This is a genomic window from Pseudomonas entomophila, from assembly GCF_013523125.1.
Classification (GTDB): domain Bacteria; phylum Pseudomonadota; class Gammaproteobacteria; order Pseudomonadales; family Pseudomonadaceae; genus Aquipseudomonas; species Aquipseudomonas entomophila_B.
Genome location: NZ_JAAMQJ010000009.1, coordinates 1 through 54,979, shown reverse-complemented (window position 1 = coordinate 54,979; position 54,979 = coordinate 1). Strand labels below are relative to the sequence as shown.

55 protein-coding genes and 5 tRNA genes (1 of these 60 cut by a window edge) are annotated in these 54,979 nt (G+C 62.3%); 37 read left to right on the top strand and 23 right to left on the bottom strand.

Annotation, left to right across the window (positions count from 1 at the left end; genetic code table 11):
• Nucleotides 1-130, bottom strand: the start of a protein-coding gene (locus tag G7007_RS07380) for a quorum-sensing-regulated virulence factor family protein (protein ID WP_181100411.1). It extends 287 nt beyond the left edge of the window; 130 of the gene's 417 nt are visible here — the first part of the coding sequence; it begins with the start codon at nucleotides 128-130; its stop codon lies off the left edge, out of view.
• 201 nt (nucleotides 131-331) lie between these two features.
• Between G7007_RS07380 and G7007_RS07375 the strand changes: the two genes are divergently transcribed.
• From G7007_RS07375 to G7007_RS07365, 3 genes are all read left to right on the top strand, one after another.
• A complete protein-coding gene (locus tag G7007_RS07375; protein ID WP_181100409.1) occupies nucleotides 332-1,060 on the top strand; it encodes a tRNA-uridine aminocarboxypropyltransferase in 729 nt (242 codons plus the stop codon).
• Nucleotides 1,061-1,227: 167 nt separating this feature from the next.
• Nucleotides 1,228-1,878, top strand: a complete 651-nt coding sequence (gene erdR, locus G7007_RS07370; protein WP_181100407.1) for a response regulator transcription factor ErdR — start codon at nucleotides 1,228-1,230, stop codon at nucleotides 1,876-1,878.
• Between the two features lie 73 nt (nucleotides 1,879-1,951).
• A complete protein-coding gene (locus tag G7007_RS07365; protein WP_181100405.1) occupies nucleotides 1,952-2,314 on the top strand; it encodes a diacylglycerol kinase in 363 nt (120 codons plus the stop codon).
• A gap of 3 nt (nucleotides 2,315-2,317) precedes the next feature.
• On the opposite strand, the gene G7007_RS07360 is transcribed toward G7007_RS07365, so the two are convergent.
• Nucleotides 2,318-3,244 (bottom strand): LysR family transcriptional regulator, encoded by a 927-nt coding sequence (locus G7007_RS07360; RefSeq protein ID WP_181100403.1) that lies wholly within the window; start codon nucleotides 3,242-3,244, stop codon nucleotides 2,318-2,320.
• A 119-nt stretch (nucleotides 3,245-3,363) separates the two neighbouring features.
• Between G7007_RS07360 and fpr the strand changes: the two genes are divergently transcribed.
• Nucleotides 3,364-4,143: a ferredoxin-NADP reductase gene (gene fpr, locus G7007_RS07355; RefSeq protein WP_181094011.1), complete on the top strand. Its 780-nt coding sequence runs from the start codon at nucleotides 3,364-3,366 to the stop codon at nucleotides 4,141-4,143.
• A 315-nt stretch (nucleotides 4,144-4,458) separates the two neighbouring features.
• Here the strand turns inward: fpr and tsaA are convergent, their stop codons facing one another.
• From tsaA to rimO, 5 genes are all read right to left on the bottom strand, one after another.
• Nucleotides 4,459-5,160 (bottom strand): tRNA (N6-threonylcarbamoyladenosine(37)-N6)-methyltransferase TrmO, encoded by a 702-nt coding sequence (tsaA, locus tag G7007_RS07350; protein WP_181100401.1) that lies wholly within the window; start codon nucleotides 5,158-5,160, stop codon nucleotides 4,459-4,461.
• A gap of 4 nt (nucleotides 5,161-5,164) precedes the next feature.
• A complete protein-coding gene (locus G7007_RS07345) occupies nucleotides 5,165-5,626 on the bottom strand; it encodes a YehS family protein (protein ID WP_181100399.1) in 462 nt (153 codons plus the stop codon).
• Nucleotides 5,627-5,671: 45 nt separating this feature from the next.
• Nucleotides 5,672-6,382, bottom strand: coding sequence for an rRNA pseudouridine synthase (locus tag G7007_RS07340; RefSeq protein ID WP_181100397.1), 711 nt, complete (start codon nucleotides 6,380-6,382; stop codon nucleotides 5,672-5,674).
• A gap of 81 nt (nucleotides 6,383-6,463) precedes the next feature.
• Entirely contained in the window at nucleotides 6,464-6,907 is a 444-nt protein-coding gene (locus G7007_RS07335) for a GNAT family N-acetyltransferase (protein WP_181100395.1), read from the bottom strand.
• 63 nt (nucleotides 6,908-6,970) lie between these two features.
• Nucleotides 6,971-8,308 (bottom strand): 30S ribosomal protein S12 methylthiotransferase RimO, encoded by a 1,338-nt coding sequence (gene rimO, locus G7007_RS07330; RefSeq protein WP_181100393.1) that lies wholly within the window; start codon nucleotides 8,306-8,308, stop codon nucleotides 6,971-6,973.
• Between the two features lie 385 nt (nucleotides 8,309-8,693).
• Between rimO and G7007_RS07325 the strand changes: the two genes are divergently transcribed.
• The gene (locus G7007_RS07325; RefSeq protein ID WP_181100391.1) at nucleotides 8,694-10,592 is read left to right on the top strand and encodes a potassium transporter Kup; all 1,899 of its coding nucleotides are present in this window, start codon (nucleotides 8,694-8,696) and stop codon (nucleotides 10,590-10,592) included.
• 30 nt (nucleotides 10,593-10,622) lie between these two features.
• Here G7007_RS07325 and G7007_RS07320 read toward each other — a convergent pair whose 3' ends face one another.
• The 5 genes from G7007_RS07320 to G7007_RS07300 form a co-directional block, all read right to left on the bottom strand.
• Entirely contained in the window at nucleotides 10,623-11,912 is a 1,290-nt protein-coding gene (locus G7007_RS07320; RefSeq protein WP_181100389.1) for a virulence factor family protein, read from the bottom strand.
• On the bottom strand, nucleotides 11,912-14,554 hold the full coding sequence (mprF, locus tag G7007_RS07315; protein WP_181100387.1) for a bifunctional lysylphosphatidylglycerol flippase/synthetase MprF: 2,643 nt from the start codon (nucleotides 14,552-14,554) through the stop codon (nucleotides 11,912-11,914). Before mprF ends, G7007_RS07320 begins: the two co-directional genes overlap by 1 nt.
• A 255-nt stretch (nucleotides 14,555-14,809) precedes the next feature.
• Nucleotides 14,810-14,886 (bottom strand) — tRNA-Met (locus tag G7007_RS07310).
• A 119-nt stretch (nucleotides 14,887-15,005) separates the two neighbouring features.
• A tRNA-Met gene (locus G7007_RS07305) sits at nucleotides 15,006-15,082 on the bottom strand.
• Between the two features lie 134 nt (nucleotides 15,083-15,216).
• Nucleotides 15,217-15,293, bottom strand: a tRNA-Met gene (locus G7007_RS07300).
• 205 nt (nucleotides 15,294-15,498) lie between these two features.
• Between G7007_RS07300 and dinB the strand changes: the two genes are divergently transcribed.
• Complete coding sequence (dinB, locus tag G7007_RS07295) at nucleotides 15,499-16,566, top strand: DNA polymerase IV (RefSeq protein ID WP_181100385.1); 1,068 nt, start codon at nucleotides 15,499-15,501, stop codon at nucleotides 16,564-16,566.
• A gap of 261 nt (nucleotides 16,567-16,827) precedes the next feature.
• Here dinB and G7007_RS07290 read toward each other — a convergent pair whose 3' ends face one another.
• The 3 genes from G7007_RS07290 to G7007_RS07280 form a co-directional block, all read right to left on the bottom strand.
• On the bottom strand, nucleotides 16,828-17,781 hold the full coding sequence (locus G7007_RS07290) for a hypothetical protein (protein WP_181100377.1): 954 nt from the start codon (nucleotides 17,779-17,781) through the stop codon (nucleotides 16,828-16,830).
• A gap of 22 nt (nucleotides 17,782-17,803) precedes the next feature.
• Nucleotides 17,804-19,519, bottom strand: a complete 1,716-nt coding sequence (locus G7007_RS07285) for a proline--tRNA ligase (RefSeq protein ID WP_181100375.1) — start codon at nucleotides 19,517-19,519, stop codon at nucleotides 17,804-17,806.
• 150 nt (nucleotides 19,520-19,669) lie between these two features.
• Nucleotides 19,670-20,944: an OprD family porin gene (locus G7007_RS07280; RefSeq protein ID WP_181100373.1), complete on the bottom strand. Its 1,275-nt coding sequence runs from the start codon at nucleotides 20,942-20,944 to the stop codon at nucleotides 19,670-19,672.
• Between the two features lie 713 nt (nucleotides 20,945-21,657).
• Here G7007_RS07280 and G7007_RS07275 point away from each other — a divergent pair.
• Together G7007_RS07275 and G7007_RS07270 are read left to right on the top strand one after the other, a co-directional pair.
• Nucleotides 21,658-22,089, top strand: a complete 432-nt coding sequence (locus G7007_RS07275) for an HIT family protein (RefSeq protein ID WP_181100371.1) — start codon at nucleotides 21,658-21,660, stop codon at nucleotides 22,087-22,089.
• Nucleotides 22,086-22,292, top strand: a complete 207-nt coding sequence (locus G7007_RS07270; protein WP_181100369.1) for a SlyX family protein — start codon at nucleotides 22,086-22,088, stop codon at nucleotides 22,290-22,292. Before G7007_RS07275 ends, G7007_RS07270 begins: the two co-directional genes overlap by 4 nt.
• A 73-nt stretch (nucleotides 22,293-22,365) precedes the next feature.
• Here the strand turns inward: G7007_RS07270 and G7007_RS22365 are convergent, their stop codons facing one another.
• Nucleotides 22,366-22,956, bottom strand: coding sequence for a cold-shock protein (locus tag G7007_RS22365; RefSeq protein WP_181100367.1), 591 nt, complete (start codon nucleotides 22,954-22,956; stop codon nucleotides 22,366-22,368).
• A gap of 268 nt (nucleotides 22,957-23,224) precedes the next feature.
• Between G7007_RS22365 and G7007_RS07260 the strand changes: the two genes are divergently transcribed.
• The 18 genes from G7007_RS07260 (at nucleotide 23,225) to G7007_RS07175 (ending at nucleotide 36,804) form a co-directional block, all read left to right on the top strand.
• A complete protein-coding gene (locus G7007_RS07260; RefSeq protein ID WP_181100365.1) occupies nucleotides 23,225-23,698 on the top strand; it encodes a Dps family protein in 474 nt (157 codons plus the stop codon).
• Between the two features lie 164 nt (nucleotides 23,699-23,862).
• Nucleotides 23,863-24,231, top strand: coding sequence for a ribbon-helix-helix domain-containing protein (locus G7007_RS07255; protein ID WP_181100363.1), 369 nt, complete (start codon nucleotides 23,863-23,865; stop codon nucleotides 24,229-24,231).
• 63 nt (nucleotides 24,232-24,294) lie between these two features.
• Nucleotides 24,295-24,516: an FmdB family zinc ribbon protein gene (locus tag G7007_RS07250; RefSeq protein ID WP_181094045.1), complete on the top strand. Its 222-nt coding sequence runs from the start codon at nucleotides 24,295-24,297 to the stop codon at nucleotides 24,514-24,516.
• A gap of 96 nt (nucleotides 24,517-24,612) precedes the next feature.
• Nucleotides 24,613-26,388 (top strand): aspartate--tRNA ligase, encoded by a 1,776-nt coding sequence (gene aspS, locus G7007_RS07245; RefSeq protein ID WP_144936942.1) that lies wholly within the window; start codon nucleotides 24,613-24,615, stop codon nucleotides 26,386-26,388.
• Between the two features lie 111 nt (nucleotides 26,389-26,499).
• Nucleotides 26,500-27,246, top strand: coding sequence for a YebC/PmpR family DNA-binding transcriptional regulator (locus G7007_RS07240; RefSeq protein WP_181100361.1), 747 nt, complete (start codon nucleotides 26,500-26,502; stop codon nucleotides 27,244-27,246).
• A gap of 104 nt (nucleotides 27,247-27,350) precedes the next feature.
• Entirely contained in the window at nucleotides 27,351-27,875 is a 525-nt protein-coding gene (gene ruvC, locus G7007_RS07235; protein WP_181100359.1) for a crossover junction endodeoxyribonuclease RuvC, read from the top strand.
• A gap of 108 nt (nucleotides 27,876-27,983) precedes the next feature.
• Nucleotides 27,984-28,601: a Holliday junction branch migration protein RuvA gene (ruvA, locus tag G7007_RS07230; protein ID WP_181100357.1), complete on the top strand. Its 618-nt coding sequence runs from the start codon at nucleotides 27,984-27,986 to the stop codon at nucleotides 28,599-28,601.
• A complete protein-coding gene (gene ruvB, locus G7007_RS07225) occupies nucleotides 28,598-29,644 on the top strand; it encodes a Holliday junction branch migration DNA helicase RuvB (RefSeq protein ID WP_181100355.1) in 1,047 nt (348 codons plus the stop codon). Before ruvA ends, ruvB begins: the two co-directional genes overlap by 4 nt.
• Nucleotides 29,645-29,769: 125 nt before the next feature.
• Entirely contained in the window at nucleotides 29,770-30,222 is a 453-nt protein-coding gene (gene ybgC, locus G7007_RS07220; RefSeq protein WP_181100353.1) for a tol-pal system-associated acyl-CoA thioesterase, read from the top strand.
• A gap of 2 nt (nucleotides 30,223-30,224) precedes the next feature.
• Nucleotides 30,225-30,920, top strand: coding sequence for a protein TolQ (gene tolQ, locus G7007_RS07215; RefSeq protein ID WP_181094058.1), 696 nt, complete (start codon nucleotides 30,225-30,227; stop codon nucleotides 30,918-30,920).
• A gap of 14 nt (nucleotides 30,921-30,934) precedes the next feature.
• The gene (gene tolR / locus G7007_RS07210; protein ID WP_060392908.1) at nucleotides 30,935-31,387 is read left to right on the top strand and encodes a protein TolR; all 453 of its coding nucleotides are present in this window, start codon (nucleotides 30,935-30,937) and stop codon (nucleotides 31,385-31,387) included.
• Nucleotides 31,387-32,493 carry a cell envelope integrity protein TolA gene (gene tolA / locus G7007_RS07205; protein ID WP_181100351.1) on the top strand — a complete coding sequence of 369 codons (1,107 nt, stop codon included), beginning with the start codon at nucleotides 31,387-31,389 and terminating at the stop codon, nucleotides 32,491-32,493. Before tolR ends, tolA begins: the two co-directional genes overlap by 1 nt.
• A gap of 26 nt (nucleotides 32,494-32,519) precedes the next feature.
• Complete coding sequence (gene tolB / locus G7007_RS07200) at nucleotides 32,520-33,791, top strand: Tol-Pal system beta propeller repeat protein TolB (RefSeq protein WP_219858984.1); 1,272 nt, start codon at nucleotides 32,520-32,522, stop codon at nucleotides 33,789-33,791.
• Between the two features lie 53 nt (nucleotides 33,792-33,844).
• Nucleotides 33,845-34,354: a peptidoglycan-associated lipoprotein Pal gene (pal, locus tag G7007_RS07195; RefSeq protein WP_060392911.1), complete on the top strand. Its 510-nt coding sequence runs from the start codon at nucleotides 33,845-33,847 to the stop codon at nucleotides 34,352-34,354.
• Nucleotides 34,355-34,360: 6 nt separating this feature from the next.
• A complete protein-coding gene (ybgF, locus tag G7007_RS07190; RefSeq protein ID WP_181100347.1) occupies nucleotides 34,361-35,170 on the top strand; it encodes a tol-pal system protein YbgF in 810 nt (269 codons plus the stop codon).
• Nucleotides 35,171-35,327: 157 nt separating this feature from the next.
• On the top strand, nucleotides 35,328-35,975 hold the full coding sequence (queE, locus tag G7007_RS07185) for a 7-carboxy-7-deazaguanine synthase QueE (RefSeq protein ID WP_181100345.1): 648 nt from the start codon (nucleotides 35,328-35,330) through the stop codon (nucleotides 35,973-35,975).
• 16 nt (nucleotides 35,976-35,991) lie between these two features.
• Nucleotides 35,992-36,666, top strand: a complete 675-nt coding sequence (gene queC, locus G7007_RS07180; RefSeq protein ID WP_181100343.1) for a 7-cyano-7-deazaguanine synthase QueC — start codon at nucleotides 35,992-35,994, stop codon at nucleotides 36,664-36,666.
• 62 nt (nucleotides 36,667-36,728) lie between these two features.
• Nucleotides 36,729-36,804, top strand: a tRNA-Lys gene (locus G7007_RS07175).
• Nucleotides 36,805-36,932: 128 nt separating this feature from the next.
• Here G7007_RS07175 and G7007_RS07170 read toward each other — a convergent pair.
• Nucleotides 36,933-37,535, bottom strand: a complete 603-nt coding sequence (locus G7007_RS07170; protein ID WP_181100335.1) for a biliverdin-producing heme oxygenase — start codon at nucleotides 37,533-37,535, stop codon at nucleotides 36,933-36,935.
• A 172-nt stretch (nucleotides 37,536-37,707) separates the two neighbouring features.
• Between G7007_RS07170 and G7007_RS07165 the strand changes: the two genes are divergently transcribed.
• Nucleotides 37,708-39,210, top strand: coding sequence for a YdgA family protein (locus G7007_RS07165; protein WP_181100333.1), 1,503 nt, complete (start codon nucleotides 37,708-37,710; stop codon nucleotides 39,208-39,210).
• A 225-nt stretch (nucleotides 39,211-39,435) separates the two neighbouring features.
• Nucleotides 39,436-40,494 carry a quinolinate synthase NadA gene (nadA, locus tag G7007_RS07160; RefSeq protein ID WP_181100331.1) on the top strand — a complete coding sequence of 353 codons (1,059 nt, stop codon included), beginning with the start codon at nucleotides 39,436-39,438 and terminating at the stop codon, nucleotides 40,492-40,494.
• A 73-nt stretch (nucleotides 40,495-40,567) separates the two neighbouring features.
• Here nadA and G7007_RS07155 read toward each other — a convergent pair whose 3' ends face one another.
• Complete coding sequence (locus G7007_RS07155) at nucleotides 40,568-42,001, bottom strand: M48 family metalloprotease (protein WP_181100329.1); 1,434 nt, start codon at nucleotides 41,999-42,001, stop codon at nucleotides 40,568-40,570.
• Between the two features lie 124 nt (nucleotides 42,002-42,125).
• On the opposite strand from G7007_RS07155, the gene G7007_RS07150 reads away from it, so the two are divergent.
• Nucleotides 42,126-42,365, top strand: coding sequence for a sulfurtransferase TusA family protein (locus G7007_RS07150; protein WP_181100327.1), 240 nt, complete (start codon nucleotides 42,126-42,128; stop codon nucleotides 42,363-42,365).
• A gap of 20 nt (nucleotides 42,366-42,385) precedes the next feature.
• Complete coding sequence (locus G7007_RS07145) at nucleotides 42,386-43,456, top strand: AI-2E family transporter (RefSeq protein WP_181100325.1); 1,071 nt, start codon at nucleotides 42,386-42,388, stop codon at nucleotides 43,454-43,456.
• A gap of 398 nt (nucleotides 43,457-43,854) precedes the next feature.
• On the opposite strand, the gene G7007_RS07140 is transcribed toward G7007_RS07145, so the two are convergent.
• Together G7007_RS07140 and G7007_RS07135 are read right to left on the bottom strand one after the other, a co-directional pair.
• On the bottom strand, nucleotides 43,855-44,331 hold the full coding sequence (locus tag G7007_RS07140; protein ID WP_181100323.1) for a peroxiredoxin: 477 nt from the start codon (nucleotides 44,329-44,331) through the stop codon (nucleotides 43,855-43,857).
• A 9-nt stretch (nucleotides 44,332-44,340) separates the two neighbouring features.
• A complete protein-coding gene (locus G7007_RS07135; RefSeq protein WP_060392921.1) occupies nucleotides 44,341-44,901 on the bottom strand; it encodes a glycine cleavage system protein R in 561 nt (186 codons plus the stop codon).
• 256 nt (nucleotides 44,902-45,157) lie between these two features.
• On the opposite strand from G7007_RS07135, the gene dapA reads away from it, so the two are divergent.
• From dapA to G7007_RS07100, 7 genes are all read left to right on the top strand, one after another.
• Entirely contained in the window at nucleotides 45,158-46,036 is an 879-nt protein-coding gene (dapA, locus tag G7007_RS07130) for a 4-hydroxy-tetrahydrodipicolinate synthase (protein WP_181100321.1), read from the top strand.
• A gap of 17 nt (nucleotides 46,037-46,053) precedes the next feature.
• Entirely contained in the window at nucleotides 46,054-47,169 is a 1,116-nt protein-coding gene (gene bamC / locus G7007_RS07125) for an outer membrane protein assembly factor BamC (RefSeq protein ID WP_181100319.1), read from the top strand.
• On the top strand, nucleotides 47,170-47,928 hold the full coding sequence (locus tag G7007_RS07120; protein WP_181100317.1) for an MBL fold metallo-hydrolase: 759 nt from the start codon (nucleotides 47,170-47,172) through the stop codon (nucleotides 47,926-47,928). It begins immediately after the preceding gene.
• Between the two features lie 29 nt (nucleotides 47,929-47,957).
• Nucleotides 47,958-48,668, top strand: coding sequence for a phosphoribosylaminoimidazolesuccinocarboxamide synthase (purC, locus tag G7007_RS07115; protein ID WP_181100315.1), 711 nt, complete (start codon nucleotides 47,958-47,960; stop codon nucleotides 48,666-48,668).
• A gap of 92 nt (nucleotides 48,669-48,760) precedes the next feature.
• Nucleotides 48,761-48,850: transfer RNA gene (locus tag G7007_RS07110), tRNA-Ser, on the top strand.
• 367 nt (nucleotides 48,851-49,217) lie between these two features.
• Nucleotides 49,218-50,174 carry a DNA cytosine methyltransferase gene (locus tag G7007_RS07105; RefSeq protein WP_100413323.1) on the top strand — a complete coding sequence of 319 codons (957 nt, stop codon included), beginning with the start codon at nucleotides 49,218-49,220 and terminating at the stop codon, nucleotides 50,172-50,174.
• Nucleotides 50,174-51,037: an NgoMIV family type II restriction endonuclease gene (locus G7007_RS07100; RefSeq protein ID WP_181100313.1), complete on the top strand. Its 864-nt coding sequence runs from the start codon at nucleotides 50,174-50,176 to the stop codon at nucleotides 51,035-51,037. Before G7007_RS07105 ends, G7007_RS07100 begins: the two co-directional genes overlap by 1 nt.
• Nucleotides 51,038-51,094: 57 nt before the next feature.
• On the opposite strand, the gene G7007_RS07095 is transcribed toward G7007_RS07100, so the two are convergent.
• The 3 genes from G7007_RS07095 to G7007_RS07085 all read right to left on the bottom strand — a co-directional run bounded on the left by G7007_RS07095 (nucleotide 51,095) and on the right by G7007_RS07085 (nucleotide 54,123).
• A complete protein-coding gene (locus G7007_RS07095) occupies nucleotides 51,095-51,637 on the bottom strand; it encodes a hypothetical protein (RefSeq protein WP_181100311.1) in 543 nt (180 codons plus the stop codon).
• Between the two features lie 137 nt (nucleotides 51,638-51,774).
• Nucleotides 51,775-53,511 (bottom strand): shufflon system plasmid conjugative transfer pilus tip adhesin PilV, encoded by a 1,737-nt coding sequence (gene pilV, locus G7007_RS07090; protein WP_181100309.1) that lies wholly within the window; start codon nucleotides 53,509-53,511, stop codon nucleotides 51,775-51,777.
• Between the two features lie 234 nt (nucleotides 53,512-53,745).
• The gene (locus tag G7007_RS07085; RefSeq protein WP_153046129.1) at nucleotides 53,746-54,123 is read right to left on the bottom strand and encodes a hypothetical protein; all 378 of its coding nucleotides are present in this window, start codon (nucleotides 54,121-54,123) and stop codon (nucleotides 53,746-53,748) included.
• Nucleotides 54,124-54,979 lie beyond the last annotated feature (856 nt).

The following is a 54,979-nucleotide window of genomic DNA, read 5'->3' as shown; positions in this document are numbered from 1 at the left end:
TGCCGACGCTGCTTTCCTGAGCAACCTTGTGCAGCATCTGGGAGAGTTCGTACTCCTGCTTGGAGGCAGCTTCAGCGGCCAGGGGCAGCGCGAGCGCCAGGCTCAGGGTCGGGACAATAAGGCGTAGCATGCATCTCTCCTGTTCGTTGACTGGCGCTTTGACAGGTGTCACGCCAGGGTGTTCCGTGCTGACGGCCTGGAGTATACAAGCCAGCACGGTGGACCGCTCGTGCGACGCGGCAAACCACCGACCTCTGGTAGACTGTCGATCCTTTCACCGCGCCCGAGTCTTTCTCGTGTTCATCACCGATTTTCCATTGGTCGCTCAGTCATGAGCCATGCCGTTGCCCAACTGCGCGCCGAACGCCTGGCCCGCAGCAGCAAGCCGTTCATCGCACGCGGATCACGTGCGCCGCGTTGCGCCGAGTGCCGCGTCATCCATAGCCATTGCCTGTGCCAATGGACGCCGCGTATCGACGCGAACGCCGGCATGTGCCTGATCATGCACGACACCGAGCCGTTGAAGCCAAGCAACACCGGCTGGCTGATCGCCGACGTGATCAAGGATACCGCGGCCTTTGGCTGGCAGCGCACCGAGGTCGACGAGCGTCTGCTGGCGTTGCTCGACCAGCCGCAGTGGCAGCCCTACATCGTCTTTCCCGGTGAGTTCGTGGCACCCGAACGTGTCGTGACGCAGGTGAGTGCGGTGCCGGGCAAGCGGCCGTTGTTCATCCTGCTCGACGCCACCTGGACCGAGGCGCGCAAGATGTTCCGCAAGAGCCCGTACCTGGAGCGGTTTCCGGTGTTGAGCCTGGAAGCCGAACAGATGTCGCGCTACCGGCTGCGCCGTTCGAAACGCGACGATCATTTCTGTACGGCCGAAGTGGCCGCGATGTGCCTGGAACTGGCGGGCGATACGCAGGCAGCTCGGGGGCTGGATGCCTACCTGGACGTCTTCAGCACGCATTACCTGAGCGCCAAGCACCACAGGCCGATCGACCCCCAGGATGCGGCGCACCAGCAGTTGAGCGCCTTTCTTCAGCCGGATCGTCGACCCTGAGGCCGGCTTTGGCTTGACCGCCTCGGGCGCGCTGGGCATGCTTGGCGCCGCTCCCCGACACGAGTGGCCCAGACCGCTCGACCTGCCACCCGTACCGTGCGTCACGCACCGATTCGCCCGTCTGCCGCGCCATGCCGCCGCAGGCACATCACAGGATCCATGAACCGATGGCCACCTACGACATCCTGATAGCCGACGATCACCCGCTGTTCCGTAGCGCGTTGCGCCAAGCCGTCACCCTGGGGCTGGGGCCTGACGTGCGCCTGGTCGAGGTGGCGAGCATCGCCGAGCTCGAAACGCACCTGGCGCAAAAGGCCGACTGGGATCTGGTGCTGCTGGACTTGAACATGCCCGGCGCCTACGGGTTCTCCGGCCTGGTGCTGCTGCGGGGTCAGTATCCGCAGATCCCGGTGGTGATGGTGTCCGCGCAGGAAGAGGCGGCCGTGGTGGTCAAGTCCCGTGAGTTCGGGGCCAGTGGGTTCATCCCCAAGTCCAGTACCCTCGACGTGATCCAGAACGCCGTGCAACAGGTGCTGGACGGCGACGCCTGGTGGCCGCCCCAGGCGTTCGACAAGGTCGACGTGTCCGCCGAAGCCAAGGCAGCCAGCGAAGGGTTGGCCAGCCTCACGCCTCAGCAGTTTCGCGTGTTGACCATGGTCTGCGAAGGCTTGCTCAACAAGCAGATCGCCTACGAGTTGAACGTGTCGGAAGCCACCATCAAGGCGCACGTGACCGCGATCTTCCGCAAACTGGGGGTGCGTACGCGAACCCAGGCGGCCCTGTTGCTGCAACAACTGGAATCAGTCGCCTCGCATTGAAGCGCTGTCCTACGTCCTTTCTGGGCCGTGTTCGCTATAGAATGCGGGCCTTTCCTCGGTACAGTATTTCTTCATGTCGCCATTCAAGGGCCGTACGGGCCTGAAACGCATCGTCAACGCCGCGGGCTATTCCTTCGACGGCCTGCGCGCCGCTTTCCTGGGTGAGGCCGCATTTCGCCAGCTCGTCCTGCTCAACGTCATTCTGGTGCCGCTGGCGTTCTGGCTGCCGGTCAGCCGCGCCGAGCGGGCGATCCTGGTCGCCGTCTGTCTGTTGGGGCTGATCGTGGAGCTGCTCAATTCCGCCGTCGAGGCAGCGATCGACCGGATCTCGCTGGAGCACCATCCGCTGTCGAAGAATGCCAAGGACATGGGCAGCGCCGCGCAACTGGTGGCGCTGACAGCGATTGCCCTGGTCTGGGGCATCATCCTGCTCTGAGGCTCAGGCGATCGACGGCAGCACGATCTCGTCGCTGCGCTGCACGCCGGCGGTGAAGGTGCGGCACAGCTCGAGGAATTCGCGCATGGCCGAGGTCTGGTACTTCTGTTTGTGCCAGATGAAGTAGAACTGCCGGGCCAGGTCCAGGTCAGGGGTCTCGACCGGCACCAGGCTGCCACGCCGGAACGCATCGCGCAGGGCCAGCCGAGAGATGCAACTGATCCCCAGCCCCGACTCCACGGCACGCTTGATGGCTTCGGTGTGCTCCAGCTCCAGGCGGATATCCAGGTGGGCGCGATGATGACGCATGGCCTGGTCGAAGGTCAGCCGTGTGCCAGAGCCTTGTTCACGCAGGATCCAGGCTTCCCGGCACAAGGTCTCCAGGTCGGCCTTGCCCAGGATGGCCAAAGGATGCTGTGGGGCGCAGAACACCACCAGCTCATCCGCGACCCAAGGCTGCACTTCCAGGTCGGGGTGGTTGCAGTCGCCTTCGATCAGGCCCAGGTCGATTTCGTAATGGGCCACTTGCTGCACGATATGGGCCGTGTTCTGTACATGCAGCTTCACCTGGCTCTCTGGGTGGCCCTGCATGAAGCTGCCGATCAGCAACGTCGCCAGGTAGTTGCCGATGGTCAGCGTGGCGCCGACCGACAGGGCCCCGAAGCCGGACTTGCCGCCGAGCAGGTCTTCGATCTCCTTGGCCTGGTCGAGCAGGGCGACGGCCTGGGGCAGCAGTTGATGTCCCAAGGCATTGAGGCTCAAGCGTTTGCCCGCGCGATCGAACAGCTGGCAGCTGGTCTGCCGCTCCAGTTCGGTGATGGACGTGCTGGCCGCCGATTGGGACAGCGCGAGCAGGCCAGCCGCCCGCGACACGCTCTGGTGCTGGGCGACGGCGACGAAGACTTGCAGTTGACGGAGTGTGAATCGCATATCTATATAACCAATAACACATATCTTGATAATTGATTTTCCAGATATTCTTACGCCCACTACACTAGCGCGCAAGAGCGCTGTGAATAGCGTTGCGTCTTTTTTCAGGAGCCCCATCGATGAGCAACATGAACCACGAACGTGTCCTCAGTGTGCATCACTGGAACGACACCCTGTTCAGCTTCAAGTGTACCCGTGACCCGGGTCTGCGCTTCGAGAACGGTCAGTTCGTGATGATCGGCCTGCAGCAGGACAGCGGCCGTCCGCTCATGCGTGCCTATTCCATCGCGTCGCCCAATTGGGAAGAGCACCTGGAGTTCTTCAGCATCAAGGTGCCGGACGGCCCGCTGACCTCGCAGCTGCAACACCTGAAGGAAGGCGATGAGATCATCATCAGCAAGAAACCTACCGGTACCCTGGTGCTCGACGACCTGAACCCGGGCAAGCACCTGTACCTGCTGAGCACCGGTACTGGCCTGGCGCCGTTCATGAGCGTCATCCAGGACCCTGAGACCTACGAGCGCTTCGAGAAGGTGATCCTGGTCCATGGCGTGCGCTACGTGAACGAAGTCGCCTACCGCGAGTTCATCACCGAGCACCTGCCGCAGAACGAGTTCTTCGGCGACGCCGTGCGCGAGAAGCTGATCTACTACCCCACCGTAACCCGCGAGCCGTTCGAGAACCAGGGCCGTCTGACCGACCTGATGCGCAGCGGCAAGCTGTTCAGCGACATCGGCCTGCCGCCGATCAACCCGCAGGACGACCGCGCGATGATCTGCGGCAGCCCGAGCATGCTCGACGAAACCAGCGAAGTGCTCGACAGCTTCGGCCTCAAGGTCTCCGCTCGCATGCGCGATCCAGGCGACTACCTGATCGAGCGTGCCTTCGTCGAGAAGTGAGGCCAGCGCCTGGCCGCTGGCCAAGCGCATTGACGTACAAGGTTGGCTTGCCACCAGCAGGTCGACCTCGCCTGAATCCAGCAGGCCTGCCGGCAGTGCGCTGAAGCTGCCGCCGCCATCGCGGGCAAGCCCGCTCCCACAAAGGCTCATCCAGGGCCAACGGCTGCAGCAGATGGCACACGCCTTGTGCAGCCTGTCACGCGTCGCCATCAGCACTACAGATTGGCAGTCTTCATTGGCCCCCTGTGGGAGCTGGCTTGCCAGCGATGGCGCCCGGCCAGGCGCCGCCTGCAGCGTGACCAGTGCTCGAGACGATCACTCTCCGTGGTCGCGCTCCACGTTCAACACCACGATGCGACCCGGCTCCGGGTAATGCCAGCGCACCTGCACGTCCCAGAACTTCACGCCATACACACGCTCGGCAGGCGGCTTCTGGTAGGCCGGCCGCGGATCTTGGGCCAGGCACTGTTCGATCAGGGCCAGCAACGGTTCGCCCAGGCGCAACCCATGCTGCTGGGCCTGGTCCAGCGCCGCATCGCGCCACTCGACGACGATGCGTGCCGGTGCCTCGCTGGCCATACCATTGCAGGCTCCAGCGACGCTATCGGCGTAAGGCACGTAGGGCTTGATGTCCAGCACCGGCGTGCCGTCCAGCAGATCGATCCCCGAGAGCAGCAGCCGTCCCGGTTCCACCGCGTCCAGCCTGACCACCGATTGCCCGATGCCGTTGGGCCGATGGGTGGCGCGGGTGGCGAACACGCCCATGCTCTTGTTGCCGCCCAGCCGGGGCGGGCGGACTTTCAGGCGAGGCGTGTCCTCCAGCGCCTGGTGGAACAGAAACAGCAGCCAGACGTGGCTAACCTGCTCCAGGCCCGCCACGGCCTCCCCCTGGTCGAAGGGCGGGACCAGTTCCAGCACGCCTCGAGCAGCAGGCGCCAGGTGCGGTTGGCGAGGGATGGCGAACTTTTCCTTGAAGCAGGAACGCACGTAACCCACGGGCGAGACGCTGTGCTGCATGGGATCAGCCACGCACGCGCAGGGTCAGGCCCTTGAGGAAGTTGCGCAACAGTTGGTCGCCACAGGGCCGGTAGTTGTCGTGCCCGACCTTGCGGAACAAGGCGCTGAGTTCCGGCTTGGACACCGGGAAGTTCACCGACTTGAGCACGGCGTGCAGGTCGTCTTCCTTGAGCTCGAACGCCACGCGCAGTTTCTTGAGCACCGTGTTGTTGGTCACCGGCAGCTCCAGCGGCTGCGGCGCACGACTGTCATCGCGGCCGCGGCGGTGCGTCACCAGGCCGTCGAGAAAGTGCGCCATGACCGTGTCCGGGCACTGCACGAAGCCTTCTTCCTCTTCCTTCTTGAGGTAACCGGCGACCTGGGCCGTGGACAGCGTCAGGCCGGACAGTGCGAAGATCTTGACCATCTGCGCGTCGTTGGCCTTGATCATGTAGCGCACGCTGCGCAGTACATCGTTGTGATTCATGGAGAGATCCTGTTGAGGCGCCGCATCGCAGTGCGGCCTTCGAGACTAGAAACGTTCGTGGCTGCCGACGTACCGCCACTGCCCGAGCGGCAGCTTGCCCATGGGCACGCCACCCAGGCGGATACGGCGCAGGCTGACGATCTCGAGCTTCAGGGCACTGCACAGCTCGCTGATGGTGCCAGGCTGGGGCGCCTTGATCGCCAGGCGCAGGTGGGTCTCGTTCTGCCAGCTGGCCTTGGCCTTGGGCAGCTCACGGCCGTCGCGGACCAGGCCGCGTGCCAGCCGCTCCAGCGCCTGCGGCGTCGCCGACCCGCGCACTTCGATGATGTATTCCTGCTCCAGCTTGCGCAGGTCGGCCTCGATCTTGCGCTTGGTGCGCCAATCCTGGGTGAACACCTGCAGACCGCTGGCGCCAGGGGGCAGGGCGGCCACGCATTCCTGCCGGACGAAGTGACCGTGCAGCGGGCGGATGTCGCTCGGTTGCGTGGTGCCCAGGCTGGCCATGGTGATGCTGGCGCGTGCTTCTTCGAGCCACTGCCCGGCCGGCTGGTTCAGCAACAGGGTGACCGGTGCCAGAGGCTCGGCCTTGGCGCCCGGCAGCAGTTCGACGCGCTGTTGATCGATCTTGAATTGCGGCTGCTCGATGACCACGCCATCGACCGTGACCCAGCCCCCTTCGATGAACAGTTCGGCCTCGCGGCGGGAGCAGCCAAGCTGTGCGATGAGGCATTTGGAGAGACGAACGGGTTCACTCATGGTCGGTGTTTCGCAAGACAGGAAATAAGACCTGCATTGTACCTGCCCGAGGCCGTTCGATGGCCGCTATCTGCGCCGCGCCTATCGGCCGGCCAGGCGCAGGTGCAGGAGCGGGTAGGGCTGGCCCAGCCCGTCGGTCTCGGCGCGCCCCGTGATCTCGAAACCATGGCGTCGATAGAAATCCAGCGCCCGAGGATTCTGTTCGTTGACGTCCAGCGTGCGCACGCCCAGCGTCTCGATGGCATGGGTGAGCAGGCGCGTGCCGATGCCCTGGCCCTGGTGCGTCGGTGCGACGAACAGCATGTCCAGACGTTGCTGCGCGACACCGGCAAAGCCCAGGAAACGGCCTTCCTGGTCCTTGCAGGCCACCAGCGTGACGGCGGGCAGGTATTTGGGCAGCACGTGGTCGCGCAGAATCACCCGATAGTGCTCGGGCAGAAAGTCATGGGTGGCGCGGACCGAGGCTTCCCAGAGCTGCATGAGGGCTGGGTAGTCCGCCACGGTGGGCGTGTCGAGGGTGAACATGCGGTACGTCCTTGTCAGTGTGCGCAGGCCGCCCGCGCAGAGCGGCCTGGCGCGAGGACAACCTCAGATGGGTTCGGCCCACAGGTCGTACTCGTCGGCGTCGACCACACGGCACCGTACCGTGTCGCCCGGCTTGAAGCCATGGTCGCCGTCGATGAACACGCTACCGTCAATTTCCGGGGCGTCGAAGAAGCTGCGGCCGACCGACCCTTCGGTTTCCACTTCGTCGATCAACACGTCGATTTCCCGGCCGATGCGCTGCTGCAGGCGGGCCGCGCTGATGGCCTGCTGATGCGCCATGAAGCGATCCCAACGGTCCTGCTTGATGGCATCCGGCACCTCGTCCAGGCCCAGTTCTTTGGCTGGCGCGCCTTCGACCGGCGAGTACTGGAAGCAGCCGACGCGGTCCAGCTGCGCTTCGGTCAGCCAGTCCAGCAGGTACTGGAAGTCCTCTTCGGTCTCGCCCGGGAAGCCGACGATGAAGGTCGAACGGATGATCAGCTCCGGGCACTGCTCGCGCCACTGCTTGATGCGCGTCAGGGTGCGGTCTTCGAACGCCGGGCGCTTCATCGACTTGAGCACCTTGGGACTGGCGTGCTGGAACGGGATGTCCAGGTACGGCAGCAGCTTGCCGGCGGCCATCAGCGGGATCACGTCGTCGACGTTCGGGTACGGGTAGACGTAGTGCAGACGCACCCAGACGCCCAGTGTGCTCAGGGCTTCGCACAGCTCGAGCAGGCGCGTCTTGACCGGGCGACCGTTCCAGAAGTCGGTCTTGTAGCGCACGTCCACGCCGTAGGCGCTGGTGTCCTGGGAGATCACCAGGAGCTCCTTGACGCCGGCCTTGACCAGGCGCTCGGCCTCGCTCAGCACCTCGCCGACCGGACGGCTGACCAGCTTGCCGCGCATCGACGGGATGATGCAGAAGCTGCAGCTGTGGTTGCAGCCCTCGGAGATCTTCAGGTACGCGTAGTGACGCGGGGTCAGCTTGACGCCCTGGGGCGGCACCAGGTCGATCAACGGGTTGTGGTCCTGGCGTGGCGGCACCACTTCGTGCACGGCGTTGACCACCTGCTCGTATTGCTGCGGGCCGCTGACCGAAAGCACGCTCGGGTGCACGTCACGGATGTTGCCTTCCTCGACGCCCATGCAGCCGGTGACGATGACCTTGCCGTTCTCCTTGATGGCCTCGCCGATGACTTCCAGCGATTCGGCCTTGGCGCTGTCGATGAAGCCACAGGTGTTGACCACCACCACGTCGGCGTCTTCGTAGGTGGGTACGACCTCGTAGCCTTCCATGCGCAATTGCGTGAGGATGCGCTCGGAATCGACCAGCGCTTTCGGGCAACCCAGCGAGACGAATCCGACCTTCGGGATGGAAGATGCAGGCGTGGTGGACATGACTAACCTCGGTATTGAATGCAGGTCGTCCACCGGAATCGGGGACGAGCTTGACGGGCGCTTCTGGCGCCTCTGATCAAAAAGTGCGCAATTCTAGCGATCACGGGGTCGCTTGACCAGCGGAAATACGACGAGCGTGCGCGTAGGTGGCAAAAGGCGTACGGACCTTGGTCGGCAAGGGGTCGGCAGGTGTCTCGAGCGCACACCACCTCGCCTACGACAGGGTGGCTAACCGCTCTGGCAGACGTTGCGCTATGCTTCGCGCCGTTGGCTCGGTGGGTCCAGGCGGCCTCCAGCATTCGCCGCGCGTCGTGCCGATCGGGCACGGTTCGACCGGCAGCCACTCGTCATTACGGCCCTCGCAGGCCATCAGTAGGAGCAGTCGATGGTTCAGGCAAGCAGCGCTGCCGAAGGCGGACAGGGCATCACGCGTTCGGTCGGCCTGTTGGTGGCGGCGGTGGGCGTGGTCTATGGCGACATCGGCACCAGCCCGCTCTACACGCTCAAGGAAGTGTTCTCCGGTGGCTATGGCGTGGCGGTCAACCACGACGGGGTGCTGGGCATCCTGGCGCTGATCTTCTGGTCGCTGATCTGGGTGGTGTCGATCAAGTACATCCTGTTCATCCTGCGCGCCGACAACCAGGGCGAGGGTGGCACCATGGCGCTGACGGCACTGGCCCGTCGCGCCGCGGCGCCCTACCCGCGCCTGCGCATGCTGATGGTCGGGTGTGGATTGGTAGGCGCTTCGCTGTTCTATGGCGACAGCATGATCACCCCGGCCGTCTCGGTGCTCTCGGCGGTGGAGGGCATGGGGCTGGCCTTCGACGGCATCGACCATTGGGTGGTGCCGATCTCGCTGGTCGTGCTGGTGGCACTGTTCGTCGTGCAGAAGCATGGCACCGCCAAGATCGGCACCTTGTTCGGGCCGGTCATGGTGCTGTGGTTCGTGGTGCTCGGCGCGCTGGGCATCCACGGCATCCTGCAGAGCCCGGAAGTGCTCAAGGCCGTCAATCCAGCCTGGGCTGTCCGCTTCTTCGTGGTCCATCCCGGCATGGGTGTGGCGATCCTCGGTGCGGTGGTGCTGGCGCTGACCGGCGCCGAAGCGCTGTACGCCGACATGGGGCACTTCGGTCGCCAGCCGATCGCCCGCGCCTGGTTCCTGCTGGTGCTGCCGGCGCTGGTGCTCAACTACTTCGGCCAGGGCGCCTTGCTGCTGCAGAACCCGGACGCTGCGCGCAATCCGTTCTACCTGCTGGCGCCGTCCTGGGCGCTGTTGCCACTGATCGGCCTGGCGACGCTGGCGACGGTGATCGCCTCGCAGGCGGTGATCTCGGGGGCATTCTCGCTGACCCAGCAAGCGATCCAGCTGGGCTATATCCCGCGCATGCAGGTGCAGCACACCTCCAGCGCCGAGCAGGGGCAGATCTACATCGGCGCGGTGAACTGGACCCTGATGGTGGGCGTGGTGCTGCTGGTGCTGGGCTTCGAGTCGTCCGGCGCCTTGGCCGCGGCCTATGGCGTCGCGGTGACTGGTACCATGCTGATGACCACATTGCTGGTGGCGGTGGTGATGCTGTTGCTGTGGAAGTGGCCACCGCTGCTGGCGGTGCCCGTGCTGCTCGGTTTTCTGGTGGTCGACGGGCTGTTCTTCGCCGCCAACCTGCCCAAGGTGCTGCAAGGTGGCGCCTTCCCGGTGATCGCCGGGATCGTGCTGTTCGTGCTGATGAGCACCTGGAAGCGCGGGCGGCAGATTCTCGTCGAGCGCATCGACGAAGGCTCGCTCCCGCTGCCGGTGTTCATCGCCAGCATCGCCGTGCAGCCGCCGCACCGAGTGGAGGGGACTGCGGTGTTCCTGACCGCTCGCGCCAATGCCGTGCCCCACGCGTTATTGCACAACCTGCTGCATAACCAGGTGCTGCACAGCCAGGTGGTGCTGTTGACGGTGATCAGCGAGGACCGCCCGCGCGTGCCGGAGGCCGAGCGCTTCGAAGTGCTGGCCCACGGCAATGGCTTCTTCCGCGTGCTGCTGCACTATGGGTTCATGGACGAGCCTGACGTGCCGGCAGCGCTGGCGCTGTGCCAGCGGGACGACCTGGACTTCAGCCCCATGCGCACCACCTACTTCCTCAGCCGTGAAACGGTGGTGGTGTCCCGCCTGGAAGGCATGGCGCGCTGGCGCGGTACCTTGTTCGCCTTCCTGCTGAAGAACGCCAACGGTACCTTGCGCTTCTTCAAGCTGCCGTTGAACCGGGTGATCGAGCTGGGTACCCAAGTGGAGATCTGAAGCCGATCTCCACCGGCCAGCGGCCTTGGCTCAGGGCTGCCTGGCCGCGTCGGCCTTGCCCTGGCGGGCGTCGATCTCGCCGGTCAGGCGCTTGGCCAGTGCCGGATAGTTCTCGTCGAAGTGGTGTCCGCCTGGCAGCTTGACCCGTTCGCCCACGGCAGTGCTGTCGGTGCAGCCACTCTCGTCGGCTTCCTCCTCGCCATAGAGGCACACCACCTTGTCTGCTGGCAGGCGCGCCATGTCCGGGCCGGTAGGCGCTTCCTGGCCTTCCTTGCCCAGCCACCCCTCGACCTCGATCTCGAAGCTGCCGCTGCGGGCGAAGGCGAGCAGGATGATGGCGTCGACGCGCTGCTGGTCTTCGGCCGGCAAGCGGTTGTAGATCGCTGGCAGGACGTCGGCACCGAACGAATAGCCGGTCAGCACGAAGCGCTTGGTGCCCCACTTGTGGCGATAGTGCTGCATCAGCTCCACCAGGTCGGTGGCGCTCTGCTCGGGCGTCTTGTGCTGCCAGTAGTAGCGCAGGGTATCGATGCCCACCACCGGATAGCCGAGCTTGGCCATTTCCCCGGCCACATCGCGGTCCAGGTCGCGCCAGCCGCCATCCCCGGACAGGAACAGCGTGACGGTGTCGCTGGCCTGGCCGGCGGGCACCTCGACCACCGGGATGCTCAGGGCAGTGCCGTCCGGACCGACCAGGGCCTGGGTCAGCTGGTTCTTGAGCACCTGCGGCACGTGGATGTCGTAGTCGCTGATGCTGGTATCGGCATTGGACTGGTTGCGCACGAAGGCCGCGCTGGCGTCGTCCGGGTTGTCGTTCCAGGCCACGCTCCAGTGGCCGTGGGCGGCCGAAGCGGGCAGGGCCTGCGAGCAGCCTGGCTGTTCGGTCTTGAAGTCCACCGAGATTGCGTGGGCCTTATCGTCGTTCTGGCCGGCCAGCCAGCGCCAGGCCTCGCTGGCGCCCGCGCCGATACCGGCAACCAGGGTAGGGGGGGCAGACAGCGCGCCGAGGGCGTCGGTCATGGCCGTGTGCTGGGCCGTGCAGTCCGTGTCCGGCAGCACCACCTGGACCAGTTGCGCACTGGCTGCCTGGCTCAGGTCGAGCAGTTGCCGTTCGGTCAGCCCTTGGCCTGCTGGCACACCAATGGCCACGCGGGCCTTGGTCTGGCCGGCCGGGCTGACCTTGATCAGGTCGCCACCCTGGCCCAACGCCAGGTGCTCCAGCCGCGGCGCGGGCGCCGGGCGTGTCCAGAACCAGAAACCTGCCGCCGCAATGGTCACCAGCAGTACACACAGCAGAGACAGTCGAGAGCGTCGAGTCATCAGCGTTTCACCAATCCAGTCAGGCCGCCCGCGATCAGGGCGGCAGTGTCGGCCAGGGCCACCAAGGGGTCCAGTCCGGCGGGAACGGCCATGTAGCGCGGCTCCCAGTCGGGCTGGAACTTGTCCTTGAAACGGCGCAGGCCTTGGAAGTTGTACAGGTGCTCGCCGCGGCGGAACACCATCGAGCCCAGGCGTTGGGTCAGCGGCGCGCCCCGGCGCGGTTGCAGGCCGGACAGGGGCACCATCCCCAGGCTGAAGCGCTGATAGCCCTCGGCCTTGTAGTGCAGGATCAGCCCCAGCATCATGAATTCCATGGTCAGCTTCGGCGCTTCGGGGTGCGCGCGCATCAGGTCCAGGCTGGCCAGTTCCTTGCTGTGGGTTTCCAGCAGGTTGGCGAACGCCACCGGTCGGCCCTGGAAGCGAATCAGGGCGATGCGGAAGTAACGCAGGTACTCGGGGCTGAAGCGGCCCAGGGAGAAGCCTTTCTCGCGTACGTTCTTGTTGCCCAGCCAGGCATCGGAAATCACCTTGAGCTCATCCAGTGGCGCCTTGCCGGGTTCGTGGATCTCCAGGCTCAGGCCGTCGCGTCCACCTCGGTTCCAGGTGTAGCGCAGGTCTTTCATTTCCTTGCCCCTGGCGTCGAGGTCGAACGTGCACAAATCGACCCGGGCTTCTTCGCCAAGCTTGATCGCGGTCAGGCCGATGTCCATGTAGAACGGCAAGTTCTCGGCACGAACCTGGTAGAACACCGGGCGCGCATGGTGCACGTCGCACAGGTCACGGAACTGCCAGATCATTTCGGCACGCTCCTGGGGCGGGCCGATCGGATCGTACAGGGCCACCAGGCTGCGTCCGCGACGCGCGTACATCAGGAAGGCGTTGTCGCTGGGATGGAACAGCAGGGCCTTGTCGCCGGTCAGGGCCAGGCCACCGTCCGGCTGGTCGGAGGCCTGCAGGATGCGGTGGGCGCGATCGAGCTCCTGCTCGGGCGGCAGATGAATCATCGGTCGTGCCGTGCGCAGCAGCCAGGTGAGGGTGACGAACACCAGCAGCACCGCGCTGCCCAGGGCCGCGCGCAAGGCGCGTGGCGCATCGGCGTCGAGGGTGAACTGCCACCACAGTTCGCGATCGTAGGGCACGTCTTCGAAGGCGAACAGCAGCAGCCAGATCGACGCACCGATGACGCAGGCACTGGCCACCAGGTAGACCGGCGAGAAAGGCAGCTCGAGCAGGCGGCTGGGTCGGTAGAACGAACGCCGGAACACCGCCAGCAAGGCCGCGGTGACGGTCAGGATGCTGGCCTCTTCCCAGTCGAAGCCCTTGAGCAGCGAGAGCACGGCGCCTACCAGCAGCAGTACGGTGGTCAGCAGCCAGGCCGCCGACAGGCGTCGGCGCAGCCCCTGGGCCAGCAGCAGGCACAACACACCGACCAGGCTGGCGCCGAAGTGCGAGGCATCGATCAGCCGATGCGGGATCAGAAAGCCCATGTGCTCCAGGCGGGTGTCGATCTCCGGCGTGGCGCCGGAGAACAGCAGTACCACACCCGACAGGAACACCAGGATCGCCAGGACTGGCGCCGCCAGCCCCGAGGCGGCCTTGAGGGCTTGCTGGGCGAACAGCAGGCGACGCGCCTCGCTGGCCAGCAGCACGGCACAGGCGACCAACAAGGGTAGCACCACGTAGATCAGCCGGTACAGCAGCAAGGCGGCTGCCAGGGGCGCGGCACCGAGCTGGTCGGCGAAGGCCGCGAGCAGGATCGCCTCGAACACGCCGACGCCGCCGGGCACGTGGCTGAGCACGCCAGCTGCGAGTGCCAGCAGGTAGACCAGCACGAAAGCGCCGAACGGTGGGGCTTCGGGCAGCAGCAGGTAGAGCACGGTGGCGGCCGCCAACACGTCCAGGGCGGTGATCAGCAGTTGCAGTGCAGCCAGGCGTGGCGCGGGCAGGCGCAGGGTATGACGCTTGACCTGCACCAGCAGGTTATCGGCCAAGGGCTGCTCCGCCAGGCGACGACGGTACAGGCCGATGGCCAATGCCGCGCACAGCACCAGGGTGCCCGTGGCGAGCGCAGCCAGCACGCCAGTCGGCAGGCGCAGGGCTGTCGAGGCCGCCGGCAGGTCGCTCAGCAGCGCCACAGCGGCCAGGGGCGGCAGTGCGCACCCGAGCGACAAGCTGGCGAACACGGTCATCCGGGCCACTTCGCCGGCTCCCAGCCCGTGACGGGCATACAGGCGATAGCGAACCGACCCGCCCGACAGCATCGACAGCCCTACGGCGTTACCGACGGCGAAGGCGCAGAACCCGCCCATCATCCAGGTTCCGAGCGGCAGCGTGGCAGTGGCGTAGCGGCTGGCCGACCATTCGTAGCCGAGCAGGATCACGAACCCGGCCGCCGTGGCCAGCAAGGCGCCGGACAAGGACGAGGCCGGCACCTCGGTGACGGCGTCGCGCAAGGCATTCAAGTCCAGCTCGCTGAGCAGATGCCACCAGGCCAGCAGGGCAATCGCGAACAGGACCAGGGTCACTCCCAGGCCGATCGGTTGCCGGTAACGGCTGAGCCGATCCAGCCACGGCAGGCGTTGGGCAGCGGCAGGCAACGCGGCCGTGACCGGGGAGGGGGTATCGGATGCCGGCGTGTTCATGTCATACCCCACGCTGCACGGTGGAGGCAAAAGCGGAGTGCGGCCAAGTGAAAATCCCTTTGGAAAACGTGTCCTGATAGTACTCTGTGGCACAGAGGTTGGATCGATTCAGGATAGTTAAAGAATGTTCATATGGCAGGGTGGGGGCGACTGCGTGGGCGGTGCCAGGCATTGGGGCGGCGGGCGAGGATTTGCAGGGGAGCAGAAACAACAAACCCCGCACTACCGAAGTAGGCGGGGTCTGTTCTGACGATATGGTTGCGGGAGCCGGATTTGAACCGACGACCTTCGGGTTATGAGCCCGACGAGCTACCAGGCTGCTCCATCCCGCGTCAGTGGGGCGCATTCTACAGTGCGAGGCTTCGGTGTCAAGGCTTACTTGTTGATCTGCTTATAGTTTTCGGTCGGAAACGAAAAAGGCCACTGCATGGGCAGTGGCCTTTTTCCAAGATGGTTGCGGGAGCCGGATTTGAACCGACGACCTTCGGGTTATGAGCCCGACGAGCTACCAGACTGCTCCATCCCGCGTCAGAGGTGCGCACTATACAGCGTATGGCGATGATGTCAAGCGCGATCTGCCTACTCGCGCGAACAAGAGTTGAGGGTCCTGTTCGGTCAGAAACGAAAAAGGCCACTGCGTGAACAGTGGCCTTTCTCTAAGTTGGTTGCGGGAGCCGGATTTGAACCGACGACCTTCGGGTTATGAGCCCGACGAGCTACCAGGCTGCTCCATCCCGCGCCTGTGAGATGGGATTCTACGGATATTCCTTCCCCTGTCAAGCAATTGCTCGAAAAAAAGCGTTTTGGCGTCAGGGCGTTAGCGACGTTGCCGAGCTACAGCGCGTTCAGTGCCCAGGTTTCGGCGCGCCGACAGTCGTGCTGACTGCCGCCGTGCCTGACGATCAGGTACTATCTGTATGAATCTACAGTGGTGTCCATCATCCATGTCCACGCGCAAGATCATTCATATCGACTGCGACTGCTTCTACGCCGCCATCGAAATGCGTGACGATCCGCAGCTTGCGGGTCGGCCCATGGCCGTGGGTGGATCGGCCGAGCGGCGGGGCGTGATCGCCACCTGCAACTACGAGGCACGGGCCTATGGCGTGCGTTCGGCCATGTCGTCCCGGCACGCCCTGAAACTGTGCCCAGACCTGATCATCGTCAAGCCGCGCTTCGATGCCTATAAGGAGGCTTCGCGCGAGATCCAGGCCATCTTCCGCGACTACACCGACCTGATCGAACCGCTGTCGCTGGACGAGGCCTACCTCGACGTCACCGACAGCCACTGGTTCGCCGGCAGTGCCACGCGCATCGCCGAAGACATTCGCCGCCGCGTGGCGCGCACGTTGCACATCACCGTGTCGGCCGGGGTCGCCCCCAACAAGTTCCTGGCCAAGATCGCCAGTGACTGGCGTAAGCCCAATGGCCTGTTCGTCATCACGCCGGTGGAGGTGGAAGCCTTCGTCGCGCAACTGCCGGTCAATCGCCTGCACGGCGTGGGCAAGGTCACCGCCGACAAGCTGGCGCGCCTGGGCATCGTCACCTGCACCGACTTGCGCGCCTGGTCGCGGGTGGACCTGGCCCGTGAGTTCGGCAGTTTCGGCGAACGCTTGTGGGGCTTGGCCCGTGGCATCGACGAGCGAATCGTGCAGAACGACAGCCGACGTCAATCGGTCAGCGTGGAAAACACCTTCGACACCGATCTGCCGGACCTCGACGCCTGCCTGGACAAGCTGCCCGGCCTGCTGGCGACCCTCGACGAGCGCATTGGCCGCATGGATAGCAGCTATCGCCCGGGCAAACCCTTCGTCAAGGTCAAGTTCCACGACTTCAGCCAGACCACGCTGGAACAGTCGAGGGCCGGGCGCGACCTGGACAGTTACCGGCAATTGCTGGGGCAGGCCTTCGCCCGTGGCGGCAAGCCGGTCAGGTTGCTGGGGGTAGGGGTGCGCTTGCAGGATCTGCGCGGTGCGGCAGAACAGTTGGAGCTGTTTCAGGAACATTGCTGATCTGGCAGAGCGGTTCACCCTCTGTGTGGGAGCGGGCTTGCCCGCGATGCAGGCGGTGATGGATCGGACGCTATCGCGGGCAAGCCCGCTCCCACAGGAGGGCTGCGCGTGCCTGTCTCATGCCGGTGAATGATGGGTGCAATAAATGACCCTGTCTTGGGGCTTTTTCCAAAGACGTTGAAAGGTATGGGTCCAGAAGATCGATCCAGGGGCGAAGGGGTCATGCGGCAGGTGAAGGGCCAGCCGCATGGACGTTTTGCCCTAGCGGGCGCCGGGATCGGCCACCAGTCGGCCGGTCTGTTGCCGGAGCGACTGCAGGAATTCATGCTGCAATTCGGGATCGTTGCGCGTGAGCTCCACCAGGCTCTGCTCCAGGTCGCTGGCCTCTTCCTCGAGTCCCAGCTCGGCCAGGCGCTTGATCCGGCGCACCCAATGCGACACGTCATCGTCCTCCAGGTCATCGAAGATCAGCTGACGTGCCTCGGGCAGCGCATGCCGTAGCGTGTCGCTGATCAGCAACGTCGCATCGCTACGTATGCCGACGTCTTCGTCGGACGCCTGCAGGTGCAGGGTGCCGATCCGACTCAGGTCCTGTTCGGCGAACGGGCTTTCCAGCAGGTTGAGGCGAACCACGCCATTGTCGTCGGTGGTGAATTCATGGGTCAGCTTGCCTGCCTTGACCTCCAACGGGTGCTCGACCCACGGCAGGTTGGTGGACTCTTCGCGTTGCCCCTTGCGGGTTTCGCTCAGGCTGGCGAGGTTCTGCTGAGCCCGACCATTGGACTGCACGTTCATGAATGGGTTGAGGCCCGCCACGCCGTATTCCAGCCAATCGTGTGTGACGCTGTCGGGCAGCTTGCCCAAGGCGAAGACGTTGACCACATTGGCGCCCAGCCCTGCGACCACCGCCACGGCACCCAACGGGATCTCGTAGACCTCCCGCCAGGGCTGATAGGGCGTGTAGCGATCGTAGTGGCGCGTAACCTCGAACTCGGTGACCTCGAAGCGACGTCGCTCGGTCACGCGAACGCGACGTTGCGGCAGCTCCATGACCTGGGGTTCGCCCGCGTCGATCTGCAAGGTGTGCTCGAGCAGCTTTCGCTCGACCCGGTCTTCGTGCTCGCTGCGCTGGGACATCTGGTTGGCGCAACCGCTGACGAGCAGGGCGCCGCTCAAGGCGGCGCCTGCCAGGATGTGGGTGCTTCGCTTGGACATGTTCACTCGCGCAAGAGGTGGGTCAGCGGCGCACGCGCGCTTGCAGGAACGTCAGCACCTCTGCCAGCGGCAAGGGTTGGGCATCCTGCTCGGTACGGTGCTTGTATTCGACATTGCCTTCGGCCAGGCCGCGATCGGACACCACCACGCGATGGGGGATACCGATCAGTTCCATGTCGGCGAACTTGATGCCGGGGCTGGTCTTCTTGTCGCGGTCGTCCAGCAACACCTCGAAGCCGGCCGCAGTCAGCTCGGCGTACAAGGTGTCGGTCGCTTCGCGCACGGCCTCGGTTTCATAACGCAGGGGGACCAGGGCGATCTGGAAGGGCGCCAGGGTGTCGTTCCAGACGATACCCTTGTCGTCGTGGCTCTGCTCGATGGCGGCGGCCACGACGCGCGAGACACCGATCCCGTAGCAGCCCATGGACAGCACGACCGGTTTGCCGTTCTCGCCCAGGACTTGGCACTTGAGCGCCTCGCTGTACTTGGTGCCGAGCTGGAAGATGTGGCCGACTTCGATGCCGCGCTTGATGACCAGGGTGCCCTGGCCGTCCGGGCTCGGGTCGCCTTCGACCACGTTGCGCAGGTCGGCGACTTCCGGAACGGGCAGGTCACGCTCCCAGTTCACGCCGAAATAGTGCTTGTCGTCGATGTTGGCGCCGACGACGAAATCGCTCATCAGGGCGACCGAGCGATCGATCACGCATTCCAGCGGCAGGTTCAGCGGGCCGAGCGACCCGGCGCCGGCACCGATGGCCTCGCGCAGGTCGCTGTCGCTGGCCATGACCAGCGGGTCGGCGACCTGGGGCAGCTTGACCGCCTTGATTTCGTTGAGTTCATGGTCGCCACGGATCACCAGGGCGATCAGCGTGCCTTCCTCGGCGCCGCGCACGATGAGGGTCTTGACGGTCTTCTCGATCGGCGTGTCGTGCTGCTCGACCAGTTGCGCGATGGTCTTGGCGTGCGGCGTATCGATCAGGCGCAGCGCTTCGGTGGGCGCAGGGCGCACGGTCTCGCGTGGCACCGCCTCGGCCTTTTCGATGTTGGCCGCGTAATCGGAGCTGTCGCTGAAGATCACGTCGTCCTCACCGGACTGGGCCAGGACGTGGAATTCGTGGGAGTAGCTGCCACCGATCGAGCCGGTGTCGGCCTGCACGGGACGGAAGTCCAGGCCCAGACGGGTGAAGACGTTGGTGTACGCCTGGTGCATGCGGTCGTAGGTGTCCTGCAGGGACGCCTGGTCGGCATGGAAGGAGTAGGCGTCCTTCATGATGAATTCGCGGCCGCGCATCAGGCCGAAGCGCGGACGGATCTCGTCGCGGAACTTGGTCTGGATCTGGTACAGGTTCAGCGGCAGCTGCTTGTAGCTCGACAGCTCGTTGCGCGCCAGGTCGGTGATCACTTCCTCGTGGGTCGGGCCGACGCAGAAGTCACGGTCATGGCGGTCCTTCACCCGCAGCAGCTCGGGGCCATACTGTTCCCAGCGCCCCGATTCCTGCCACAGCTCGGCAGGCTGGATACTGGGCATCAGCACTTCCAGGGCACCGGCGGCGTTCATTTCTTCGCGCACCACGGTTTCGACCTTGCGCATCACGCGCAAGCCCATCGGCAACCAGGTGTAGAGGCCGGAGGCCAGCTTGCGGATCATGCCGGCGCGCAGCATGAGCTGGTGGCTGATGACCACCGCGTCGGCGGGGGTTTCTTTCTGGGTGGCGAGCAGATATTGACTGGTGCGCATGGGGAGCCGTGTCGATTGCCTGGACGTTGAAGATGACCGCACATTGTACGGGGGCGGGGCGAACGCGTACAGGATGCCCCAGGGCGGGGCGATTGTCAGCCAAGAAAAAGCCCGGCATCGCTGCCGGGCCTCGGTACGTTCGCTGAAGGCTTACAGGATGCTCAGCGGGTACTCGACGATCAGGCGCAGTTCGTCGATCGAGGACGAGCCGTAGTACACGCCGTCCGAAGAACGGTAGGTGGCCTGACGCACGCGGAAGCTCAGGTCCTTGGCAGGACCTTCTTGCAGCACGTACTTGACGTCCACGTCGCGTTCCCATTCCTTGCCGTTGTCGGTGGTGGCGGTGTTGGCGCCGGTACCGCGCACGTAACGGGTCATGAAGCTCAGGCCGGGAATGCCGTACTCGGCGAAGTTGAGGTCGTAGCGGGCCTGCCAGGAACGCTCGTCCTCGGCGTTGAAGTCCGAACGGGCCACCGAGTTGTTCAGGTACACGGTGCCGCCGCCATCGACGCCGTAGCCGTAGTCGCCGTCGCCGCTGACGCGCTGATAGGCCAGGGTGAAGGTGTGGGCGCCCAGGTTGTAGGCGCCGGACAGGCTGAAGGCCGTGTTGTCGAGCTTGGTCACGCCATCGTTGGACGCGCGCTGCAGGCCGGCGCCATCGCTCTTGGTGTCATAGATGTTGAAGTCGAACACCAGGCCTTGCTTGTCGGACAGCGGCAGGGCGAAGTTCACGTTGCCGTACACCTTGCGCCAGTAGTCCTCGACCTTGGAGTAGTAGAGGCTGGTGCTGAGGGTGTCGGTGAAGGCGTAGGTACCGCCGACGACGTTGGCCGATTTCAGGCCCAGGCTGTCATGGTAGGTCTGGTTCTGCGCGTTGACGGCGGTGAAGCGACCGGCGTGCAGGGTCAGGCCCTTGATTTCCTTGCTGGTGATGAGTGCGCCCTGGGCGACTTCCGGCAGCAGTCGGCTGTCGTCGGTGGCGAACACGGGCAGGGCGGTGATCTGGTCGCCGACCTTCAGCACGGTATCGGAGATGCGCAGCTTGACGGCGCCACCGACTTCCGAATATTCGTTCTGCGCACGGCCGTCGTCACCGTACGGGAACAGGCCGGTGCCGGCACGGCCGCGGCCGCTGTCGAGCTTGACGCCGAGCATGCCGATGGCGTCGAAGCCCACGCCAACGGTGCCTTGGGTGAAGCCGGACTCGTAGGTGCCCAGGAAGCCCAGACCCGTCTCTTCGGCACGGCTCTGTGAGCCGGCAGGCGAGTTACGGAAATCACGGCTGAAGTACAACATGCGGGTCTTGAGGGTCAGCGTGCTGTCCTCGATGAACCCCTTGGCCTCGTCCTGCGAAGAGGCGACGGCCAGTTGCGAAGTCCCCGCCGCAACGGCCAGGGCGATCATGCTCCACTTCATCACGCGCATGCATCGTGATGTGCTCCTTTGTGTGTAGAGAGGAAGAGTCTACCGCGGCCCTTTTCTTGTTATGGGTGCGGCTCTTTTCTTGTTATGCCGACGCAGCATATAGCACGCCGACCTGGTCTTGACGAGAGGTGAGATTCCACATTTCGTGTCATGCGTTACCCCTTGTCGTATCGCGTGTTTTCAAGGCACGTGCCGCCGCTCAATCGTGGATGCAGTCGTTGCGATCTCACGGAGGCGCCATGGGAGCACGGGCAAAAAAACAGACCTTTTCGACGTTCTTCCTGGGTCGCTACGGGCTGTCGTTGTCGATCTCGTGTCCCGGGTTCACCAGTGACTGCCGACTCTGGTTGAGCAAATGCAACAAGCGTGCTCAAAGCCGGTTTCTGCTGACAAAATTTTCACATTTTTTTATCGAGTCATGGACCTTGCCTGAAAACACAGGGGTTCGCGTTCGTTCATGAGGTGCGCGTACGCAAGGCCAGCGCGCGCCTCACGCTAGCGTTGTTACCGTCGGTTGGTCATTGTGCTACCTCGCGGAAGGGCGCCACGGCTGCCGTGCCTTCTTATGGTGCGAAAGGTAGCGCTGTGTTACCGATTTCGGTGCGTGCGTTTGCCTGACGTCGTGTGTGCCAGGGCTGACCAAAGCCCTGTATCCTTGCGCGCTCAGAAGGCCGCCGAGCCTTGGCCGTGTTCATTGTGCAAGGAGAGACTCCGTGTTCAGCCTCGATCCACGTCTGCAACAGGACACATTCGTCCTGGGTGATTTTCCACTCTGTCGTCTGCTGCTGAGCAACGATGCCAACTACCCCTGGTTCATCCTGGTGCCGCGGCGTGCGGACATCAGCGAGCTGTTCCAGCTCGACGCCGCCGACCAGCAGGTCCTGTGGCAGGAGACCACGCGGTTGGCGCAGTGGCTGTGCCAGGCATTTCGTGCCGACAAGATGAACGTGGCGACGCTGGGCAACGTGGTCAGCCAGTTGCACATGCATGTGGTCGTGCGACGCAAGGACGACGCCGCCTGGCCGGCTCCCGTCTGGGGCAAGGTGCCGGCACTCGCCTACGCCGCGGGGCAGGTCGAGGCCATCCGCCAGCGCCTGCGGACGGTGTTGCCCGCCGAGTGCCAGTTCGTGGAGGCCTGCGCATGAGCCTGGACACGCGCATGGTCGACCTGGAAAGCCGACAGGCCTTTCAGGACGATACCCTCCAGGCGCTCAACGATGTGGTGGTCGAACAGGCACGGATCATCGAGCGTCTGCAATTGCAGATGGCCGAGCTGCTCAGGCGCCACGAGGAATTGAGCAGTCAGTTCGGTGTCAGCGAGGAAGAGGCGCCGCCGCCCCATTATTGAGGCGTGACAGAGGGGGCGGTGGGACGAAGACAATCGCCAGGCGTTGCCCGGCGATTGCAGGAGGAACGGTCGTTCAGCGGCGAGGGACGGCGATGACGTCCTCGGCTTGCAGCCCCTTGTCCCGGTGCATGACCGAGAATTCCACCCGCTGGCCTTCCACCAGGACACGATGACCGTCACCGCGGATGGCTCGGAAGTGAACGAAGATGTCGTCACCCGAGTCTCTGGAGATGAAGCCGAAGCCCTTCGACGTATTGAACCACTTCACCGTGCCGGTATCGCGCTCGGTGCTGTCGAAGGTGGCACTGGAGGCCGAGCGCGCCGAGCGCGGAGCGCGTGCCAGGCTGGCGTAGAGATGCAGGACGACGGCCAGCAACGCGCACAGCAACGCGAGCGTGGCACCCGGCTCCGGCAGGGCGAGCAGGGCGATGGTCTGCAGGATCACCGCCGCCACCAGCAAGGTGCTGCTGAGCTGCTGGACGTGTCGACGTGCACCGGACAGGCGCGGAATGACCGGCGCCAGCGTCAGGTTGAGCAAGCCGAGCAGGCCCAGGTAGACCGCCTGAGGTTGTTGCAGCAAGGGCATGGCGTCCATGCGCAGACTGGGGATGAACGCCAGCAGCAAGGCGGCGACGCCCGTCACGAGATGAAGGATCTTGAACATGTCAATTGACTCACATTGATAAGGCCGATCACAGGAAGAGCTGGCGCCGTGGCACGCGGGAGAGAGGAAGCGAAGGTACGACGAGCCAGCCTATGCACCCGGGCATTGACGATCCGCACGGGTGGCACGCTGCCTATTTAACCGCAAAGGCAGGGGCTTCTCAAATCAGGACGTTTGCGCCGTCATGGCGCATGCGGGCACCGGCAGGTCTTGATACAGTGTGACCTGCCCATTCGATCAACACGATTTACGGTACAAGGGGAATGCAATGGCAATCGATATCGGTATCAGCGAAGAGGACCGCAAGTCCATCGTAGACGGGCTGTCGCGGCTGCTGTCGGACACCTACGTGCTCTACCTCAAGACCCACAACTTCCACTGGAACGTCACCGGGCCTTCCTTCCGTACCTTGCACCTGATGTTCGAGGAGCAGTACAACGAGCTGGCGCTGGCAGTGGACTCGATCGCCGAACGCATCCGTGCGCTGGGCTTCCCGGCGCCAGGCTCCTATGCCTTCTACGCCCGCCACTCGTCCATCAAGGAAGAAGACGGCGTGCCGCCGGCCGACGAGATGATCCGCCAGCTGGTGCAAGGGCAGGAAGCGGTCGTGCGCACGGCGCGCAGCATTTTCCCGGTGGTCGACAAGGTCAGCGACGAGCCGACCGCCGACCTGCTGACCCAGCGCATGCAGGTGCACGAGAAGACCGCCTGGATGCTGCGCGTGCTGCTCGACGGCCAGTGACAGCGTTCGGCTCGCCGAGCGTCTGACGCACATGCCCGCTCCCGAAAGGAGCGGGCATTTTCATGGCCGCAGGAAGACCTTGCCGCTGCTCTCGCATGCGTCGGCGTCGCTTCATGGGTGCCGTGCAATGACGCACGGGACCTGTGCAATCGGGAGCGACGACCATGCAAGCACTGCCGGCAACCCCCAAGCCTGCGCCGCGCCAAGGGCGCTGGCCCAGCAAGCCCTGCATCGACCCTTTCGACACCCAGTTCGACATGACCCAGGCACGGCCGGTCTCGCGCTCGGTCAGGCTCAATGGCTTCGCCACCTGCCTGCGCCTGGAGCGCGTCTACTGGCGTATCCTCGAGCGCATCGCAGCAGCCAACGACTGCTCGGTGAGCGCCGTGCTGTCCTACCTCGACCGGGAAGTGCACCTGCGCCACGGTGGGGTGAAGAATTTCAGTGGGCTGGTGCGTGTGGTGTGCGTCAACTGGCTGCTCGAGCCGCCACCGGGACTTCGCGCCGCAGGCAGGCTGCACAGCCACCCCTAACCATATATAATCCCGCTCTTTGCTCCCAGTAACACTCAGCGTTGCGGTTGACGAGAGACGTCCATGCCCCTTTACGACTATCACTGTGCCTCCTGCGATCATCGGCTGGAGGCCCTGCAGAAGATCAGCGCCGCGCCGCTGGTCGACTGCCCGGCCTGCCAGGCGCCGGCCTTGAAGAAACAACTCTCGGTGCCCGGCTTCCGCCTGGGCGGTACCGGCTGGTACGAAACCGACTTCAAGACCGGTGCCAAAAAGAACCTGGCTGGCGGCGACAAGCCCGACTGAGTTGAATTGCATCGACCGGTCTTGCAGTATCGGCCCTCAGGGCAGGCGCTCGAGGCCTCCACGACTACACGAATCACGAGAAGCGAAACCACCATCATGATGCGCAGCCACTATTGCGGCCAATTGAACGAGACCCTGGATGGTCAGGAAATTACCCTTTGCGGCTGGGTTCATCGTCGCCGCGACCACGGCGGGGTGATCTTCCTCGACATCCGTGACCGTGAGGGCATGGCCCAGGTCGTGTTCGACCCTGATCGCGCCGATACCTTCGCCGCTGCCGACCGCGTGCGCAGCGAGTACGTGGTGCAGATCACCGGCAAGGTACGTCCGCGTCCGGCCGGTGCGGTTAACCCGAACATGGCGTCCGGCGCCATCGAAGTGCTGGGTTACGAGCTCAAGGTCCTCAACGAGGCCGAGACCCCACCGTTCCCGCTCAACGAATTCTCCGACGTCGGTGAAGAGACGCGCCTGCGCTATCGCTTCATCGACCTGCGTCGTCCGGAAATGGCCGAGAAGCTGCGTCTGCGTTCGCGCATCACCAGCAGCATCCGCCGCTTCCTCGACGAAAACGGCTTCCTCGACGTCGAGACGCCGATCCTGACCCGTGCCACGCCGGAAGGCGCACGCGACTACCTGGTGCCGAGCCGTACCCACGCCGGCAGCTTCTTCGCCCTGCCGCAGTCGCCCCAGCTGTTCAAGCAGCTGCTGATGGTCGCCGGCTTCGACCGCTACTACCAGATCGCCAAGTGCTTCCGCGACGAGGACCTGCGGGCCGACCGCCAGCCGGAATTCACCCAGATCGACATCGAGACCAGCTTCCTCGACGAAAGCGAGATCATGGGCCTCACCGAAGGCATGATTCGCAAGCTGTTCAAGGAAGTGCTGGACCTGGAGTTCGGCGATTTCCCGCACATGACCTACGAAGAGGCCATGCGCCGCTACGGTTCCGACAAGCCGGACCTGCGCAACCCGCTGGAACTGATCGACGTCGCCGACCAGCTCAAGGACGTGGACTTCAAGGTCTTCGCCGGCCCGGCCAACGATCCGAAGTGCCGCGTGACCGCCCTGCGCCTGCCGGGTGGCGCGAGCATGCCGCGCAGCCGCATCGACGAGTACACCAAGTTCGTCGGCATCTACGGTGCCCGGGGTCTGGCGTACATCAAGGTCAACGAGCGCGCCAAGGGCGTCGAAGGCTTGCAGTCGCCGATCGTCAAGAACATCCCCGAGGCCAACCTGAACGTGATCCTCGATCGCGTCGGTGCGGTCGACGGCGACATCGTGTTCTTCGGCGCCGACAAGGCCAAGGTGGTCAGTGAGGCACTGGGCGCCCTGCGTATCCGCCTGGGCCACGACTTCGAGCTGCTGACCTGCGAATGGGCGCCGCTGTGGGTCGTCGACTTCCCGATGTTCGAAGAGAACGACGACGGCAGCCTGAGCGCGCTGCACCACCCGTTCACCGCGCCGAAGTGCTCGCCGCAGGAGCTGGAAGCCAACCCGGCCACCGCCCTGTCGCGCGCCTACGACATGGTGCTCAACGGCACCGAACTGGGCGGCGGTTCGATTCGTATCCACCGCAAGGAGATGCAACAGGCAGTGTTCCGTCTGCTGGGCATCGAGGCCGACGAGCAGCAGGAGAAGTTCGGCTTCCTGCTCGACGCGCTCAAGTACGGTGCACCGCCCCACGGTGGCCTGGCCTTCGGCCTGGACCGCCTGGTGATGCTGATGACCGGCGCCCAGTCGATCCGCGAAGTGATTGCCTTCCCGAAAACCCAGAGCGCCGCCGACGTCATGACCCAGGCCCCTGGCCAGGTCGATGCCAAGGCGCTGCGTGAACTGCACATCCGTCTGCGCGAGCAGGCCAAGGTCGAGTAAGTCGGTCCCAGGACGCGCCCCACCGGGCGCGTCTTGCATTGGGTCGACAGGTTTCCGGCAGCGTCCGTGGTCGGGCGCTGCCTTGTACGTTTCAAAGAATTCGGAGTCGTTATGGCCGGTCATTCCAAGTGGGCGAACATCAAGCACCGCAAAGAGCGCCAGGATGCCAAGAGAGGCAAGGTCTTCACCAAGTGGATCCGCGAACTGACCGTCGCGGCCAAGCAGGGCGGTCCTGACCCGGCGTCCAACCCGCGTCTGCGCCTGGCGCTGGACAAGGCGCTCGGCGCGAACATGAGCCGCGACATCATCGACCGTGCCGTGGCGCGGGGTGCGGGCACCAACGAAAGCGACAACGTCGAAGAGCTGACCTACGAAGGCTACGGCCCGGGCGGCGTGGCGATCATGGTCGAGGCCATGACCGACAACCGCAACCGGACGGCCGCGGCGGTGCGCCACGCGTTCACCAAGTGCGGCGGCAACCTGGGCACCGACGGGTCGGTGGCCTACCTGTTCGAGCGCAAGGGCCAGCTCAGCTTCGCCCCCGGCGTGGCCGAGGAGGCGCTGATGGAAGCGGCCATGGAGGCCGATGCCGACGACGTGGTCAGCCATGACGATGGCGCCTTCGACGTCATGACCTCGTTCAACGCCTTCTATGCCGTGCGCACCGCGCTGGAAGAGGCCGGGTTCAAGGCAGACGATGCCGAAATCATCATGCAGCCGACCACCAGTGCCGAGCTGGATCAGGAGGGCGCCGAGAAGGTGCTCAAGCTGATCGACATGCTCGAGGACCTGGACGACGTGCAGAACGTGTATTCCAACGCCCAGATTTCCGACGAGATCCTGGAACGGCTCAACTGAGTTAGACTCCAGAGGCCGGAGCTTCCACAGCGCAGCGCGCGTTTTGGAGGCTGCGGCCTTTGTCATTTCGTGGCGCCACACCGCGCCTCATGCATGCAGGCTTTATGACTCTCATCTTAGGTATCGACCCCGGGTCGCGGATCACCGGTTACGGCGTGGTCTTGCAGACCCCGCGTGGCTGCGAGTACGTGGCATCGGGCTGCATCCGCACGGGTGCCGGGGAATTGCAGGAGCGCCTGCAAATCGTCTTTCGCGGCGTGCGCGACATCATCCGCCAGCATGGCCCGGTCACCATGGGCATCGAGCGGGTGTTCATGGCGCGCAATCCCGATTCGGCGCTCAAGCTGGGCCAGGCGCGGGGTGCGGCCATCGTCGCTGCGGTCGAGGAGGGCCTGGAGGTCGCCGAATACAGCGCCACCCAGGTCAAGCAGGCCGTGGCCGGCACGGGCGGGGCCAACAAGGAACAGGTGCAGTTGATGGTGATGCACCTGCTCAAGCTCACCCAGAAGCCGCAGATCGACGCCTCCGACGCCCTGGCCATCGCCATGTGCCATGCCCATACCCGTTCCAGCCTGGTGCCGCACGGCCTGGCGACAGCCCGACGGCGCGGTGGACGCTTGCGTCTGTAACGGCTTCATGCCCTGATACATCTTTTGGCCGGGCGGCGCGTCCGCGCGGCCCATTTGCTGATAGGGTGACTCGGTCTCTGGTCGAGCGCCCGCTAAAAGGATCGAAACGTGATTGGACGTTTGCGCGGCACCCTGGCGGAAAAACAGCCGCCGCACCTGATTGTCGACATCAACGGCCTGGGCTACGAGCTGGAGGTGCCGATGACCACGCTGTACCGCCTGCCCAAGCTCGGCGAGACGGTGACCCTGCACACCCACCTGGTGGTGCGCGAGGACGCTCACCTGCTGTACGGTTTCTTCGAAAAGCGCGAGCGGGAGCTGTTCCGCGAGCTGATCCGGCTCAACGGCGTCGGCCCCAAGCTGGCCTTGGCCCTGATGTCCGGCCTGGAGGCCGACGAGCTGGTACGTTGCGTGCAGGCCCAGGACGCCTCCGTGCTGGTGCGCGTCCCGGGCGTCGGCAAGAAGACCGCCGAGCGCTTGCTGGTCGAGCTCAAGGACCGCTTCAAGGCCTGGGCCACTTCGCCGGCGATGTTCACCCTGGTGTCCGACGGGCCGTTGCCGGCGAGCACCGCGCCGAGCGCCGAGGCCGACGCCATCAGCGCGCTGGTGTCGCTGGGCTACAAACCGCAGGAAGCCAGCAAGGCCATCGCCGCCATCGACGGCAAGGCCGGCATGACCAGCGAAGAACTCATTCGTCGTAGCCTCAAGGGGATGATCGTCAAGTGATCGAAGCCGACCGACTGATCGCCGCCAGCGGGCGTGATCGCGAAGAAGTGCAGGACCGGGCCATTCGCCCGCTGCGTCTGGAGGACTATATCGGTCAGCCGGTGGTGCGCGACCAGATGGGGCTGTTCATCCAGGCGGCTCGCGGTCGCAACGAATCGCTCGACCATACGCTGATCTTCGGCCCGCCCGGGCTGGGCAAGACCACCCTGGCCAACATCATCGCCAACGAGATGGGCGTCTCGGTCAAGAGCACCTCCGGGCCGATCCTGGAACGCCCGGGCGACCTGGCCGCCATGCTGACCAACCTCGAGCCGCACGACGTGCTGTTCATCGACGAGATCCACCGGCTGTCCCCCGTGGTCGAGGAAGTGCTGTACCCGGCGATGGAGGACTTCCAGCTCGACATCATGATCGGCGAGGGCCCGGCGGCGCGGTCGATCAAGCTCGATCTGCCGCCGTTCACCCTGGTCGGGGCCACCACCCGCGCCGGCATGCTGACCAACCCCCTGCGCGATCGATTCGGGATCGTCCAGCGGCTGGAGTTCTACGGCAACCAGGACCTGGCCACCATCGTCGCCCGCTCGGCCGGCATCCTGGGGCTGGTCATCGAGGAGCAGGGCGCCTACGAGATCGCACGTCGCGCCCGCGGCACGCCGCGTATCGCCAACCGCCTGCTGCGACGCGTACGCGACTACGCCGAGGTGCGTGGCAAGGGCCAGATCACCAAGGCGGTCGCGGACATGGCGCTGAACCTGCTGGATGTCGACGAGCGTGGCTTCGACCATTCCGACCGGCGTCTGCTGCTGACCATGATCGAGAAGTTCGACGGTGGGCCGGTTGGGGTGGACAACCTGGCCGCCGCCATCAGTGAAGAGCGTCATACCATCGAGGACGTGCTGGAGCCCTACCTGATCCAGCAGGGCTACATCATGCGCACGCCCCGTGGCCGCGTCGTGACGCGGCATGCCTACCTGCACTTCGGTCTCGACATTCCAGGACGGCTCGAAGACCCTCGGACATTTTCCGAGCCGAGTGACGGATGAGTGATCGAAATCGGCTTTTTGCGGTCCTACCGCTGGCGTGGCGACAGGCCGGCCCTGCGGCGGATCGATGCGTGAAAAAACAGTTGTCCGGGCGGATTGGCAAGTCGAGGAGTAAGCACTAGAGTATGCGCGCGCAAAATGGACTGGAACCGTTCGCCCATCAGTGTCGCGTGTACTACGAGGACACCGATGCAGGCGGCGTGGTGTATTACGTCAACTACCTCAAGTTCATGGAGCGTGCACGCACCGAATGGCTTCGCCATCTGGGGTTCTCCCAGTGCGCGCTTGCCGCCTCGAACCTGCTGTTCGTCGTTCATTCCAGCCAGGCGCGCTACCACGCGCCCGCGCGGCTGGACGACGCCCTGCGGGTGACCGCCCAGGTGCTTGAGCTCAACCGTGCCAGTCTGCGCTTCGTGCAACAGGTCTGGCGCGAGGCGGATGGGCAGTTGCTCTGCGAAGGGCAAGTGCTGGTGGCCGCCGTACGTGCCGATACATTCAAACCCCGGGCCCTGCCTTCAGAACTGCGCGACGCGTTCGGGGCGGGCGGCCTGGGTACTCAATCGAACGCAGGAGATTAAGCGTGGAAGCTAACGTCGTCGACCATACCTCCATGTGGAGCCTGGTCAGTAATGCCAGCGTTGTCGTACAGCTGGTGATGCTGACCCTGGTGGCCGCATCGGTGACCTCGTGGGTCATGATCTTTCAGCGCAGCACCATGCTGCGCGCCGGTCGTCGTGCGCTGGATGCCTTCGAGGAACGCTTCTGGTCGGGCATCGACCTGTCCAAGCTGTACCGCCAGGCCGGCAGCAACCCGGACCCGGACTCGGGTGTGGAGCAGGTGTTCCGCGCAGGCTTCAAGGAATTCTCGCGCCTGCGCCAGCAGCCGGGCGTCGACCCTGACGCGGTGATGGAAGGCGTGGGCCGGGCCATGCGCGTGGCCATTTCCCGCGAGGAAGAAAAGCTCGAGCAAGGCCTGCCGTTCCTCGCCACCGTCGGCTCCACCAGCCCGTACATCGGTCTGTTCGGCACCGTGTGGGGCATCATGAACTCGTTCCGCGGCCTGGCCAGCGCCCAGCAGGCCACCCTGGCCACCGTGGCACCCGGCATCGCCGAGGCCCTGGTGGCCACCGCGATCGGCCTGTTCGCCGCGATCCCTGCCGTCATCGCCTACAACCGTTTCGCTGCGCGCAGCGAAGTGCTGATCGGCCGTTACTACACGTTCGCCGACGAGTTCCAGGCAATCCTGCACCGTAAAGTGCACACCAGCGAAGAGTGAGCAGGTAGAAGCCCATGGCCCGAGTTCGCCACAAACGCAAGCCGGTCGCCGAGATGAACGTGGTGCCCTACATCGACGTGATGCTGGTGCTGCTGGTCATCTTCATGGTGACCGCCCCCATGCTCAACCAGGGTGTGAAGGTCGACCTGCCCAAGGTGTCCAGCGAGGCCTTGCCGCAGGACAACAACGTGCAGATCCTCACCATCTCGATCAAGGCCGACAAGACCTATTACTGGAACCTCGGCAGCGAGGTCGACACCGACAAGCAGATGGACAAGGCCATGACCTTGCCGGACATGACCAGCGCCGTGACCAAGATCATCGCCGCCGGGCGCGACCAGGGCAAGCAGACCCAGGTCTTCATCCGTGGCGACAAGGCGGTCGACTACGGCGCGGTCATGGGTGCGATGGGCGGTTTGCAGCAGGCCGGTGTCGGTAACGTTGGCCTGATCACCGAGGCGCCCTGATGCAGCAGCGAGAGCCATCCGCCTCGGAGAGCTACTTCTGGCCCACGGTCTGGGCCGTCGGCCTGCACGTGCTGGTGTTCGGCCTGCTGTTCGTCAGTTTCGCCATGACGCCGGAATTGCCGCCGTCGAAACCGATCGTTCAGGCTACGCTCTATCAACTGAAGTCCAAGAGCCAGGCGACCACCCAGACCAACCAGAAGATTGCCGGAGAGGCCAAGAAGACCGCCGCGCGCCAGACCGAAGTCGAGCAGCTCGAGCAGAAGAAGATCGAGCAGCAGGCGGTGAAGGCAGCGGAACAAAAGAAAGCCGATGCCGCTCAAAAGGCCGAAGCCGCGCGCGAGGCCGCCGAGGCCAAGAAAGCCGAAGAGGCCGCCAAGACCGCCGAGGCCGCGAAAGCTGCCGAAGCCAAGAAGGCCGAAGCGGCGAAGGCTGCCGAAGCGAAGAAGGCTGAGGAGGCCAAGAAGGCCGCTGAGAAACAGCAGGCCGACATCGCCAAGAAGAAAGCCGAAGACGAGGCCAAGAAAAAGGCTGACGAAGAGGCCAAGAAGCAGGCCGAGGACGCCAAGAAAAAGGCGGCCGAAGACGCGAAGAAAAAAGCCGCCGAGGACGCCAAGAAGAAAGCGGCGGCCGAGGATGCGAAGAAGAAGGCTGCCGAGGAGGCCAAGCAGAAGGCCGCCGCGGATGCCCAGAAGAAGAAGGCTCAGGAAGCGGCGCGCAAGGCGGCCGAAGACAAGAAGGCTCAGGCGCTGGCCGAACTTCTGTCCGACAGCACCGAGCGTCAGCAGGCGCTGGCCGACGAGCGTGGCGACCAGGTGGCCGGTGATTTCGACGACCTGATCCGCATGCGCGCTTCCGAAGGCTGGGCGCGTCCACCTTCGGCACGCAAGGGCATGGCCGTGGTGCTGCAGATCAACATGCTGCCCGATGGCACCGTCACCAACGTGAGTGTGGCACGCTCCAGTGGCGATGGTCCGTTCGACAGCTCGGCAGTGGCAGCGGTGAAGAACATTGGACGCTTGACCGAGATGCAAGGGCTGAAGCCCAACGACTTCAACCCGTACCGCTCATTCAAGATGACATTTACACCTGAGGATCTCGCGTTGTGATTAAAGTGCTCAGAGGATTGCTGGTGATGGTCTGCTGTTTCGCAGGCCTGGCCCTGGCAGAAGAAAAGAACATCCTGGTCACCAGTGGCAGCGACCGGGCCACGCCCATCGCCGTGGTGCCCTTCGGCCTGCAGGGCGGCAGCGTGCTGCCCGAGGACATGGCCGACATCATCGGCAACGACCTGCGCAACTCGGGCTACTATTCGCCGATTCCGCGGCAGAACATGATCAGCCAGCCGAGCCAGGCCAGCGAAGTCATCTTCCGTGACTGGAAGGCGCTGGGCGCGCAGTACGTGATGGTCGGCAGCATCACGCCTGCCGGCGGCCGTCTGCAGGTGCAGTACGCGCTGTTCAACGTGGCCACCGAGCAGCAGGTCATGACCGGCAGCGTGTCGGGCACCACCGATCAGCTGCGCGACATGTCCCACTACATCGCCGACCAGTCGTTCGAGAAGCTCACCGGCATCAAGGGCGCGTTCTCGACGCGCCTGCTGTACGTGACCGCCGAGCGTTTCTCCACCGACAACACCCGTTACACCTTGCAGCGTTCGGACTACGATGGCGCCCGCGCCGTGACCCTGCTGCAATCACGCGAGCCGATCCTGTCGCCGCGCTTCGCGCCCGATGGCAAGCGCATCGCCTACGTGTCGTTCGAGCAGCGTCGCCCGCGCATCTTCGTCCAGCACATCGACACGGGCCGTCGTGAGCAGATCACCAACTTCGAAGGCCTCAACGGCGCGCCGGCCTGGTCGCCGGACGGCTCGCGCCTGGCCTTCGTGCTGTCCAAGGACGGCAACCCGGACATCTACGTGATGAACATGGGGTCCCGTCAGATCAGCCGCGTCACCGCCGGCCCCGGCATCAACACCGAGCCGTTCTGGGGCAAGGATGGCAACACGCTGTACTTCACCTCGGACCGTGGCGGCAAGCCGCAGATCTACAAGACCGGTGTGAATGGCGGAGGTGCCGAGCGTGTCACTTTCGTGGGCAACTACAACGCCAACCCGAAACTCTCGGCCGATGAAAAGACGTTGGTGATGATTCATCGCCAGCAGGGGTTCACCAACTTCAAAGTGGCCGCGCAAGACTTGCAACGGGGAAGTGTAAAGATTCTCTCCGACACCAGTCTTGATGAATCGCCTACTGTTGCACCCAACGGCACCATGCTAATCTACGCCACCCGCCAGCAGGGCCGGGGAGTCTTGATGCTCGTCTCTCTCAACGGACGCGTGAGGCTCCCGCTTCCTACCGCGCAAGGCGAAGTCAGAGAACCGTCCTGGTCCCCCTACCTGAACTGATTGCGGCGTAATAACTTTGCTTAACACACTGGGGTTTCATTAGGAGTTTCACGATGGAAATGCTGAAGTTTGGTAAATTCGCTGCGCTGGCTCTGGCCATGGCTGTGGCTGTAGGTTGCTCCTCCAAGGGCGGTGACAATGCAGGTGAAGGTTCGGGCGCGGTAGACCCTAACGCCGGTTACAGCTCCGGTTCCAACAGCGGTGCCGTCGATGGCAGCCTGAGCGAAGAAGCTGCTCTGCGCGCGATCACCACCTTCTACTTCGAATACGACAGCTCCGACCTGAAGCCAGAAGCCATGCGCGCTCTGGACGTTCACGCCAAGGACCTGAAAGCCAACGGCAACCGTGTCGTACTGGAAGGCAACACCGACGAGCGCGGTACCCGTGAGTACAACATGGCGCTGGGCGAGCGTCGTGCCAAGGCCGTTCAGCGTTACCTGGTGCTGCAGGGCGTTTCCCCTGCTCAGCTGGAACTGGTTTCCTACGGCGAAGAGCGTCCAGTAGCGACCGGTAACGACGAGCAGTCCTGGGCTCAGAACCGTCGCGTCGAACTGCGTAAGTAATTCGTCATGCGCATGGGCCGTCGTGTTGTAACCGTCCTCGCTCTCAGCCTGCCGCTTGCGGCCTGGGCTGCGGTTCCCGTCATCAATGACAGTGGCGGCAGTGGTGGCTCCAGCAGCTATCCGCCGGCAGGTTACGGCACGAACGGCGCCTATGCCGGAGGTGGGGTTTCGACCCCGCCTTCGGCACAGGGTCAACTGTTCATGCAATTGCAGCAAATGCAGGACCAGATTTCACGGCAACAGGGCATCATCGAAGAGCTGCAGAACGATGTGGCGCGCATGAAACAGGAAGGCCTGGAACGTTACCAGGACCTGGATCGTCGCCTCAGCAGCGCTCCGGCCCCCACTGCAACACCCGAGAATTCCGCTGGCAGCAGTGCTGCTGGCACCACCGCTTCGAACGCGGCAGCGCCTGCCGCAGGTAGCAGTGAACCCGGTGATCCGGCCAAGGAAAAGCTGTATTACGACGCTGCCTTCGACCTGATCAAGGCCAAGGATTTCGAAAAGGCCAGCCAGGCGTTCAATGCGTTCCTGCGCAAGTACCCCAACAGTCAGTACGCTGGCAATGCCCAGTACTGGTTGGGTGAAGTGAACCTGGCCAAGGGCGATCTGCCCAGTGCCAGCCAGGCCTTCGCCAAGGTCAGCCAAGCCTATCCCAAGCACAGCAAGGTGCCCGATTCGCTGTACAAGCTGGCTGATGTGGAGCGTCGCATGGGGCATACCGACAAGGTCAAGGGCATCCTCCAGCAGGTGATCAGCCAGTACCCCGGTACGTCGGCCGCGCAACTCGCGCAGCGTGACCTGCAAAAGCTCTGATCCACGCCGTTCGTGAGAAACCCGCGCCTGTCGCGGGTTTTTCCGTTAGAATTCCCACCCTTTTTTACCCACGCTGTCGCGGATAACGCCTTGTCGAGTCCGCGCCAGTGCCTGACGGAGGCGGTCAGCCTGTTCAGCTGGCCAGCCCATGGCGATCATGCAAGACACATTACGCATTACCGAAGTGTTCTATTCACTCCAGGGTGAAACCAGAACGGCCGGCCTGCCGACCGTTTTCGTCCGCCTCACCGGCTGCCCGCTGCGCTGTCAGTACTGCGACAGCGCCTACGCCTTCACCGGCGGCACGCAGCGTACCCTCGACGACCTTCTGGAGCAGGTCGCCGGTTTCCGCCCGCGCTACGTCTGCGTCACCGGTGGCGAGCCATTGGCCCAGCCCAATGCGTTGCCGTTGATGCAGCGCCTGTGCGACGCCGGTTACGAGGTCTCCGTGGAGACCAGCGGTGCGCTGGACATCTCGCAGGTGGACCCGCGCGTCAGCCGTGTCGTCGACCTGAAGACGCCAGGCTCGCTGGAAGCCCATCGCAACCGCTACGAGAACATCGAGCACCTGACCCGCAACGACCAGGTCAAGTTCGTCATCTGCTCACGCGAGGACTATGACTGGGCAGTGTCTCGGCTGATCCAGCACGACCTGGCGCAACGTGCTGGCGAGGTGCTGTTCTCGCCCAGCCATGGCCAGGTCAGCGCCACCGACCTGGCGGACTGGATCGTCGCCGACAACCTTCCGGTTCGTTTCCAGTTGCAGCTGCACAAGCTGTTGTGGAACGACGAGCCTGGCCGCTGACCCAAGAGGACATCCCATGACAGAAAAACGCGCAGTCATCCTGCTGTCCGGCGGGCTCGATTCGGCGACCGTGGTGGCCATGGCCCAGGCCCAAGGGTACCGCTGCTACACCATGAGCTTCGATTACGGCCAGCGCCATCGTGCCGAGTTGCAGGCCGCCGCCCGGGTCGCACGCGATCTGGGCGTCGTCGAGCACAAGGTGATCGGCCTGAACCTCGATGGCATCGGCGGTTCTGCCCTGACCGACAGCGCCATCGACGTGCCGGAAACGCCTGGGGAGGGCATTCCCGTCACCTACGTACCGGCGCGCAACACCGTGTTCCTGTCCCTGGCGCTCGGCTGGGCCGAGGTGCTCGAGGCGCAGGACATCTTCATCGGCGTCAACGCCGTGGACTACTCCGGCTACCCCGATTGCCGGCCCGAGTTCGTCGAGGCCTTCGAGCGCTTGGCCAACCTGGCGACCAAGGCCGGTGTCGAGGGGCAGGGCTTCCGCATCCAGGCGCCGTTGCAGAACATGAGCAAGGCGCAGATCGTCCAGGCGGGCCTGGCACGCGGCGTCGACTATAGCCTGACCGTGTCGTGCTACCAGGCCGACGCCGACGGGCGTGCCTGCGGCAAGTGCGACAGCTGCCGTCTGCGGGCCGATGGCTTCAGGAATGCCGGCGTGGCTGACCCGACCCGCTACTTCTGAAAAAAATGTGCGTACAGGTGTTGATTTCCCGTTAGAAATCAGTATTATACGCGCCATCCAGCGGGTCGTTAGCTCAGTTGGTAGAGCAGTTGGCTTTTAACCAATTGGTCGTAGGTTCGAATCCTACACGACCCACCATATGCAGTACGAAAAAGCCCGCGTCCAGTCTTGGAGGCGGGCTTTTTCCGTTTCGGACCTACCTTCCTGCTCGGCGCCGTCCGCATCGCCCGGCGCCTCACCGCCAAGGCGACACACGGCCCCAGGGTTCAGGCCGTGGCGGCCTCCAGCTCGAACACGTCACGCACATGCCGACGGTAACTGTCGAAGGCCGCGATGGCGCCCTCGATGGCGTGCGCCTCCTGAGCGTCGCTCAAGGTCAGTCCATCCAGGGCGGCGACGAAGTCACGCCAGTGCAGCGCACGCCCGTCCGGGTGAGGGGCCAGGTGCCGGGCGCCCCGCTCGGCGTCCAGGCCCAGCCGTTGCGTCTGTTTGAACAGGAACGCCGCGCCCAGATTGGAGCCTTCGCTGCAGTACAGCCAGCCCAGCGCCTGGGCGACGGTGGCATCCACCGGCTCGGGTGCTGGCGGTACCGCCACATCCAGGTCACGAAGGTCCTGCTGCACGGCGTCGAAGCGCGAGAGCAGGGCCAGGCCAGGCAAGCGACGGTTGAGGGAAGGGTCGCTGTACAACACCTGCAGACTGCCATGAAAACGGTGTTGCACGGTCAGGAAGCGCACATAGCGCTCGCGATCGTCGAATGGCCGTACCGACATTACCAGGTGGTCGACGGTCTCATGCTCGCTGCTGCTGGCCGCCTTGAGGCGCTTGCAGCGTCCTGGGGTCGACGGGGAGGGAGCGGGTGCATTCATGAAAAGCCTGTCGTCTCGAAGTAGAGCGTCATGATGCAGCCAGGCCCGTGCTGGCACAATACTGCCCTGGCCCAACCGCCGATTGGCAGGGCAGCGCAAGGTGGTATCCTTGGGCACCCCGTGCGCGGCCTAGGCGCCGCGCGTTCCCCAAGGACAGCAATCGGTTCATTTCATGAAGAAATCAGTAGGTATTCTTTCCGGCCTGGCCGTCGCCATTGCCGTGGCCACCGTGGCAGGTGCCTGGTACACCGGCGAGCGGCTTCCCGCCGAGCTGCAGCGCGCAGTGGAGCAGGGCAACCACGAGCTGAGCAAGGCCGCGGTCGGTACCGGCGGCGCCGTGACGCTCGAACTGGCCTCACTGGAGCGTCACTGGTTCAGCAGTGTCGCCCACTACCGGCTGATCGCTCGCAACGTCAGTCTGGGCGCCGAGCCGCTGAACCTGGACGTCGGCATCGTCGATCGCATCGAGCACGGCCCATTCCCCTGGTCGCGGGTCAAGCGCCTGCAATTGCTACCGGTGATGGCCGCCAGCAACAGCGAGCTGGAGCGGTCCGAGCAGACGCAGCCCTGGTTCGACGCCGCGGGCGGCAAGACGCCCCTAAAGGCTCATACCGCGCTGGGTTATGCCGGCGGCGTGAACACCGCGCTGGAGGTGTTGCCGGTCAAGTTCACCGGTGACGACGGCAGCGTCGTGGACTTCTCCGGCCTGACGCTGTCGGTCGATGGCGATCGCGAAGGCAGCAAGGCCAAGATCCATGGGGACGCCCAGCGGTTGCAGATGACCGTGGTCGTGCCCGAGCAGTTGCCCGTGAAGTTCCAGCTCGACGGCATGAAGCTCGGTGGCGAGCTGGAACGCAAGAACAAGGCCGACTTCTTCTTCGGCCACATCGACATGAGCGTGGACGAAATGCGCATGGTCTTCGGGCCTGAGCAGAAGACGCTGCTGTTCAAGGGGGTCGAGCAGAACAACGTCTACACCGCCGAGGGTGAAGAGCACCTGGGCGGCAGTGTGGAATACAAGACTGCCGAGATCAGCTACGACGGCCGTGCGCTGGGCAGCGCCGCCATGGTCATGAGCTTCAAGTCGCTGGACGTGCCGGCGCTGCAGTCGCTGACCGAGTGGTACCAGCAGTTCCTGCCCGAGATGCAGCAGGCCGCGGCCGAAGGGCGCCAGTTCGTGCCGACCCTGTCGCCCGAGGACAAGCCCAAGGTGCATGCCGACCTGCACAAGGCCTTGTCGGCCAAGCCGCAGATCGCCCTGGAGCAGTTGTCGTTCAAGACCGCGCGAGGTGAAAGCCGCCTGGTGCTCAAGACCGAGCTGAACGATCCGGCCTCCTTCGACGTGCCCAGCGATCAGCTGGCTCGCGAGATCGTCGGCACGGTGCACGGCAAGCTGGTGCTGTCCAAGCCGATGATCGCCGACCTGGTGGCGTTCCAGGGCCTGCTCGAAGGTCAGGCCGATCCGCAGACCATCGCCCTGCAGTCCAACCAGGCTGGTGAGATGGTCGGCGTCATGGCCGTGCAGAGTGGTCTGGCGACCGCCCAGGGCGACGACGTGCTGGCCAGCTTCGACTACGCCGATGGCGCGGTCGAGTTCAACGGCCAGAAGATGACCGTCGAGCAGTTCGCCGCCTTCCTGCAGGCCCGTCTGGGCATGCTGGCGCCACGCGGCTAAGCCACGCGCCAATCCCCGGGTGGCGCCCGTCACCTGGGGGTTTCCTCGTAAAAAACGCTTTTGCCCGACTGCGATTGGCTGTAGCCTTCGGCGGCCATAATAACCCGTGCCCGCAGAAGGGGCCGTGAAGGTCGCCATGACCGTCCAGCACCCCATCAGCCGATCTGCCAGGGCCCGGCAGTACACTCGATTGACGCGCGTGCATGCGCTCAGGGTCCCGCGATCATGACTCAGATTTCCGAACGCCTGCTGGTTCAAGCCCACCTTGACGCCAGGCAGCCCGTCCCGCTCACGCCCGAGCAGGAGGCCGACTACCGCCAGGCCATCGCCGCCGAACTCAAGGCACGCGATGCCGTGCTGGTGGCGCATTTCTACTGCGATCCGGTGATCCAGGCCTTGGCCGAAGAAACCGGTGGCTGCGTCTCCGACTCGCTGGAAATGGCCCGTTTCGGCAACCAGCATGCGGCCAGCACCGTGGTGGTGGCCGGCGTTCGTTTCATGGGCGAGACGGCGAAGATCCTCAACCCGGAAAAGCGCGTGCTGATGCCGACCCTGGAAGCGACCTGCTCGCTCGACCTGGGCTGCCCGGTGGACGCCTTCTCGGCCTTCTGCGACCAGCACCCCGAGCGCACCGTGGTGGTGTACGCCAACACCTCGGCGGCAGTGAAGGCGCGCGCCGACTGGGTAGTGACGTCCAGCTGCGCGCTGGAAATCGTCGAAAGCCTGATGGACAACGGCGAGACCATCCTCTGGGGGCCGGATCAGCACCTGGGGCGCTACATCCAGAAGCAGACGGGGGCCGATATGCTGATGTGGGATGGCGCCTGCATCGTGCACGAGGAGTTCAAGTCGCGGCAGCTGGCCGACATGAAGGCGCTGTACCCCGACGCCGCGATCCTGGTGCACCCCGAGTCGCCCGAGTCGGTGATCGACCTGGCCGATGCGGTGGGCTCCACCAGCCAGCTGATCGCCGCCGCGCAGCGCTTGCCGCACCAGACCTTCATCGTCGCCACCGACCGAGGCATCTTCTACAAGATGCAGCAGCTGTGCCCGGACAAGGTGTTCATCGAGGCGCCCACCGCCGGTAACGGCGCGGCGTGTCGCAGCTGCGCGCACTGCCCGTGGATGGCGATGAATACCCTGGAACGGACACTGGACTGCCTGCGCCAGGGCAGCAACGAGATCACCGTCGACCCGGCCCTGGTGCCTCGGGCGATCAAGCCGCTCAAGCGCATGCTGGACTTCACCCAGGCGGCGCGCATGCGCGTGGCGGGGAATGCCTGAGGCGGCCTAGGGGGTCAAGACGTCGGTTCTGACGCTGAGGGCGAGAGGTGTTCAGGGCGCTGATACCACGGCCTCAGCGCATCATGTCCTTGACCATCCGCTCCTGCTCCAGCAGCTCGCGCTGGCGCGCATCGATCCGTGACGCCAATTGGAAGTTGTCACCCGCTCGCCGCTTGGCGAAGTCGAGCTGCTGGATCGCCTGGTCGAAATCCCCCACCAGCGCGAAATATTCGGCTCGCGCCTGGTGCAGACCAATGGTATTGCCCGACAGGCCCCTGACCTCTGCCATGTCGTACCAGACGTCCGGGTCGTCCGACCGGCTCTTGAGCAGGTCCTCGAGCACCTTCTCTGCTTCGGCCGGGCGCTTGAGCTTGACCAAGAGGTCGGCACGGGCCTGCTTGAGCGGATAGTTGCCGGGGTAGGAGGCGCGCAGTCGCTCGATGCGTCGTTCGGCCTCGTCCAGGCGGTTGTTGGTGATCTCCAGTTCGATCTGCGCCAGGTTGTAGGTGATGTCGTCGGGCGCCTTGGCCAGCAAGGGCTTGAGGGAGGCACGTGCCTCGTTCAGCTGGCCGCCCTGGATCTGCGCCAGGGCCAGGCCGTAGCGCGCGGCGTCCAGGTTGGGGTTCTCGTCGAGCTGGGCGCGGAAACGTTTGGCCGCCAACCCTGGGGTGCCTTCGTAGGTCAACGCCACGCGCGCGCGGATCAGCTGGTAACGCAGGCTGTCCTCGACGCCGCCCTTGGGCGCCTGCTCGGCGCGGTTGCGGGTGTCGGCGATTCGCGATTCGGTGACCGGGTGGGTCAGCAGGAATTCCGGTGGCTTGCCGTCGAAGCGGTACTGGCGCATGAGCCGCTCGAACATGGTCGGCATGTTGCGCGGGTCATAGCCGGCCTTTTCCAGGTTCTGGATGCCGATGCGGTCGGCTTCCTGCTCGTTCTGCCGCGAGAAACGCCGCTGTTCCTGGATCGCTGCAGCCTGGGTGCCGGCGATGGTGGCGATCCCGGCATCGCCACCGCCGGCGGCAGCCAGCACGATCCCGGCGAGCAGGGCGGCCATCATCGGCATCTGCATGCGCTGCTGCGCCTCGACACCGCGAGCGAAGTGGCGCTGCGACAAGTGCGCCAGTTCGTGGGCCAGCACCGAGGCGTATTCGCCTTCGGTCTGGGCATTGAGGAACAGCCCGCCGTTGACCCCGACGATGCCGCCGGGGGCGGCGAAGGCGTTGAGTTCGCGGCTGTCGATCAAGATGAATTCCAGGCGCCGGTCCTGCAGCTGGCTGGTCTCGGCCAGCCGATAGACGCTGGTCTCCACGTAATCCTTGAGCTGCGGGTCGTTGAGCTGACGCACCTGGCTGCGCAGCAGGCTGAGCCAGGCCCGGCCCAGCTGGTGCTCCTGCTGCGGCGAGACGATCGCGGAACTGGCATCGCCCAGGGACGGCAGGTCGTCGGCATGCCCCGGCAGGGCCATCAGCAAGGCCAGCGTCAGCAGGGCGGGGCGCAGTGGGTTCATGCAGCGAGCTCGCATCGGTCAAAGAGGCTTACTGTAGCCCGCTCGCACGGCGACGACCAGTGGCGGTATCCTAGGCGGCCCTGGCCCGCGCGTCGGGACCGACCGTTCGCCCTGGAGACCGACCATGTCCGACCCTTTGACCTGCGCTGCCGAGCTCGACGCGCGCGGCCTCAACTGCCCGCTGCCCCTGCTCAAGGCCAAGATGGCGCTCAATGCCCTGGACAGCGGCGCCGTGCTCAAGGTGATCGCCACCGATGCCGGGTCGCAGCGGGATTTCCGCACCTTCGCGCAGCTGTCCGGGCATGCCCTGTTGCAGGAGACGGCCGAGGCCGGCGAGTTCACCTACTGGCTGCGCAAGGCGTGAGCCGACTTCAAGGAAGCCCGATGTTCAACGTGTTTCGCACCTGGATCCAGCGCTATTTCTCCGATGAAGAGGCCGTGGTGCTGGCCGTGCTGCTGTTGCTGGCCTTCACCGCCGTCCTGACCCTGGGCGGCATGCTCGCGCCCGTGCTGGCAGGCATGGTGCTGGCGTTCCTCATGCAAGGCCTGGTCAATGCGCTGGAGCGCCTGAAGGTGCCCACAGGGGTGGCGGTGGGCCTGGTGTTCACCCTGTTCATGGGCGCCCTGGCGGTGTTCCTGCTGGTGCTGGTGCCGCTGCTCTGGCACCAGTTGATCACCCTGTTCAACGAGCTGCCGGGCATGCTGGGCAAGTGGCAGTCGCTGTTGCTGCTGCTGCCCGAGCGCTACCCACACCTGGTGTCCGACGAGCAGGTGCTGCGCGCCATCGAGTCGGTGCGCGGCGAGATCGGCAAGTTCGGCCAGTGGGCGCTGACCTTCTCGCTGTCGAGCCTGCCGCTGCTGGTCAACGCCATGATCTACCTGGTGCTGGTGCCGATTCTGGTGTTCTTCTTCCTCAAGGACCGCGAGCTGATCGCGCGCTGGGTCAGCGGTTACCTGCCGCGCGAGCGTGCCTTGCTGACCCGGGTGGGCGACGACATGAACCGCCAGATCGCCAACTACATCCGCGGCAAGGGCATCGAGATCCTGATCTGCGGCATCGCCACCTACATCGCCTTCATCAGCCTGGGGCTCAACTACGCGGCGCTGCTGGCCCTGCTGGTGGGCCTGTCGGTGGTGGTGCCCTACGTAGGCGCGGTGGTGGTGACCGTGCCGGTGACCTTGATCGCGCTGTTCCAGTGGGGCTGGGGTGACCAGTTCATCTACCTGATGGCCGTGTACGCGATCATCCAGGCGCTGGACGGCAACGTACTGGTGCCGCTGCTGTTCTCCGAGGCGGTGAGCCTGCACCCGGTGGCGATCATCTGCGCGGTGCTGCTGTTCGGCGGGTTGTGGGGCTTCTGGGGGATCTTCTTCGCCATCCCGCTGGCGACACTGTTCAAGGCCGTGCTCGACGCCTGGCCACGGCGCGAGCCGGAGGTGGCACCGTTGCTCTGACGGCGTCCTGGCAGAGGGTAGGGGCCTTCGATGGCCCTATCGCTGGCAAGCCAGCTCCCACAGTAGGGCGTCAGGCTGTCAGATCGGCAAGGCGGTCTAGACTGTGGATGCTAATTGATTTTACGGCCGCTTTGCGGCCTATCGCGGCCGGTCCGGCGCCCTGGCAGGGGGCGTTCCTACACCCGTAGCCACACCGCAGCGTTGCAGGCCATCGCGGTTCCTGTAGGCCCCTGCCGGGGCGCCGGACCGGCCGCGATTGGGCCCGCAGGGCCCACAAGATCGCCGCTCTTCTGTACGGGGCGAACCTCCACTGATGCCGCCTGACTGAATCGTATCCCTTGCAAGCAGCGTCACACACCAAGCCCCTCTGCCCCCGGCGCCTCGTCACGCCACGTCGCTCAGCCCTGACAATTCAGTGCTTGGGCAGCGGCCAGCACCGCCTCCACATGACCCGGCACCTTGACCCCACGCCAGGCCTGGCGCAGTACACCGTCGCGGTCGATCAGGAAGGTGCTGCGGTCCACGCCCAGGTATTCTTTGCCATAGAGCTTCTTCAGCTTGATCACGTCGAACAGCTGGCAGAGCGTCTCGTCCTTGTCGCTGATCAGCTCGAAGGTGAAGCCCTGCTTGGCCTTGAAGTTCTCGTGCGACTTGAGCCCATCGCGCGAGATACCGAACACCACCGTATTGGCCGCCTCGAAAGCGTCGCGCTGGTCACGAAAGCCCTGGCCCTGGGTGGTGCAGCCAGGGGTACTGTCCTTGGGATAGAAGTACAGCACCACCTGCCGGCCCTTGAGGGCCGACAGCGTGACGGTCTGGCCGGCGGTGGCCTGGGCGGTGAAGTCCGGAACGGGTTGATCGGTCTCGACGGCCATGGAAGCTCCTTACATCGGGTTCTGCGGGCGCCAGGGTTCGATCAGCGCATCCAGGTTGAGGGCATCGGCGAAGTCCAGGAACTGGTCACGCAGCCAGCTGATCTGGGTGCCGGCTGGCAGGATCACGGTGAAAGTGGCGTTGAGCATGCTGCTGCCGGTCTGCGGTGCCAGGTAGGTATCGCAGGTCATGGCATCGAGCTCGATGCGGTGGTCGAGGAAGAACTGGCACAGTTCGCTGACGATGTCGGGGCGGTAGGCCGCGCTGACGTAGGCGACGTACGGCAACGCCTGCGGGCGCACTTCCAGATCGGCGCTGCGCACCACGTTGAGGGTGAAGGCGTGCTTCTTGCCCAGGCTGGGCAGGCCGGCTTCCAGGCGCGCCAGGGCGTCCCAGCTGCCGCCGACCTGCAGCACCAGTGCGCTGGTTTCACCATGGCGGCTCAGGCGCGAGCTGACCACGGCGCAGCGGTTGTCGAAGGCGGCCTGGCTCAGTACGTTGGCCAGCACCATGGGGTCGGCGCCCAGGGCGCTGATGACGAGAAATTGTTCGCGAACGGGGGCGGTGGACATGCAACATTCCTAAAGCGATGGGCGGTCGGTAAGGCGACGTCGGACCTGCGGGTGACAGGCCCCTGGCCCACGCACGAAGGCTTGGGCGCTGGCAGTGGGCAGCGTCGACGGCCCGGCGGGCCGGATTGTACCGAGCAAAGGAAGAAGGGTAGCGAAAACCGGCGCCCAGGGGAATGCTCCGACCGCCACCTTCGCTTGTACAAGCCCGATGGCGCCAGTACCATTACCGCTCTCTTTTTCCGGCAGGAGCAGCTTCATGATTGCGGGCAGTATGGTGGCATTGGTCACACCCATGGATGCACACGGGCATCTTGACTGGGACAGCCTGGGCAAACTTGTCGACTTCCACCTGGACAACGGCACCCACGCGATCGTTGCTGTCGGCACCACCGGCGAATCCGCCACCCTCGATGTCGAAGAGCACATCCAGGTCATCGAATTCGTCGTCGAGCGTGTCAATGGCCGTATTCCGGTCATCGCCGGCACCGGCGCCAACTCCACCCGCGAAGCCGTGCACCTGACCCAGAACGCCAAGAACGCCGGCGCCGATGCCTGCCTGCTGGTGGTGCCGTACTACAACAAGCCGACCCAGGAAGGCCTGTACCAGCACTTCAAGCATGTCGCCGAGGCCGTCGACATCCCGCAGATTCTCTACAACGTGCCGGGCCGTACCTCCTGCGACATGCAGGCCGAGACGGTGATCCGCCTGTCGAGCGTGCCGAACATCATCGGCATCAAGGAAGCCACGGGCGATCTGGCCCGTGCCAAGGCGATCCTCGACGGCGTCAGCAAGGACTTCCTGGTGATGTCCGGCGACGACCCGACCGCAGTCGAGCTGATGCTGCTGGGCGGCAAGGGCAACATTTCGGTGACCGCCAACGTCGCCCCGCGCGAAATGGCCGACCTCTGCGAAGCCGCACTCGCCGGCGAGGCCGAGAAGGCTCGCGCCCTCAATGACCGACTCATGCCGCTGCACAAGCAGCTGTTCGTCGAAGCCAACCCGATCCCGGTGAAGTGGGCGCTGGCCGAAATGGGCCGCATGCACGCCGGCATCCGCCTGCCGCTGACCTGGCTGAGCGAATCCCAACACGACGTCGTCCGCCAGGCCTTGCGCCAGTGCGGCGTACTGGCTTAATCGAGGAAGTACCCCGCATGAAGCGACTGGCTGGTCTTTCCACCCTTGCCCTGATCATCTCCAGCACCAGCGGTTGCGGCTGGCTCTGGGGCGAGGACGGCTATTTCCGCGACCGTGGCAGCGACTACCTGCAGGCGCGCCAGCAGGCGCCGATGCAGCTTCCGCAGGACGCCACCCACGTCAAGCGTCTCGACCCGTTGCTGCCGATTCCGCGCAACGTCGCCGACGACAACGCCACCGGCGAATTCGACGTCCCACGTCCGCAGCCGCTGTCGGTGGCCGGTGCGGCCAGCGACTACTCCCTGCAGCGCAGCGGCGCCAACCGCTGGGTCCTGGCCCAGCACGCCCCGGCCGAAGTCTGGCCGCTGGCGCGCCAGTTCTTCGAGGACAACGGCCTGCGCATCGCCGAGGAGCGTCCGCAGACCGGCGAGCTGAGCAGCACCTGGCAGCGCTTCGACGAGCTGTCCGCTGCCCTCGGTGAGCGCCTGGCCAGCAGCGCCAGCAGCCGCGACAACGACGTGCGCATCTGGGTGCGCGTCGAGCCGGGCGTGCAGCGCAACACCAGCGAGATCTACGTGGTCAGCGCCGAGCGTCCTGCCGGCAGCAGCGAGGACGTGGACTTCCCGTCCAATTCGAACAACCCCGGTGCCGACGCGCTGCTGGTCGACCAGCTGCTCGCCAGCCTGAACCGTTCGGCCGAGCAGGGCGGCTCGGTGTCGCTGCTCGCCGAACGCGACTTCGACACCCCGAGCCGCGTCAGCCTGACCGAAGACGGCAGCGGCAACCCGGTGCTGAACCTGGGCGCCGACCTGGACCGTGCCTGGTCGAGCGTCGGGCGTGCACTGGAGCAGGGCGAGTGGCGCGTCGAAGACGTCAACCGCAGCCTGGGCCTGTACTACATCAACCTGTCCGAGAAGCCCGAGGACAAGGAAGAGAAGCCCGGCCTGCTGAGCCGCGTGTTCGGCAGCGCGCCGACCGCCGAAGAGCGCGAAGCCCGTGCCGAGCGCTTCCAGATCCGCCTGAGCAAGGTGGGCGAGAACGTCCAGGTCACGGTCGAGAAGAACATCAACACCGTGGCGCCGGCCGACGTCGCACGCCGCGTGCTGAGCGCCATTCAGGATCGTCTGGGTTAAGTGCGCTTCGCCGTCCTCGGAAGCGGAAGCCAGGGAAACGGCACGCTGATCGCCAGTGGTGACACGTACATCCTGGTCGACTGCGGCTTTTCCCTGCGTGAGACCGAGCGGCGCCTGGCGCTGCTCGGCGTCTCGGCCGCGCAGTTGAGCGCCGTACTGGTCACCCACGAACACGCCGACCACGTGCACGGCGTCGGTCTGCTGTCGCGGCGTTACGGCGTGCCGGTGTACCTCAGCCAAGGCACGTTGCGTGGCCTGCGCAAGCCGGTCGAAGCCCGTGGTTTTCTGGCCTGTGGCCAGAGCCTGGAGATCGGCGCGCTGCGTGTCAGCGCGGCACGGGTCGAGCACGACGCACTGGAGCCGCTGCAGTACGTGATCAGCGACGGGCGGCGGCGTTTCGGCATGCTCACCGACCTGGGTACCTACGACGGCTGGCTGCTGGACCGCTACCAGGACCTCGACGCCTTGCTGATCGAGTCCAACCACTGCCGCGACATGCTGGCCCGCGGGCACTACCCGTACTTTCTCAAGCAGCGCGTCGGTGGCAATCTCGGGCACTTGAACAACCACCAGGCGGCCAACCTGGTCGCCGAGCTGGGCTGGCAGGACTTGCAGCACCTGGTCCTGGCCCACCTCAGCAGCAAGAACAACCTGCCACACCTGGCGCGCCAGCAGTTCGTCGACACCTTGGGGTGCGACCCGGACTGGCTCCAGGTGGCCAACCAGGCACATGGGCTCGACTGGCGCGAGATCGCCTAGCCCACCACTCAAGCAAGCGGAGCCCAATCATGGAAAAACGCGAAGAACTCTACCGCGGCAAGGCCAAGTCGGTGTACAAGACCGACGACGCCGACCGCCTGGTCCTGCTGTTCCGTAACGACACCTCGGCGTTCGACGGCAAGCGCATCGAGCAGCTCGACCGCAAAGGCACCGTGAACAACAAGTTCAACGCCTTCATCATGCAGAAGCTCGAAGCCGCCGGTGTGCCGACCCAGTTCGACGCGCTGCTGAGCGACAACGAATGCCTGGTCAAGAAGCTCGACATGATTCCGGTCGAGTGCGTGGTGCGCAACTACGCCGCCGGCAGCCTGGTCAAGCGCCTGGGCGTCGAGGAAGGCATCAAGCTGGAGCCCTCGACCTTCGAACTGTTCCTGAAGAACGACGAGAAGGGCGACCCCTTCATCAACGAATCCCACGTCGTGGCATTCGGCTGGGGCACCGCTGACCAATTGGCGACCATGAAGACCCTGTCGCTGAAGGTCAACGAGATCCTCACCCAGCTGTTCGACGCCGCCGGCCTGCTGCTGGTCGACTTCAAGCTCGAGTTCGGCGTATTCCACGGCCAGATCGTCCTGGGCGACGAATTCAGCCCGGACGGCTGCCGCCTGTGGGACAAGGAAACCCGCAAGAAGATGGACAAGGACCGCTTCCGCCAGGGCCTGGGCGATGTCATCGAGGCCTATGAAGAAGTTGCCCGCCGCCTGGGCGTGCCGCTGTAAGCGCACGGGCGACGCAAGCGCCTGATACCGCGTGATTTTTTTTGCGATAGGGGTTTGCCTTTCGCGAAACTGCTGGTATGATGCGCGCCATTGGAGAGATGCCGGAGTGGTCGAACGGGACGGATTCGAAATCCGTTGTACTGGCAACAGTACCTAGGGTTCAAATCCCTATCTCTCCGCCATATTCAAAAAGTCCTTATAAATCAATGATTTATGAGGGCTGGAAAATGGCGATTTGTAGCAATAGTTTGTAGCAAAATTTGTAGCGAATTTTGATTGCAAGCTAGCCTACAGATCGCCATTTTTTTTCGTCTGTCTTTTGACCTTCCTAGCTAATGTGCTGCCCTGTGACCTAGAAGCCTCCGTGGGAGCGTTAGAGCGGGTTTGTAGCTATCTGCCTGTATTGATCTGATCAAGACCCTTTGATGTGCTGCGGCTCTGCAGCAGTGCGTCGAAGGGTCAGATGGGTTACCTGTCTATCCATACACCATGCTAGTATCACCGATTTTTAAGTAGCCGCTTTGAAGTAGAGCGTAGCGAGGAGACAAAATGAGCCTATTCACGTCATTGGAAATGTGTGCCGGAGCAGGCGGGCAAGCTCTCGGCCTTGAAATGGCGGGCTTTGGGCACGAAGTGCTGGTGGAAATTGAACCCCCTGCATGTGCAACCCTTCGACTGAATCGTCCAGAGTGGAACGTTCAGGAACAGGATCTGCGTCAGTTCAACGGGCTGCCGTTTTTCGGCGTTGATTTGGTCGCGGGTGGGGTTCCTTGTCCTCCCTTCTCCAAGGCGGGCAAGCAGCTCGGTGCAGACGATGAGCGGGATCTATTTCCCGAGGCGTTGCGTCTCGTTGATGAGTGTCGTCCAAAGGCAGTAATGCTGGAAAACGTGCGTGGGCTCTTAGACGCGGTTTTCGACGATTACCGTAATAAAGTCGAGAAGCAATTAAAAAAGCTTGGCTATGTACCGGGCTGGCGGCTGCTGAATGCTTCCGATTTTGGCGTTACTCAGCTTCGGCCTCGTGTGGTCTTCGTCGGTATCAGAAAAGACCTTGCTGATGGTTTTTCATGGCCTGAGCCAAAGCTAATCACTCCACCGACTGTTGGTGAACTTCTTCACGATTTAATGAAGGCGGATGGTTGGCGTGGTGCTGATGCTTGGCGAGAGCAAGCTAACACAATTGCACCAACGTTGGTCGGCGGCTCGAAAAAGCACGGTGGCCCCGATCTGGGACCGACAAGGGCGAAAAAAGCTTGGGCGTCTATTGGCGTCTGCGGAATGGGCATTGCGAATGAGCCTCCTACCGAGTTTTTTGAAGGTATGCCGAAGCTGACAACTCGCATGGCCGCACGCATTCAGGGGTTCCCTGATGATTGGCAATTCCACGGTAAGAAAACTGCAGCCTATCGACAGATAGGTAACGCTTTCCCGCCTCCAGTGGCTTGTGCAGTAGCAACGCAGATTTTTAAGGCTCTTTCAGTAAAACGCTTGGTACAGGTTGCCTGATGAATATTCCTCCCGAGTTTTTACAAGCACGGAAAGAGTTCCATGCCTCGCTTCTCAAAACAACCCTGACTATTAATGACAAGGGTGTGCCAAGTAACGCTGATAGTAGTAACAAAACCAGCATTGCAATCGCAAAAGGAATTGCGGAGCTATTGAAGGCAGAAACTATTGCCGAACGGCAAGCCGGTCAAACGTCTGGCAATGAGTTTGAGGGTATTTGTGCCGAATATGTGAAAAGCACGTTTTTAAAGCTTGGGCATCTTCGTCCCGGTGACTGGGACGTGCATCAAGTTTCTGGTCGCAATCGTCTAGAAATAGCTAAATATGAGCAATACGCACACTTGATAGCATTGGATCGAGCTGCTAAAGCTGATGCCGAACTAGCTGCGGCTTTGGGAAGTGACTACACAATCACCCCTGATATCGTTGTAGCTAGGGGTTTGGAAAGTGACGACAATATTAACCGTCATGAGTTTTTGGTTGATAGTTCTGTAAGCACTAGAGCCAGCTTGAGGGCCGCTGCCGGGGGCAAGCCGCTTCTGCATGCAAGCGTGTCATGTAAATGGACTATCCGAAGTGATAGGGCACAGAATGCACGTTCCGAAGCATTAAACCTAATGCGGAATCGCAAAGGCCACCTGCCTAATATCATGGTGGTGACTGCTGAACCGACCCCTAGCAGATTAGCTTCAATTGCTCTCGGTACTGGTGATATAGATTGCGTTTATCATTTCGCCTTGTATGAGCTACAAGCAACATTGAAAGAGCTAGGTATGGACGATTCGGCAGAGCTTTTGGCGATCATGGTTGATGGTAAGCGTTTAAAAGATATAAGCGATTTGCCACTGGACTTGGCGACATAGGAATAAGTTTTAGTGTTGATATAAGGCCGGAGACGGCCTTTTTATTAATCTGGCTATTTATTTGCAGATTTCGTAGTAGTTTTCTTTCTTATAAAATCCTTGTTTGTATCTAACTCCATTTACTGTGATGCTTGTTACAGTGTAATCCCTCTGCGAATAGATAACGACGTTGTTTACTACAGGCTGAATAAAATTGTGGCGAGAATCGCTATACCAGTAGTTTTGATTGGAGCCAGTAGTATTATACGAGCAAGAAGCTAATCCAGTGGCAGCTCTGCTGCTCCCGACAGTGATAGTTTTGCTTATTGTTATTAGTGGCCCGATATCTCTAAATGCGAAAGTGGTAGCTTCTTGCTCTCTTTCTTGCTTGGTGGTGGTTTGGTCTTGCTTACAGTCCGTAGCCGTTTGGGTGTATGGCTCATCTTTGAGCATGCTTGTTGGTGCGGGTGTCCAGTTCGAGCATCCATAAACAGCACCGTTATTAACCCATTCGCCATAAAGTGGTTCGGCTGGCTGCCAGTTTTCGACTGGTAGGTTTGGAGTTTTAGGGGTGATGTTTATTGAGCCGTTAGGAAGTACTCCGCCTTTAGATTGTTCCATTGGGATTATTATTGTGTATGCCGCTTGTGTAATACTTGTGATGCTTAAAGCTAGTATTGCTATAATTGTGTTTTTCATTTTTATAATAAATTATTGACTTAATAATACTTTATCATGAATATTTAAAAGTCAATAATTTAAAAGCAAATTGTATTTACTGTGCAGCTAGGTGATTCACAAGACATTTCCAGAACCTGACCGCCCCCGTATCCTTGTGATCGGCAATAACGAGACCCACAAGATAACCAGTAATTAACTGATCTTGGGTTATCGCCAGCTTGCTGTAAGCAATTCTGGCCCGGTGATCCACCTTGCATGTTATCAACACTTGATTTGGAGGTTGTTAAATATACCGGAGTGTATTGCAGAGTCCATCTACCACCTTGGCATGTCAGTATTTTTCCCTGAGCATTACGAGCCAATAAACCTACTGAAGGACAAGAACTATTGACAGTGACGACTTTATTTAATGAGATGTATTCATTGGAGTTTAATCTTCCATTCGCGTTAGTCGTGCCTTGAAAATTAGCGGTGCTACCTATGTCCAAAGTGTTACTTTTGACGTTGCCGCTGAAATTTCCATCTTTTGCATTAACTGAGCCTGACGTTGCGTTTAGATTTCCCGTAGTGGTCGTTATGTTTCTACTAATGGTTAGATTGCTTCCTCCAGTGATGTCGCCAACGACATTTAGCCTTTGGTTTAAGTTAGTAGTTGCGTTAACCGTCAAAATCCCATTTAGGTCAGTTTTTCCGCTGACAGCCAAATCTTTTTTTACCTTCATGTAGTTGGTGTTGATTTCGTCGGAATATATCGTGTCGGTATAGAGCTTTTTAATCAGTCCTTTTCCGGCTGATAGCGTATCTATAACCTGATAGGCTACCTCCGTGCCTGCGTCGTCTTGTGGAAGTATTCCGCAAGGTGCATTTTCAGTTGATTCGATAAGTCCATCTGCGGAATGAGTATATACAGGGCATAGCCTATCGAGCATTACACGTTGGTTAGTGGATGAATTCACGGCAATATCTACGGCTACTGGGCTTCCTGTTTCAGCGTGTATACCTATGCCACAATCTACGGTCTTCGAGTCCCAAGCACCGCTATTGGTATTTTTCTCCCACTTGATACAACGAAGCCTATTGTGTCCCTTGGACTCCTTGAATGCGACGGCTGAACCTAACATGGAATTAGTTCCATCCACTCTTAAGTATTCGTTCCCGCCTTCTCTGTCATAGGTGGCGACTAGGGTGCAATCTGCTTTTAAGGCAAGGCATTCGGTGTTAGTTATTTTAGTATCTGGGTCGGAAAGAGAAGCAAAGTAGAACTGATGACCGCCAGTTATATTTAAAGAGTCATTAGCATTGGCAGCAATTTTCGCTCTGTTGAAATATCGAAAATTTTGTGAAAATGACGATAAGTTTTTAGGTTGGAATATCACCTTGAAAGTTTTTATAAAGCCTTCTTCATCTGGGGTTATTTTTGCTTTCGCAATGAAGTCATATGGGATTCTTGACCAGAATTTACACGGAAGTAACTGAGTTGATTTCTCTTTAGATAAAACAGGCACCCAGCTTTTTTCATTCCCGCAAGTGGACTCTTTAGCGATAAATTCGTTGTTTAGCATTTCAAGAATGGCGGGAGAACCACTCCATTCTCTGCCGTTTTTGAAGTTATCTATGTCCCACCCATCGAGATGGATACGCTTGTCAAATGCGGTGATGATTGAAACTATATCTTTTCCGAATATTGTTGCTTGTTGCTCGCGTTGTCGTTCCATATACCAATAGAGGAAGCTGACGACAAGGACCATTACTATTGATAAGGAAAGCAGGGTTTCAAATAGGGTTAAACCTTTTTGTTTTCTCTTGATTGTCATGTAAATATCTTTTGTTCTTATTTTTATTATTACATAAAAGATAAAATATAAAAGAGTGCTTGCGAAAAAAATAACAGAATTAGGTTTGGGGATATAACCTTGAGCTTATGGCTGTTTGAGTTAAAGGGTGGTGGGGTGTTTATACTTTGTGAGAGTATAATGTGTATCCGCGAAGCAAAAAAAATAGCTTCGAGGATATAAGTATGTATCGTCTGGCGTTACATGTTTTGAATTTTATTGTGGTCGCATTTCTTCGATTATACGTTTTTTGTATTCATCTGCTTCAATATCTATTTTTATTTTCGCCTCTCGCCACTGTTCATTATAGTAATCTTGCCATCGTTTTACTAATGAATGGACAACCATATCAAGGTTTTGTTGTTTTACGCTATTCCCGCTTCTTGCAAACTCCTTAATTAGAACATCGTTGGATATTGATTTGCAGCCTGAAAACGCTGCTATTAGCTTTTTGGCAAGGGTTGAGGTCATTCGTATCTCAAGCTCATCCATTTCTATTATTTTCACGAACATAATTAAAAAATTTTGACGCTCACGTCTTTTAAAACCACCAACCATGCCGCCAATTTTTCCTGCATATTCCATCTTGTTCATATCTAGAACTCCTATGTTATTACAATACAATTACCATAGGTTTTTGGTATGTCAATGCTTCGGGGATATATCTCCTAACCTATAACATTGCTTCGGGGATATAAGATGTAGGAAATTGGATATTCTCATTATTTTCAATTTTGAACGTGACCAAGACCATACATTTTTTTGTGAAATTCATTTGAGAGCGATTTTTGAGTTTTTGCAGTGTCATTTTTTGATCTGCTTCGTGGCAAAAGTCAACTAAGTAATTTAAGTAAGGTTGAACCCTATTTGATGATTAAGGTTGGATGTTATATTTATTTTCATTTTGCTATTGACAAGATATTTTGCTGTTTGTAAGCCACAATTCAATGGTTAAAAAAATTAAATATCTAAAAAATTCGATAAAAACGTTAAATTTTCACGGCAGTTTTTTCAAGAAAATAATTTTTGTAAAAAGTCGATTTTTGGTTACTGCCCCAAATCGCTTTCGGGATATTTAGGCTCATCAGCCCAGTGAGTGATATTCACCCATTTTGATGAATTTTGAAAAGTGTGAATTTTTCATCAGGAAAGAAATTTGATATGTATGTATACATACATATAGGTTGGGAGATATATCTCCGAACCTATGGAAGTATTGGGTTGAGTGGTTAACGCTGTTTGGCACTATTTTTGATATAGGCTTTTTGCACTAACCATAATGCTGCGAGGTGTAACGCACTTGGCTATTTTAGGCGTGTAGTTGTGTGGCTTGGTGTCGTTGTATCAACAGAGTGGAAGAAGGCCGATTTTGACCAATTCCGTGTGTTATATCGCTATTGGTGGTGCGGTGTATGTATATGTGGGGGATACGGGGAGGACGGGAGGGGGT

Bases quoted from the DNA above. Each gene is read 5' to 3' on its own strand.
- aspS (WP_144936942.1), top strand. From the start codon at position 24,613: ATGATGCGCAGCCACTATTGCGGCCAATTGAACGAGACCCTGGATGGT.
- pilV (WP_181100309.1), bottom strand. From the start codon at position 53,511: ATGACAATCAAGAGAAAACAAAAAGGTTTAACCCTATTTGAAACCCTG.
- G7007_RS07290 (WP_181100377.1), bottom strand. From the start codon at position 17,781: ATGTCCAAGCGAAGCACCCACATCCTGGCAGGCGCCGCCTTGAGCGGC.
- G7007_RS07320 (WP_181100389.1), bottom strand. From the start codon at position 11,912: ATGACTCGACGCTCTCGACTGTCTCTGCTGTGTGTACTGCTGGTGACC.
- G7007_RS07375 (WP_181100409.1), top strand. From the start codon at position 332: ATGAGCCATGCCGTTGCCCAACTGCGCGCCGAACGCCTGGCCCGCAGC.
- G7007_RS07365 (WP_181100405.1), top strand. From the start codon at position 1,952: ATGTCGCCATTCAAGGGCCGTACGGGCCTGAAACGCATCGTCAACGCC.
- G7007_RS07250 (WP_181094045.1), top strand. From the start codon at position 24,295: ATGCCCCTTTACGACTATCACTGTGCCTCCTGCGATCATCGGCTGGAG.
- G7007_RS07140 (WP_181100323.1), bottom strand. From the start codon at position 44,331: ATGGCCGTCGAGACCGATCAACCCGTTCCGGACTTCACCGCCCAGGCC.
- G7007_RS07280 (WP_181100373.1), bottom strand. From the start codon at position 20,944: ATGCGCGTGATGAAGTGGAGCATGATCGCCCTGGCCGTTGCGGCGGGG.
- tsaA (WP_181100401.1), bottom strand. From the start codon at position 5,160: ATGCAGCACAGCGTCTCGCCCGTGGGTTACGTGCGTTCCTGCTTCAAG.
- ybgF (WP_181100347.1), top strand. From the start codon at position 34,361: ATGCGCATGGGCCGTCGTGTTGTAACCGTCCTCGCTCTCAGCCTGCCG.
- pal (WP_060392911.1), top strand. From the start codon at position 33,845: ATGGAAATGCTGAAGTTTGGTAAATTCGCTGCGCTGGCTCTGGCCATG.
- G7007_RS07135 (WP_060392921.1), bottom strand. From the start codon at position 44,901: ATGTCCACCGCCCCCGTTCGCGAACAATTTCTCGTCATCAGCGCCCTG.
- G7007_RS07145 (WP_181100325.1), top strand. From the start codon at position 42,386: ATGTTCAACGTGTTTCGCACCTGGATCCAGCGCTATTTCTCCGATGAA.
- queC (WP_181100343.1), top strand. From the start codon at position 35,992: ATGACAGAAAAACGCGCAGTCATCCTGCTGTCCGGCGGGCTCGATTCG.
- ruvC (WP_181100359.1), top strand. From the start codon at position 27,351: ATGACTCTCATCTTAGGTATCGACCCCGGGTCGCGGATCACCGGTTAC.
- G7007_RS07095 (WP_181100311.1), bottom strand. From the start codon at position 51,637: ATGGAACAATCTAAAGGCGGAGTACTTCCTAACGGCTCAATAAACATC.
- G7007_RS07325 (WP_181100391.1), top strand. From the start codon at position 8,694: ATGGTTCAGGCAAGCAGCGCTGCCGAAGGCGGACAGGGCATCACGCGT.
- G7007_RS07270 (WP_181100369.1), top strand. From the start codon at position 22,086: ATGAGCCTGGACACGCGCATGGTCGACCTGGAAAGCCGACAGGCCTTT.
- nadA (WP_181100331.1), top strand. From the start codon at position 39,436: ATGACTCAGATTTCCGAACGCCTGCTGGTTCAAGCCCACCTTGACGCC.
- purC (WP_181100315.1), top strand. From the start codon at position 47,958: ATGGAAAAACGCGAAGAACTCTACCGCGGCAAGGCCAAGTCGGTGTAC.
- G7007_RS07155 (WP_181100329.1), bottom strand. From the start codon at position 42,001: ATGAACCCACTGCGCCCCGCCCTGCTGACGCTGGCCTTGCTGATGGCC.
- G7007_RS07150 (WP_181100327.1), top strand. From the start codon at position 42,126: ATGTCCGACCCTTTGACCTGCGCTGCCGAGCTCGACGCGCGCGGCCTC.
- fpr (WP_181094011.1), top strand. From the start codon at position 3,364: ATGAGCAACATGAACCACGAACGTGTCCTCAGTGTGCATCACTGGAAC.
- G7007_RS07345 (WP_181100399.1), bottom strand. From the start codon at position 5,626: ATGAATCACAACGATGTACTGCGCAGCGTGCGCTACATGATCAAGGCC.
- ybgC (WP_181100353.1), top strand. From the start codon at position 29,770: ATGCGCGCGCAAAATGGACTGGAACCGTTCGCCCATCAGTGTCGCGTG.
- G7007_RS07165 (WP_181100333.1), top strand. From the start codon at position 37,708: ATGAAGAAATCAGTAGGTATTCTTTCCGGCCTGGCCGTCGCCATTGCC.
- G7007_RS07105 (WP_100413323.1), top strand. From the start codon at position 49,218: ATGAGCCTATTCACGTCATTGGAAATGTGTGCCGGAGCAGGCGGGCAA.
- queE (WP_181100345.1), top strand. From the start codon at position 35,328: ATGCAAGACACATTACGCATTACCGAAGTGTTCTATTCACTCCAGGGT.
- bamC (WP_181100319.1), top strand. From the start codon at position 46,054: ATGAAGCGACTGGCTGGTCTTTCCACCCTTGCCCTGATCATCTCCAGC.
- dinB (WP_181100385.1), top strand. From the start codon at position 15,499: ATGTCCACGCGCAAGATCATTCATATCGACTGCGACTGCTTCTACGCC.
- G7007_RS07255 (WP_181100363.1), top strand. From the start codon at position 23,863: ATGCAAGCACTGCCGGCAACCCCCAAGCCTGCGCCGCGCCAAGGGCGC.
- tolR (WP_060392908.1), top strand. From the start codon at position 30,935: ATGGCCCGAGTTCGCCACAAACGCAAGCCGGTCGCCGAGATGAACGTG.
- G7007_RS07170 (WP_181100335.1), bottom strand. From the start codon at position 37,535: ATGAATGCACCCGCTCCCTCCCCGTCGACCCCAGGACGCTGCAAGCGC.
- G7007_RS07100 (WP_181100313.1), top strand. From the start codon at position 50,174: ATGAATATTCCTCCCGAGTTTTTACAAGCACGGAAAGAGTTCCATGCC.
- dapA (WP_181100321.1), top strand. From the start codon at position 45,158: ATGATTGCGGGCAGTATGGTGGCATTGGTCACACCCATGGATGCACAC.
- G7007_RS07335 (WP_181100395.1), bottom strand. From the start codon at position 6,907: ATGTTCACCCTCGACACGCCCACCGTGGCGGACTACCCAGCCCTCATG.
- G7007_RS07240 (WP_181100361.1), top strand. From the start codon at position 26,500: ATGGCCGGTCATTCCAAGTGGGCGAACATCAAGCACCGCAAAGAGCGC.
- G7007_RS07085 (WP_153046129.1), bottom strand. From the start codon at position 54,123: ATGAACAAGATGGAATATGCAGGAAAAATTGGCGGCATGGTTGGTGGT.
- rimO (WP_181100393.1), bottom strand. From the start codon at position 8,308: ATGTCCACCACGCCTGCATCTTCCATCCCGAAGGTCGGATTCGTCTCG.
- tolA (WP_181100351.1), top strand. From the start codon at position 31,387: ATGCAGCAGCGAGAGCCATCCGCCTCGGAGAGCTACTTCTGGCCCACG.
- G7007_RS07285 (WP_181100375.1), bottom strand. From the start codon at position 19,519: ATGCGCACCAGTCAATATCTGCTCGCCACCCAGAAAGAAACCCCCGCC.
- G7007_RS07260 (WP_181100365.1), top strand. From the start codon at position 23,225: ATGGCAATCGATATCGGTATCAGCGAAGAGGACCGCAAGTCCATCGTA.
- G7007_RS22365 (WP_181100367.1), bottom strand. From the start codon at position 22,956: ATGTTCAAGATCCTTCATCTCGTGACGGGCGTCGCCGCCTTGCTGCTG.
- G7007_RS07360 (WP_181100403.1), bottom strand. From the start codon at position 3,244: ATGCGATTCACACTCCGTCAACTGCAAGTCTTCGTCGCCGTCGCCCAG.
- mprF (WP_181100387.1), bottom strand. From the start codon at position 14,554: ATGAACACGCCGGCATCCGATACCCCCTCCCCGGTCACGGCCGCGTTG.
- G7007_RS07340 (WP_181100397.1), bottom strand. From the start codon at position 6,382: ATGAGTGAACCCGTTCGTCTCTCCAAATGCCTCATCGCACAGCTTGGC.
- erdR (WP_181100407.1), top strand. From the start codon at position 1,228: ATGGCCACCTACGACATCCTGATAGCCGACGATCACCCGCTGTTCCGT.
- tolB (WP_219858984.1), top strand. From the start codon at position 32,520: ATGGTCTGCTGTTTCGCAGGCCTGGCCCTGGCAGAAGAAAAGAACATC.